This window comes from Haemophilus parainfluenzae ATCC 33392, from assembly GCF_031191205.1.
Taxonomy (GTDB): Bacteria; Pseudomonadota; Gammaproteobacteria; order Enterobacterales; family Pasteurellaceae; genus Haemophilus_D; species Haemophilus_D parainfluenzae.
In genome coordinates this window covers 2,052,672-2,110,342 of sequence record NZ_CP133470.1, presented here as the reverse complement: position 1 = coordinate 2,110,342, position 57,671 = coordinate 2,052,672, and the positions used below count along the sequence as shown (strand labels likewise).

Below are 57,671 nucleotides of genomic sequence, written 5' to 3'. Positions count from 1 at the left end.
GCGGTGATAGCACCAATAATGACACCTAATAAAATAATCGGTTTGCGACCAAAACTATCGCCAAAGGGCCCCCAGAATAATTGTCCTGCCGCCATGCCGTAAGCAAAGAATGTCAGCGTGTACTGAACTTGCTCGGAGTTGATATTTAAGTCTTCAGCAATATTTAAAAAGGACGGAATATACATATCCACACCCAAAGGCGGTAGCATCGAGAGGATGCCGAGTGTGGCGATAAAAATAAAGGTAGGTTTAATATTTTGGCTCATATTATTTCACTAAATTGTCAATTTCTTCCTGTGTGAGTGGACGAAATTCGCCTTCTTCTAAGCTTTCATCTAATTCAACATTACCAATTCTCCAACGATGTAGCGCAACCACTTTATTACCAAGCGCCGCAAACATTCGTTTCACTTGGTGATAGCGCCCTTCAGAGATAGTCAGATTCACGTTGTAATCATCTAATACTTCTAATTTCGCCGGCTTAGTGGGTTCTTTTTCACCACGTAGCAGAATGCCTTCTTCACAGGCTGAAGCATAATGGTTTTCAACCGGATCGGCTAAAGTGACTAAATAGGTTTTTTCGCATTGATGTTTGGGTGAAGTAATACGATGTGACCATTGACCATCATCTGTTAATAGCACGAGCCCAGTGGTATCCACATCTAATCGTCCAGCGCTGTGTAACTTGCCAGAAAGAGGCGGTTCAAAGAATTGATAAATAGTAGGATAGTCGTCATCATCATGAGAGCAAACATAGCCCTGAGGCTTATGCAACATAAAATATTGGCCTTCTTCTACCCAAGACAACAATTCATCTTCAAAATAAATCTCATCTTCTTGGCTAACTTTGGTCGCCCCATTTTTCACAATTTCATCATTAATTTTGACCGCACTTTGGCGAATGGCCTTGGTGGCTTGTGAACGGGTTAAGCCTGTATTCTCGGCAATAAATTTATCTAGTCGCATCGTAAACTCTTATTTTTGATTGAACCAGCTGACGTAATCAAACTGATCGTAATATTTTTCACCATTCCAACCGGAAAAAGTAAATAAATCGCCCACTTCGCCTTCGTTTTCAAAGCCTTTAATGTAGAAAGCGGATTTTAATTCGGGATATGGCTTATGGGTAAAGACGACTTTGTTTGGATAAGGCAAGTTATCGAAGGCTTGCAAATCCTCATATTTTGCACCTTTTCCACCATCTTTATCTGTCATCATTATAAATAAGTTATCGAAATCTAAACGCTGTGAGCGCGCATCCCATTTTTCCTGAGCTTCTTGTTCGGAGTGGTAGTGCATAAAGTGCACTTTAAGATCACCTAATAGGCCAACTGGATACGGTTTTTCTGTTTGTATAAATTGAAGCGGTTGTGCTTGATAGAATGTGATATTTTGTAGATATCGAACAAAATCGCTTGGGTCTAAATAAAGGTTAACAAACGGAGAATTAAAAGGCTGATTGAGGTCGTGCAAAATAAATGCACCGACACAGTTTGCAGAAATTACTGACATGCCTTGGTTGGTTAACCGTTGTTGGAAGGTTTTGTTAATCGCTTTCCGTTGTAATTTATTGATGGCACTTCTAAATTTAGAAAACAAACTCATTATTTACATCCTGCATGTTTTTTGCGACATAGTAACGTTTTTGGTTCGAAATGTGAAGAAAAGACAAAAAGTGCGGTCGATTTCACTCATATTTTTGTAATAAATTTGTAAAATTTTTGCGGTATGTCACAAAATTCTCTTAAAAAGAGAGTATAATGGCGCAAATTTTATTTAACCTAAGTGAAAATGGAGTATATTTATATGAGCGAACAATTGCGCCAAGCTGCATTAGATTTTCATGAATTCCCAATTCCAGGAAAAATTGCTGTCACCCCAACCAAATCGTTAGAAACCCAACATGATTTAGCCCTTGCTTATTCTCCAGGTGTTGCAGAGCCTTGTCTCGAAATTGAAAAAGATCCTTCAGCTGCAAGCCGTTATACTGCACGTGCTAATTTAGTGGCTGTGATTTCAAATGGTACTGCTGTATTAGGTTTAGGAAATATTGGGGCACTTGCCTCCAAACCTGTTATGGAAGGGAAAGGGGTATTGTTCAAAAAATTTGCCGGTATCAATGTATTCGACATTGAAATCAATGAACATGATCCAGATAAATTAATCGATATTATCGCTTCATTAGAACCTACTTTTGGTGGGATTAACCTTGAAGATATCAAAGCACCGGAATGTTTCCACATTGAAAAAGCATTGCGTGAACGAATGGGAATTCCGGTATTCCATGATGACCAACATGGTACTGCCATTATCGTCGGTGCAGCAGCATTAAACGGTTTAGAAATTATTGGTAAAAATATTGCAGATGTTCGCTTAGTAGTAAATGGCGCAGGTGCTTCAGCTATTGCTTGTACTAACTTGCTTCGTGCATTAGGTTTCAAAAAAGAAAATATCACCATGTGTGACTCTAAAGGTGTGATTTTCAAAGGCCGTGGCGATAACATGGATGAAACTAAACAATTTTATGCCATTGAAGATAATGGTTGGCGCACATTAGCTGATGCCGTTAAGGGAGCCGATGTGTTCTTAGGTTGTTCTAAAGCGGGTGCGTTAAAACCTGAAATGGTGAAAACCATGGCGGAGAATCCATTAATTCTTGCATTGGCTAACCCAGTACCTGAAATTACGCCTGATGAAGCGAAAGCAGTACGTCCAGATGCGATTGTTTGTACTGGTCGTTCAGACTTTCCAAACCAAGTTAATAACGTGCTTTGTTTCCCATTCTTATTCCGTGGTGCACTAGATGTAGGTGCAACAGCGATTAATGAAGAAATGAAATTAGCGGCTTCTCATGCCATTGCGAGTCTTGCGAAAGAACCGGTTCCATTAGAAATTATTGCTAATTATGGTGCGTTATCATTTGGGCCGGATTATGTAATTCCGACTCCGTTCGATCCTCGTTTATTATTTACAGTGTCTTCTGCTGTAGCGAAAAAAGCAATGGAAACAGGTGTGGCAACCCGTCCAATTACCGATTGGGCAGCTTATGAAAAACAATTAAAAGCATTAGTTGCAGCTTAATCCTTCTCTTTCAAAGTGCGGTCAAAAATGATGATGTTTTTAACCGCACTTTGTGTTTTTTTATCTGTCTATGGAAAGAATGGCACATTAATGTGCTTTAAATTAATCAACGGGTAGTGATTCCCTTAGGACTTATGAGTGTCAAAATGAAACAAACACGTTCTCCTTTATATCCGATTTTTCTCTTCGTCATCATTAATCTGATTATTTTCACCTTGTCTCGTCTTGGGCTTGCGATTTGGCAGGCAGACCGCGTCTCTGCGGTAGCGGGCTGGGGGCAATTATTCTTACAAGGCTTGCGTATGGATATCGTGGCTTTGTGTTATCTATTTGGTGTGCCAGCATTATTTACGGTGTTATTTCATAATAGCCGTATTTGGAAAATGATTTTACGTATCTGGCTTACCCTTGGTAGTGTGTTTATTCTGTTTATGGAACTCGCGACACCGGCATTTATCGAAACCTATGATTTCCGTCCAAACCGTCTGTTTATCGAATATTTAATTTATCCGAAAGAAGTCTTTTCAATGTTGATGGAAGGCCATTTAACTGCGGTCATTTTTAGCCTTATTTTTACCGTTGTTGCATTCGTTTGCTATTGGAAACTGTCTGGTTATGCGGTGAAAAATTTACGCCCAATGAGCTGGAAATTACGTCCTGTTGTAGCCTTGCTTGTGGTTGCAGTTGCTTTTTTAGGTGCACGTTCTAGTTTCCAACACCGTGGTGTCAACCCTGCAATGGTGGCTTTTTCTTCCGATGGTTTAGTGAATTCTCTTGTGTTGAATTCAGGCTATTCAGTTCTTTATGCGGCACAGCAATTTAAAGATGAAGGTTCATCTTCCGAGGTGTACGGCAAAATGGATACCGATGAAATGTTGCGTATTGTTAAAGCAAGCCGTGGCCGTCCTGAAAGTGATTATATTTCAGATAAGATTCCAACCTTAACGAAAAACCAAGCCACTTACCAAGGTAAACCGAAAAATATTGTCATTATTTTGGAAGAAAGTTTTGGCGCGCAATTTGTTGGTACATTAGGCGGAAAACCACTTTCACCTGAATTTGATAAATTAGCCAAAGAAGGCTGGTTATTTGAAAATCTCTATGCGACTGGTACGCGTTCTGTACGTGGTATTGAAGCTACTACAGCAGGTTTCACACCAACTCCAGCACGTGCGGTAGTGAAATTGAATAACAGTCAAAGTGGTTTCTTTACCATTGCAGATTTACTTGCTAAACAAGGTTATAACACTTCTTTCATTTATGGTGGTGAAAAGCACTTTGATAACATGGCAAGCTTCTTCTATGGCAACGGCTTCCAAAATATTATCGATCAAAAGGATTATCAAAATCCGAAATTTACTGCGACTTGGGGCGTGAGTGATGAGGATTTATTTGATAAAGCGAACGAAACCTTTACCCAATTACAGAATGAAGGAAAACCATTCTTTAGCTTAGTATTCAGTTCAAGCAATCACGATCCTTTTGAATTTCCGGATGGTAAAATTGAGCTTTACGAACAACCAAAAGCAACCCGTAATAACAGCGCAAAATATGCGGATTATGCCATTGGTTATTTCTTCAAATTAGCGAAACAATCTAATTATTGGAAAGATACCGTGTTCTTGGTGATTGCAGACCATGATTCCCGTGCAGCGGGTGCAAGCTTAGTACCAATTAAGCATTTCCATATTCCAGCGTTAATTTTAGGGGATCATGTTGAGCCTCGCCGAGACAGTCGTTTAGTGAGTCAAATTGATATGCCGACGACTTTGCTTTCTATTGCGGGCGTAAGCGGTAATTATCCAATGATTGGCTTTGATTTAACGCAAGATGTGAATCCTGATCGTGCCTTTATGCAATTCGATCAAACGCAAGCGTTAATGAAAGGTAATCATGATGTCGTTATCCAAACACCAAATAGTAAAGCAAAAGGCTATGTGTATGATAAAGAAAAAGATACATTGACTGAAAAAGAGGTGCCGGAAGAAATGAAAAAAGAAGCCTTGGCACATGCTTTACTTGGCAGCTATTTGTATAAAAACCGTTTATATAAAGGCAGTGAAGAGAAATAAAGTGCGGTCAGTTTTAGGCTAATTTTAAAGGGCGAATGATTTCGCCCTTTTTCTTTATATGATTTTCGCTTAGTGATTTTCAGCAATCACACGTGGGAATAAAATATTATTTTCACGATGAATATGCATCATTAAATCGTCAATAAATTCTTGGATACCGCTGTAAAGTGCAAGCCATGTATTACAAGCATCTGCCGGAGGCGTCATATTGTTTGTTAATGATTTCAAAACTTCCAAATGTTCGCCATGTTCAGCATGTTCCATTTCCATCATACGAATTGGCATTTGTGCCATCATATAATTACCCGCTTTGATCATTGGGAAAAGCACATGCTCTTCTTTCATCATATGGTTGCTCAAATCCTCATAGACATTGCGTAATTCAGCCGCAACACCCATTGGACAATCTTCACGATCGCCATGAACACTTTCTACACGATCCGCTAAGACGATTAATTCTTGAAGTTGTTCACGATGGCGTTGATGGTAGCGAACTAAAATATGATCGATAATTTCAGGATAAGTTGCATTAACCCAATATTCTTCAGGGTTTTCTGCTTTGCTATTTTGAAGCTCGGTTAAACGGGTTTCAATTTCTGCTAAATTTAATCCTTTTTCTGCCGCTGCATTTGCAAGTGTATCGGAACCACCACAGCAGAAATCCAAATCGTATTCACGAAGTAGGGAAGTTGAGCCGGGTACGCTGACAGCGATTTCACTTAATTTTTTATCTCCAAAAGACATAATGAATCTCCTTATTGATGAGGTAGAGTTAGAAGTTGAGTAAAATACTAAGATAATAAAAGGAAAATGCAACGGTTTTTTTAGCAAAGTATGATTTAAATCAAAGCTAAAAGTTAAAGTTACCGTGTTGTAGGTATCGAGGAGTATTAAAAGTGAAAGTTGCATTGCTTTGATGAGGTGTTATTATTCGAGCATAGAGAGAGGATAATCATGAAGCGAATCTATCGATTTTTATCTGCTGGCTTGATGCTAGTAGTTTTAGGGGCTGGATATTTTTTTACGAATTTAACGATTTTTGACCGTACATTTATTCAACTAAAAACGTCACAAAAAGTGAGTTATATTCCTTTTAAAAACAAATTAAATATGAAATGTGACAAGGCTGATTATTCGGTGCCTAAATTAGCCAGTTCTCGTTTTAATTTGATAACTTGGAATGTACATAAAGGGCAAGATAAAGGTTGGCAAGAGGATTTAGAACGACTCTCTAAACAGGCTGATTTTGTGTTATTGCAAGAGGCGACACAATATCAAAATTTAAGTACATTTTCGACCGCACTTTTTGTGTCCTCTTTTTCTTTTAATGAGCTCTTATCAGGTGTCAAGACATTCACCCAAACACAACCCGAATGGTATTGCGGTGGTGGTGTAGCAGAACCAATAATTCAAATTCCTAAAGTGGCAAGTGTAATGAATTTGCCATTAGAAAAAGGCAATAGCTTGCTGCTTATCAATGTGCATTTAATTAATTTTGAATGGGAGATTTCAGCTTATCAAACCCAGTTAGAACAGCTTTTCTCACTTATTGAAAATTATCAAGGCTCCATCGTTATGGCGGGGGATTTTAATGCATGGAATGAAGATCGTCTTAATTTAGTGAATAATCTGATGCGAAAATACGGACTAGATTCTGTGGCGCTCTCTCAAGATGAGCGAGTGCGATTTTTAGGCTATCCACTGGATTATATTTTTACGCGAGGCGTAAAAGTGGTCAGTGCGACATCAGAAGTGGTTACTTCATCAGATCATAATCCATTATTGATGACGTTTGAATTGGAATAAAGTGCGGTCAGGTTTTGGGGAAATTTTAGGGCTAACGTTATGTTAGCCCTAGGTCTTAATTATTTAGTTTGGTTAATTAAGAATTGCGTTAATAAAGACACCGGACGACCCGTTGCACCTTTATTTGCACCTTGAAGCCAAGCTGTCCCCGCAATATCTAAATGCGCCCAAGTGTATTTTTTCGTAAAATTAGAGAGGAATGCGCCCGCAGTAATTGCACCGCCCCAACGACCGCCAATATTAGCTAAATCGGCAAATGGTGATTTTAATTGCTCTTGATATTCTTCACTTAATGGTAAACGCCATGCTTTATCGGTGGTTTGCTGTGCTGCTTGTAATAACTGTTCGGCTAAGACATCATCAGTTGAAACTAAGCAGCTGTTATGTTGACCTAACGCCACTACGCAAGCACCTGTTAGGGTTGCGACATCAATCACATATTGCGGTTCAAAACGTTCTACATAGGTGAGCGCATCACAAAGTACTAAACGTCCTTCCGCATCTGTATTTAATACTTCTACGGTTAAACCGTTCATCGTGGTGAGAATATCACCTGGGCGATAAGCATTGCCATCAGGCAAGTTTTCACAACCCGCTAATACGCCGATAACATTGAGTGGAAGATTTAATTCTGCAATGGCTTTCATTGTACCGAAGACAGAAGCAGCACCACACATATCGTATTTCATTTCATCCATATCTGCGGCAGGTTTTAAAGAAATTCCGCCCGCATCAAAGGTTAAACCTTTACCCACTAACACGATTGGTTTTGCGTTTTTATCAGGCGTATTGTTGAAATGTAAAATAGACATATAAGCTGGGTTTTGTGAACCGCGAGATACGGCTAAATACGCATTCATGCCAAGTTTTGTCATGTCTTCTTCATCAACCACATCGAGGGAAAGTGCAGTTGATGTTTCAGCTAATTTTTTAGCTTGTTCTGCTAAATAAGCCGGTGTACAAATATTAGGTGGCATATTCGCGATATTACGAGCAGCTTTTACACCATTTGCAATGGCTTGAGCTTCTGCGATGGCTTGCTTAGCTTGTGCGTCATCGATATTAAAAATGATTTCTTGAAGTGAGATAGCATCCGCTTTTTTACTTTTAAATTCATCAAATTGATAAAGGCTATGTTCGATGGTTTCAACAGTAAAACGCACATTCCAAAATAGATCGCGGTCTTTGATTTTCACATCCGTTAAATTATTTACCACTTGTTGAATATTTAATTCTTTTAATGTTTGGGTAACACGTTGGATGATTTGTTTAAATTGGCGTTCAGTCGTTTCACCTTTTTTGCCACAACCTGCGACTAACACGCGTTTAGCGGCAAGATTTGGTAACGAATGAAGCAGAGTCGCTTGGCCAATTTTGCCTGAAAGATCTTGGCTTTGGGCTAACTGACTGAGGTAACCTTTTGTGATTTGATCAATTTCATTGAAACTTTTTGTCAATTCATTGTTCTCATAAATGCCGATGATAATGCAATCGGTTGATTGAGAAAGTGCGGTTGAGTTTGCTTGATATTTCATGTTATTTCCTTATGTTGCTAATTTGCTATTTAAATCAGTCGAAATAAGGTATCATACGCCATCTAAATTAGCCAGTTTCCCATGTGTTTTAGTTAGAAAAAAGAATGATATTAACCCGATACTTAACAAAAGAAGTCTTTAAAAGCCAGATTGCGATTTTGTTTATTTTGCTTTTAATTTTCTTCAGTCAACAACTTGTTCGCGTGCTTGGTTCAGCGGCAAATGGTAAAGTGCCTGCGGACCTTGTGTTCTCTTTACTCGGATTAGGGATGCCGACAATGGCGCAATTAATGCTGCCATTATGTTTATTTATCGCTATTTTGCTAACTTTCGGTCGTCTCTACGCAGAAAGTGAAATTACGGTGATGCGTGCTTGTGGTGTGGGACAACGTATTCTTGTGCGCGTGGCGTTAATTCTCTCGTTATTTACAGCAGGCTTGGCGGCTTACAATGCTTTATGGCTTTCTCCATGGGCCATTCAAAAACAAGCGGCAATTGTCGAAGATGCCAAAGCAAATCCTACCATGGGTGCCTTGACTTCAGGTCAATTTATGTCCACGAGTAACAATAATTTCGTCTTATTCATTGATAAGATTAACGGTAATCAAATCAGTGATGTTTATCTTTTCCAAATGAAAGCCAAAGGTCAAACGAAACCATCAGTGGTTACCGCTGAAAAAGGAGAGTTAAAAGCGTTACCGAATGGCGACCAAGTACTGAATTTACAAAATACCTTACGTGTAGAAGGGACTTCGGTACTGCCTGATTTCCGTATTACGCATTTTGATGATTATCAAGCGTATTTAGGCCATCAAGAGACAAATACAGAAAGTGATGAAGCGGCTGAATTATCTTTTGAACAATTATTAAAAGATAAAAGCTCCGCAGCCAAGGCAGAATTACATTGGCGAATAACCTTGATTTTAGCCGTGCCTTTAATGGCGCTTATTGCTGTACCAATGAGTAAAGTGAATCCTCGCCAAGGCCGTTTTGCGAAAATCTTACCAGCATTATTGCTTTATTTAATTTACTTCTTATTACAAAGCTCATTTAAATCTGCGGGTGGTGCAGGTAAGCTTGATGCGGGTTTATTAATGCCGTTGGTAAATATCGCCTTTTTAATTTTAGGAATTGTGCTGAATAGTTGGGATAGCACTGCTATGCATAAATTCCGTCGTGTATTCAGAAAAGGGTAATAACAATGTTGATGAATACTCTTGATCGTTATATCGGTAAAAGCATTTTAGGGGCAATTTTTGCCACGCTATTTACATTGGTTGGCCTTTCGGCAATTATCAAATTTGTAGAGCAATTCCGTAGCGTAGGGAAAGGTTCTTACGATATTTGGCAAGCGGTGGCTTATACAGGATTAACCATTCCTAAAGATGTAGAAACCTTTTTCCCAATGGCGGCCTTGTTAGGAGCCTTAATTGCTTTAGGTAATTTAGCCAGCCGTAGTGAATTAGTGGTCATGCAATCTGCGGGTTTTTCTCGCTTTAAAATTGGATTAGCCGTCATGAAAACGGCACTTCCACTGGTGCTTTTTACCATGATTATTGGTGAGTGGGGGATTCCACAAACTGAACAGTTTGCCCGTGATATGCGTACTCGTGCACTTTCCGGTGGTTCAATGCTTTCGGTAAAAAATGGTGTATGGGCAAAAGACGGTAATAATTTCGTGTATGTTCGTCGTATTACCGATGATGCACAATTAGAAGATATTTATATTTATACCTTTGATGAACAGCGTAATCTCACTCATTTGAAGCATGCAAATCAAGCACAATATTCTGCTGAAAATAATCAATGGCAGTTGCGTCAAGTGAATAATTCAGCGGTATCAAAAGAACAAATTACCACAACAAACCGTTTAACAGAAGATTGGGCAACAAGCTTAACGCCAGATAAATTAGGCGCAGTTTCATTACGTCCAACGTCATTATCTATTTCCGGTTTGTATGAATATATTGCTTTCTTAAAACAAACAGGACAGGATTCTCGCCGTTTTGAATTAACCTATTGGCGTAAGATTTTTCAGCCCCTTTCTGTAGGTGTAATGATGATGCTTGCGTTATCTTTCATCTTTGGTTCATTACGTAGTGTCACTGCAGGAGCGAGAATCGTAACGGGGATTTGTTTTGGTTTCTTGTTCTATGTCGTCAATGAAATTTTTGGACAAATGAGTGTGGTATTTAATGCGCCAGCTTTTTTAGGTGCACTAATGCCAAGCCTCTTGTTTATGGCGATTATTTGGTGGCTACTTGCAAGAAAACGAGATTAATACAAAAAATGAAAAAGGCGAACATATAAAGTTCGCTTTTTTGTTCGCTAAAAAAGTGCGGTTAAAATTGACCGCACTTTAGGAATTTAATCTTCTTTAAATTCTCTCATCATTTCTTCGGCTTTTTTCACCATTTCTGCGGAACCGATGAAAAGTGGTACACGTTGGTGAAGTTCACTTGGTTGAATATCTAAAATTCGATTGTAACCATCAGATGCAATACCCCCCGCTTGTTCTGCTAAGAATGCCATTGGATTGCCTTCATAAAGCAAACGAAGCTTACCATTTGGATAGTTAGTTGCACTTGGATAAATGTAGATACCGCCTTTTAATAAGTTACGGTGGAAGTCTGCCACTAATGAACCAATATAACGTGACGCATAAGGTCGGTTAGTTGCTTTATCTTCCTCTTGGCAATATTTAATGTATTTTTTTACCCCTTGTGGGAATTTAAGATATTGTCCTTCGTTGATGGAGTAAATTTTACCGTCTTTTGGCATTTGCATATTTTCATGAGAAAGACAGAAGGTACCGATAGATGGGTCATAAGTAAAACCATTCACGCCGTGGCCTGTGGTGTAAACCAACATAGTGGACGAACCATACACGATGTAACCCGCAGCCACTTGTTTATTACCCGGTTGCATAAAGTCTTCTAAGGTAACTGGTGAGCCAATTGGGGATACACGACGATAAATAGAGAAGATTGTCCCAACTGAAACGTTTACATCAATATTGGATGAACCATCAAGAGGATCGGTCAAAATAATATATTTCGCATTACGAGCACGTTCAGTATCAAAAGCGATAAAGCTTTCTTCTTCCTCTGAAGCAAAACCAGCCACTTCTTCGCGTGACATGAGGGCTGCATTCATGGTGTTATGGGCGAATAAGTCCAATTTCATTTGGCTTTCACCTTGTACGTTTTCGATACCAGACTGACCAAGGATATTGGTTAAACCAGCTTTGTTAATATCACGATGAATGATTTTTGCTAATAAACGAATAGAAGACAAAATACCACTAAGTTCCCCTTTGGCGTTTGGGTACTCTGCTTGGCGTTCAACAATAAATTCACTCAATGTTTTCATTTTTATTCCTTTTTTATCATTGTTAAGTAACAGATATTTTAATTATACGCTATTTCATAATTTTGATTGAGATCAAAATATGAATAATGAGATCTGCATCACACTTTATTTTCAATACAAAGCCTTGACAAAAGCTATAAATATCCTTTAAAAGAGAAGCGTAACAAAAAAATAACAAACAACACAACATCACAATACAAAGGGTATTCTATGAATATAACCCCGATAAGCGAGTCAGCGGTGGTTTGCTCTTTACCGCCCCCAGCTTCACTCCAACAACAACGCCAACTCTGGGCGTTTGCCAATCAACTACAGTCTGAGCAAGATATTGTAGAAGTTGTCGTGGGAATGAATAATCTTACGGTCTTCACTGATTTTTATGTGGATTTTGGTCCGTTTATTCAACGCTTGGAACAACATTGGACAGAATTGAAAGTATCCACTTTTCAAGGTCGTCATATCGAAATCCCGGTAATTTATGGCGGTGAATTAGGTCAAGATTTATGTGAGGTCGCCAAATTACATAACACGACGCCCAAAAAGATCGTTCAAATGCACAGTGAGTCCATCTATACCGTGTATATGATTGGTTTCCAACCTGGCTTTCCCTATTTAGGTGGTTTGCCCAAATGCTTACACACGCCTCGTCGAGCCACACCAAGAACTGTTGTTCCTGCAGGTTCAGTCGGCATTGGTGGAGCTCAAACCGGCATTTATCCCTTTGCTTCTCCAGGAGGATGGCAATTAATCGGTCATACCAAGCTAGCACTCTTTGATAAAAACCAAGCTCAACCCACTTTATTGCAAGCAGGTGATACGGTGAAATTTGTCGTGGAGGGCATTGAACTATGATTCATGTTATTGATGTGCAATCTCGTGCCACAATTCAGGATTTAGGCCGTTTTGGTTTACGTCGATTTGGCATTAGTCATTGTGGGGCGATGGATAAATTAGCATTACGTGCAGGTAATATTTTACTCGGGAATGCTGAAGGAGCCCCAGCAATCGAAGTGCCTTTAGGTGGCATTACATTACAATTTCATCAAGATATGAATTTTTGTATCACGGGGGCATTTTATGAAATGACTTTAGATGATAAACCGGTTTTTGCCTATTGGCGTTATCAAGCTAGAGCGGGACAAGTGCTGAAAATGGTACGTGCCAAAATTGGTATGTATGGCTATTTATGTGTTCAAGGTGGTTTTATCTTACCCCAAGAATTGAACTCTTGTAGTACGGATCTTCGAGCTCAAATAGGTGGCATAGAAGGGCGTTGTTTACAAGTTGGCGATCAATTGCAAACGGTAAATGATCCTATTTTACGTAGTGAAATTGGGATTGCACCCATTCCACTTAAGCATACGATCCATGCGTTACCGTCCTCTGAATATCAAGCCTTTAAACGAAAATCTCAATATTATTGGTGGCGAAGTAAATGGACGTTGCAAAGTAGCAGTGATCGCATGGGCTATCGTTTTCAAGGGCAAAAATTAGAATTAAAGCAACCTCTGGAAATGCTGTCTCACGCGATTCAATTTGGTAGCGTACAAGTGCCACCAAGTGGTCAACCAATTATTTTGATGGCTGATGCGCAAACTACGGGCGGTTATCCCAAAATTGCCAATGTGATCGATGCGGATCTTGGTGCGTTGGCACAGGTACGTTTAGGATCAACCATTCAATTCGAGGCTGTTAGTTTAGAACAGGCCGCAAAATTACGTCGTAAAAATGAGATATACCTCGATCAAATTAGGAGAATTGTCGATGAAAAAAATTGATTTAAATGCCGATATTGCCGAAGGGTTTCCTTTTGATGAGGCCTTATTGAAATTACTTTCTTCTGCCAATATAGCTTGCGGTTTACATGCTGGTGGAGCAAAAGAAATGCAAAGTGCGGTCAGATTTGCGAAAGAAAATCAGGTACGCATTGGGGCTCATCCTGGCTTTCCAGATCGAGAAAACTTTGGGCGTACTAAGATGGATTTACCTGAGCAGGAATTAATTGCGCATTTGCGTTATCAGCTTGGCGCATTAAAAGCGATTTGTGATGGGGAAGGGGCGGAAATTAGTTATGTTAAGCCGCACGGTGCTTTATATAACCAAGCGGCAAAAGATGAAAAGCTTTCTCGCCTAATTGCTCAAACCGTTTATCAGTTTGATCCATATTTAAAATTAATGGGATTAGCGGGCAGCTTAATGCTACGTATAGCCGAGGAAGAAGGTTTGCAAAGCATTTCAGAAGTATTTGCAGATCGTCATTATATGCCTGATGGAAGTTTAGTGCCTCGTTCGCAACCGAATGCAATGGTGGAGTCTGATGAGGAAGCCATTCAACAAGTGTTACAAATGGTAACAGAAGGTCAAGTCAAAGCCATTGATGGAAGCCTTGTGCCAGTAAAAGCAGAAAGTATCTGTTTACATGGCGATAATCAACATTCTCTACAGTTTGCGGAACGCATTGTGGAAGAATTAGAAAAAAATCATATAACAATAACGGCATAAGCCGAATAAACATAATACACAACATCAACTTAACAAGGGAGGTGCTTTATGGCATCAATCACTCACCGCCGAAATGCGGTGCTGGGGGCGGCATTTTTAATGGCGACTTCAGCAATAGGTCCGGGCTTTTTAACTCAAACAGCAACCTTTACAAACAGCTTATTAGCCAGTTTTGGCTTTGTGATTTTGCTATCGATTTTGTTAGATATTGGAGCTCAGCTTAATATTTGGCGAATTGTGGTGGTATCAGGAAAACGCGCGCAAGATATTTCTAATGCGGTTTTCCCTGGCGCAGGATATTTCCTTGCTGCACTTATTGTGATGGGCGGTCTCGCTTTTAACATTGGTAATGTGGGGGGCGCAGGTCTTGGTTTAAACTCGATATTCGGTATTGCACCAGAAACAGGGGCAATCATTAGCGGTATTATTGCCATTTTGATTTTCTTGCGTAAAGAAGCGGGATTATTAATGGATCGTTTTGCCCAATTAATGGGTTTTATCATGATTGCACTGACATTTTATGTCATGTTTAAAACGGAACCACCTGTTGTTGAGGCGGCATATCGCACCTTTATTCCAGAACAAATTGATCCTATTGCTATTGTGACATTAGTTGGAGGGACCGTAGGGGGCTATATTACCTTTGCAGGAGCGCATCGTTTATTAGATGCAGGTGTTCAAGGTGAAAAAGCCATGGCAGAAGTGAGTCGCAGTTCTGTATCGGCTATTTTGATCGCCTCAACTATGCGAATTGTGCTATTCCTCGCGGTACTGGGCATCGTGGTAAAAGGCGTTCCCCTTAATCCTAAAAACCCTGCTGAAACACCTTTTGAATATGTGGCAGGCAATTTCGGTCAAGTGTTATTTGGCGTCGTGATTTGGGCGGCTTCGATTACATCAGTGATTGGGGCGGCTTATACTTCAGTTTCCTTCCTAACCAGCCTTTGTCCAACTATTGAACGTAACCGTAATCGTTGGATTATCGCCTTTATCGTGATTTCTACGGTTGTTTTGGTGACTGTCGGAAAACCTGCAGCGGTATTAGTCTTTGTGGGTACATTGAATGGTTTAATTCTCCCAATTGCACTCGCATTAATTCTGCTAGCCGCTTACCGAAGTGACATTGTTGGAAGCTATAAACATCCAATTTGCTTAGCTTTTGCGGGCTGGTTTGTAGTGATTATCATGGCGATATTAAGTGGAAAAACCATAATTTCTTATGTGTCCAGTTTTCTTAGTTAACGATAAAATGCCCGCAAAAGTGCGGGTATTTTTATATCTATTTTTTGCTAAAACAATATGCGCAAACGTTTGCTTTTGTGTTTTTGTCGTATTAGAATGCCTCGATTTTTTATTCGGGAGGAGATTATTTCATGAGTTCGGAAAATTTTAGTTTAAAACCTGTTCCTTTAAATGAGCGAAAAGGTGCGGTAGCGTTAACATTTGTTATGTTAGGTTTAACATTCTTTTCAGCGAGTATGTGGACAGGGGGAACATTAGGGACATCGTTAACCTATAATGATTTCTGGCTTGCCGTTATTTTAGGCAACCTAATGTTAGGTATTTATACCTCTTTTCTTGGGTATATCGGGGCTAAAACAGGATTAACCACGCATATTTTAGCGCGCTATTCCTTTGGTATCCGAGGCTCTTGGTTACCCTCCTTATTGCTTGGTGGCACTCAAGTTGGTTGGTTTGGTGTTGGCGTGGCGATGTTTGCAATCCCAGTTAATAAAGTAACGGGTATTGATGTGAATTATTTAATTCTTGGCTCGGGTTTATTGATGACGATTACGGTCTTCTTTGGTATTTCAGCACTGACGATTCTTTCCACTATTGCGGTGCCTGCTATTGCCGTATTAGGTTCTTACTCCGTTTATCTTGCTGTGACTAATGCCGGTGGCTTAGAGGTGTTGGAACATATTGTGCCAAAAGAAAGCATTTCACTCTCAATGGCGATCACATTAGTTGTGGGCTCCTTCATTAGTGCAGGCTCATTAACTGCCGATTTTGTTCGATTTGGTCGAAAAGCAAAGCAAGCAATCATTATTAGTATGATTGCTTTCTTTTTAGGTAACTCATTAATGTTTATTTTTGGTGCAGCTGGTGCAGCAGTAACGGGAATGTCAGATGTTTCTGATGTGATGGTTGCTCAAGGTCTTATTATTCCAGCCATTATTGTGCTCGGTTTAAATATTTGGACGACAAATGACAATGCGCTTTATGCTTCTGGTTTAGGTTTTGCGAATATTACGGGATTAAGTAGCCGCACTTTATCCGTCGTCAATGGTATTATCGGAACCTTATGTGCCTTGTGGTTATATAATAATTTCGTCGGCTGGCTGACTTTCTTATCTTCGGCAATTCCTCCTGTTGGTGGTGTCATTATTGCTGATTATATTTTACGTCGTAAAGCCTATGAGAATTTTGAACAAGCTAAATTCTTAAATATAAATTGGACTGCTATCGTTTCAGTTATTGTTGGTGTGGCTTGTGGTAAATTACTACCAGGCATTATTCCTGTGAACGCGGTGATTGGTGGGGCAGTTACCTATTTGGTTTTAACACCATTACTCGGTAAAAAATTAGCGATGAAATAAGGAAAAAGAATGTTAGTTAAAAATGTACATATTCATAATCGCGAAGGGTTATGGCAGATTTTAATTGAAGAAGGAAAAATTAGTCGAATTTTTTCTCAAGATGAGGTTTTTAATTATTCAGGTGAGATACTCGATGGTGAAGAAGGGATTGTTTATCCTCCATTTATAGAGCCTCATATTCATTTAGATGCGACACAAACAGCAGGGCAGCCTAATTGGAATCAATCTGGTACCTTATTTGAAGGGATTGAACGTTGGGCTGAGCGTAAATCATTGTTAAGCCATGAAGATGTAAAATCTCGCGCATGGAAGACATTAAAATGGCAGATTGCAAATGGGATTCAGTATGTCCGTACTCATGTTGATGTCTCTGATCCAACATTAACTGCGCTAAAAGCCATGCTTGAAGTCAAAAAAGAAATTGCACCTTGGGTCGATTTACAGATTGTAGCATTTCCACAAGAAGGTATTTTGTCTTATCCAAATGGTGAGAAACTATTAGATCAGGCTATGGAGATGGGGGCTGATGTTGTTGGCGGCATACCTCATTTTGAATTTACCCGTGAATATGGTGTAGAGTCGATGCATATTGCTTTTGATATTGCTCGTAAGTACAACAAGCAGATTGATATTCATTGTGATGAAATTGATGATGAACAATCTCGTTTTGTTGAAACGGTCGCGGCATTAGCCTTGAAATATGACATGGGGGAAAAGGTGACAGCAAGCCATACAACAGCCATGCACTCATATAATAATGCTTATGCATCACGCCTTTTCCGATTACTAAAAATGTCAAAAATTCATTTTGTGGCCAATCCATTAGTGAATATTCATCTTCAAGGGCGCTTTGATACCTATCCAAAACGTCGTGGTGTAACACGAGTAAAAGAGATGCTCAAAAATAACATCAATGTTTGTTTTGGCCATGATGATGTGTTTGATCCTTGGTATCCCCTCGGTACAGCGAATATGCTACAAGTATTACACATGGGATTACATGTTTGCCAGTTAATGGGATATGGTCAAATTAATGATGGTTTGAAACTGGTCACAGAAAATAGTGCGAAAGCATTAGGTTTAACGGATTACGGAATCCAAGAAGGTAACAGTGCAAACTTTATTGTATTGCCTGCAGAAAATGGCTTTGATGCTGTACGCCGTCAAGTTCCTACACGTTATTCGATTCGCCATGGTAAGGTGATTTCAGAAACGCAGTTGGCGAAAACTACCATTCATTTATCTGATAGCGAACAAGTAAACTATCGTTAATCATTGAAAGTGCGGTCAAAATTTAAGAGAAATTTGAACCGCACTTTTTCTTTTTATATCAATTTCATTCATATTAAATTGAAATAAAATTCACATCCATCTAGACGTCTAATCTTTAATGAAGACGTTAGTTTTGTTACACTCAGTCTATCATTAAGATGAATTAAATATAGGAAAGCAAAATGAGTAAACTTTTTCCAAATGCCACTATTCGTACTTCTGCGCCATATCGTTTTGATATTGTTGGCAGTTTTTTACGTCCAGAGACTTTAAAACAGGCTCGTCATCAATGCAGTTGTGGTGATATTTCTTGTGCTGATTTAACGCAAGTTGAAGATGCAGAAATTGCAAAATTGGTAGAGCATCAAAAAAATGTCGGATTGCATGCAGTGACCGACGGTGAATTTCGTCGTACTTTTTGGCATTTAGATTTCTTAGCTGCATTAGATGGCGTGAAAGAAGTGGATGCGGAGAAATTCTCAGTGCAATTTAAACACGATAATGTACGCCCAAAAACGTTAAAAATTGTGGATAAGATCGGTTTTTCAGAGAGCCATCCATTTGTTGAACATTATCGCTCATTGCAAAAAATGGCAGGGGAGACTGAAGTCAAATTAACGATTCCTTCTCCGTCAATGCTGCATTTAATTTGTACAGTACGTGCCACAGATTATCAGCCGATTGAACGGTATAAAGATAACAATCAGTTATTATTAGATGATATTGCTGAGGCTTATATTGATGCGATGAATATCTTCTATAAATTAGGCTGCCGTAACTTACAGTTGGATGATACCAGTTGGGGCGAGTTCTGTGCGGAAGATAAACGTAAAACCTATACTGAACGCGGTTTAGATTTAGATCAAATTGCTAAAGATTATGTGTATATGTTAAACAAAATCGTGGCTGCGAAACCAGCTGATTTAGCGATTACAATGCATATTTGCCGTGGTAACTTCCGTTCAACTTGGTTCTCGGCAGGTGGTTATGAGCCTATCGCAGAAACTTTATTTGGTCATTGTAATGTAGATGGTTTCTTCTTGGAGTATGACAGTGATCGTGCAGGCGATTTCAAACCTTTACGCTTTATTAAGAATCAACAAGTAGTGTTAGGATTAGTAACCTCAAAATCGGGTGAGTTAGAAAACCGTGATGAAATTATTGCTCGTATTAAAGAAGCGGCACAATATGTGGATATCAATCAACTTTGTTTAAGCCCACAATGTGGTTTTGCTTCAACGGAAGAGGGGAATATCCTGACTGAAGAGCAACAATGGAAGAAACTCGAATTTATCCGTGACATAGTGGAAGAAGTTTGGGGTAGATAATCTAGCTTAGAATGTAAAAGAGATAATCGTAAAGGCGGTTATCTCTTTTTTTATGAAATGCGCTAAAAAATGACCGCACTTTTAAACAATAAAAAAGGAAGTCGATAGACTTCCTTTTATGTTATTGCAATTTAATTATTTTTGACGCATTGCAGGGAATAGGATCACATCACGGATAGATGGTGCATTAGCATAAAGCATTGCTAAGCGGTCGATACCTAAACCTTCACCTGCTGTTGGTGGTAAACCGTGTTCAAGTGCCACAACGAAGTCATCATCTTTAAACATCGCTTCATCATCACCTGCTTCTTTCGCTGCAACTTGTGCATCAAAACGTTCGTTTTGGTCTTCGGCATCGTTTAATTCTGAGAAGCCGTTACCAATTTCACGTCCACCGATGAACAATTCAAAACGGTCTGTTACTTCTGGGTTTTCATCGTTACGACGTGCAAGTGGAGAAATCTCTGCTGGATGTGCCATTAAGAAAGTTGGTTGAATTAAGTGATGTTCAGCCACTTCTTCAAAGATTGCATTTACGATAGAGCCTAAGCCCCAAGATTTTTGTACTTCGATACCTAAGCGTTCAGCGGTTGCTTTTGCACGATCGAAGTCATAAAGATCTTCTTTTACGATACCTTTATCTGCACCGTATTTAATGGTCGCATCATGTAATGTGATACGCTCAAACGGTTTGCCGAAGTCAAATTCTAAATCACCGTATTTCACAATGGTTGTACCAAGAATATCAATCGCTAATTTACGTAATAATTCTTCGGTGTTATCCATTAAATCATGATAATCCGCATAAGCTTGGTAGTATTCAAGCATGGTGAATTCTGGATTATGACGGACAGAAACCCCTTCATTACGGAAGTTGCGGTTTAATTCGAAGACACGCTCAAAACCACCAACCACTAAACGTTTTAAGTAAAGTTCTGGCGCAATACGAAGATACATATCAACATCTAATGCGTTGTGGTGAGTGATAAATGGACGAGCAGATGCACCGCCTGGAATCACTTGTAGCATTGGGGTTTCAACTTCCATGAAACCTTTAGAAATAAAGAATTCACGAATACCTGCAACCACTTTTGAACGGATAATAAATGTGCGACGAGATTCTTCATTAGAAATTAAATCTAAGTAACGTTGACGATAACGCGCTTCCATGTCGGTTAAACCATGGAATTTGTTTGGTAGCGGACGAAGTGCTTTGGTTAAAAGTTGAACTTCAGTTGTTTTGATGGTTAATTCATTGGTTTTGGTTTTGAAAAGCGTACCTTTCACCCCAATAATATCGCCTAAATCCCAGCTACCCACATCTTCCGCATAAACGCCTTCAGGAAGGTTATCACGAGCAACGTATAATTGAATTTTGCCACTCATATCTTGCAAGGTAATAAAGGTGGCTTTACCCATTGCACGACGAGTCATAATACGACCAGCAACGGCCACTTCAATCGCTTTGTCCTTTAATACTTCGCCATCTTCGGCTTCATACTTATCATGTAAATCTTGAGCAAGGGCGTCACGACGGAATTGGTTTGGGAACGCATTACCTTTTGCACGTAATGCGGCTAATTTTTCACGGCGAACGAGCATTTCACCATGGAGATCTAATTCTTTTACTTCTTGCTCTGACATATCCTTTACCTCGTTAATTTTTACTTAGAATGTAATTTATTTAATAATAAACAGAATTTTCCTATTCTACCTATAGCATTGTTTTTTGTTAAGCCTTTTTTAATTAAGTTATCCTTTTTATCCAGAAAGTTGTCGGAATTGGAGTGGTAGAGATGGAATAGTGCTACTTTTTCACATAAGATAATTTTATCTTTGGCTCTTGAATCCGGTTCACCGTGTATGTAAACAAAAAAGCGGCCAATTTTCCAAAGGTTTTAAACTCTGAAAATACTGACCGCTCTTTACGTAGAGTGATTAATTAAAGATCGAAATCACCGAAATCATTGGTATCGACTTTAGAGTCAATTTGACCAACAAGGTAAGAACTCACTTCGACTTCTTGTGGCGCTACTTGTACGTTGTCAGAAACAAGCCATGCGTTAATCCATGGAATTGGGTTAGAACGCGCACCAAATGGTAATGGAAGACCTACTGCTTGCATACGGATATTGGTGATGTATTCCACGTATTGCACCAAAATGTCTTTGTTCAAACCAATCATTGAACCGTCTTTGAACAAGTAATCCGCCCATTCTTTTTCTTGTTCCGCTGCTGCTAAGAATAAATCATAGGCCTCTTGTTTACATTCTTCTGCAATTTCAGCCATTTCAGGATCATCTTGACCTGCAGCCATAATATTTAAAATGTGCTGTGTACCGGTTAAGTGTAAGGCTTCATCACGTGCGATAAATTTAATAATTTTCGCATTGCCTTCCATTAATTGACGTTCCGCAAAGGCAAAGGAGCACGCGAAAGACACATAGAAACGAATGGCTTCAAGCGCATTGACGCTCATTAAGCAAAGGTAAAGTTGTTTTTTCAAATTACGCAATGTGACGACGCATTCTTTGCCATCCACGGCGTAAGTGCCTTCGCCGTACAGGCTGTAAAGTTGGCTGTCGCGGATTAAATCGTCATAGTAAGAAGAAATATCGCGTGCGCGTTTGATGATTTCTTCGTTCGTCACGATGTCGTCAAACACAATAGACGGATCGTTCACAATGTTACGAATAATGTGGGTGTAAGAACGAGAGTGGATGGTTTCGGAGAACGTCCATGTCTCGATCCAGGTTTCTAATTCCGGAATCGACACTAACGGCAACAACGCCACGTTCGGGCTACGACCTTGAATAGAATCTAATAAAGTTTGATATTTTAAGTTACTGATGAAAATGTGTTTTTCATGTTCAGGTAACGCGGCATAGTCGATACGGTCTTGCGACACATCCACTTCTTCTGGACGCCAGAAGAAAGAAAGTTGTTTTTCAATGAGCTTTTCAAACGTCTCATATTTTTGTTGATCGTAACGGGCAACGTTAACGTTTTGACCAAAGAACATCGGTTCTTTTAATTGGTCGTTTTTGTTTTGTGAGAAAGTAGTGTATGCCATTTTTGTTTGTCCTTTAATCTTATGAGTAAAGTGCGGTCAGTTTTTAAAATGTTTTTTCATACTGGCGCAAGCGTCTTCGCTTGTGCCTTTAGTTTATTTACTTAGCACAAGCGTGGACGCTTGCGCTATCGGATGGGTTTTCTTTTACAAATTGCTCCCATAATTGGGGCAACAATCGCCCTATAGTGATACAAATTGTACGAATCGGTTCTTCCATTGCTGGGTAGGCAATGTAAGTTAATTCTGACAGATTTACGGATGACACATAAATTTGTCCTAAAGATCTAATTTTTAATTGGCAATCAGGATAAATTTCAGCCACTTTATTTTGAGAAAAACGAATAAACTCTTCTAAATAGCTTTTAGAATAACCAGTTAAAAATTTAGAGCTAAAAGATAATGAAATTATCATGTTATATATCCTTAAAACTAAATCTTACACGCCCCACCAGCACAGCCATCATCTAAATCTTCTTGGCTGTCTTCAGCACCATCACGAGTGTTTTGATAGTAGAGGGTTTTTAAGCCGTATTTGTAAGCGGTTAAAAGATCTTTTAACAACACTTTCATTGGCACTTTACCATCTTCAAAACGTTTTGGATCGTAGTTGGTATTTGCAGAGATTGCTTGATCCACGAATTTTTGCATAATGCCTACTAAGTGTAAGTAGCCATCATTGCTTGGAATATCCCAAAGTAATTCGTAGTTGTCGCTTAAGTTCTCATAATCCGGTACGACTTGTTTTAAGATACCATCTTTTGACGCTTTAATACTTACATGACCACGTGGTGGTTCGATACCATTTGTTGCGTTAGAAATCTGTGAAGAGGTTTCTGACGGCATTAATGCGGTTAAGGTCGAGTTACGTAAACCAAACTCTTTGATTTCTTGACGTAACGTTTCCCAATCATAATGCAATGGTTCTTGCGTTAAGCTATCGATATCGTTCTTATATGTATCGATTGGTAAAATACCTTTTGCGTAATTGGTTTCATTGAAGTATTCACATGCACCTAATTCTTTTGCTAAGTTCATAGAAGCTTTCAATAGATAGTATTGAATCGCTTCAAACGTACGGTGAGTTAAATCGTTCGCTGAACCATCAGAATAACGTACGCCATTTTTCGCTAAGTAATACGCATAGTTAATCACACCGATACCAAGTGAACGACGACCTAATGAAGAACGTTTCGCCGCAGGAACAGGGTAGTCTTGGTAATCAAGTAATGCATCTAATGCACGTACTGCGAGATCGGCAAGATTTTCTAACTCATCTAAATCATCTAATTTACCCAAGTTGAACGCAGAAAGTGTACAAAGCGCAATTTCACCATTTTCATCATGGAAATGTTGTAATGGTTTAGTTGGCAATGCAATTTCTAAACATAAGTTAGATTGGCGCACTGGTGCAACAAGCGGATCAAACGGTGAGTGAGTATTACAGTGATCCACGTTTTGGATATAAATACGACCAGTTGATGCACGTTCTTGCATCAATAAAGAGAATAACTCAACGGCTTTTACAGAACGTTTGCGGATATTTGGATCCTGTTCGTATTTCACGTAAAGTTCTTCAAATTTATCTTGATCAGCAAAGAAGGCTTCATAAAGTCCAGGCACGTCTGAAGGGCTAAATAAAGTAATATCTGCGCCTTTAATTAAGCGTTGATACATTAATTTATTTAACTGTACGCCGTAGTCCATGTGACGAACACGGTTATCTTCCACACCACGGTTATTTTTCAATACTAATAAGCTTTCAACTTCTAAGTGCCAAATCGGGTAGTAAACTGTCGCCGCACCACCACGTACGCCACCTTGTGAACAAGATTTTACAGCACTTTGGAAGTGTTTATAGAATGGAATACAGCCTGTATGGAATGCTTCACCACCACGAATAGGGCTACCTAACGCACGAATTGCACCTGCATTCACCCCGATACCTGCACGTTGTGAAACGTATTTTACGATTGCTGCAGAGGTAGCATTGATAGAGTCTAAGCTGTCACCACATTCAATCAATACGCAAGAGCTGAATTGACGCGTAGGCGTACGAACCCCCGCCATAATAGGCGTTGGTAAAGAAATCTTAAAGGTTGAGGTTGCATCGTAGAAACGACGAATGTAATCCAAACGGGTTTCTTGTGGATATTTTGAGAATAAGCTCGCTGCAACTAATAAATAAAGAAATTGTGCAGATTCATAAATCTCACCAGTTACACGGTTTTGAACTAAGTATTTTCCTTCTAATTGTTTCACAGCAGCATAAGAAAAGGTCATATCACGCCAGTGATCAATAAACCCGTCCATTTCATCCCATTCTTCACGAGTATAGTCGGCTAAAAGGGCAGGATCATATTTGCCCATGCGCACTAATTTTTTCACATGATCGTATAAACGAGGCGGATCAAAATGGCCATACGCTTTTTTGCGTAAATGGAAAACCGCAAGACGTGCAGCAAGGTATTGATAATCAGGGGTATCTTTGCTGATTAGGTCTGCTGCAGCTTTAATAATCGTTTCGTGAATATCAGACGTACGAATGCCTTCATAAAATTGAATATGAGAACGCAATTCAACTTGAGAAACAGAGACGTTTTCCAAGCCTTCAGCCGCCCAAGTAATCACACGGTGAATTTTGTCTAAATTGATTTGTTCAAGCGTACCATCGCGCTTCGTAACCATTAATCCTTTGTTCATGGAAGATAAACCTACTAGAGAAATGAATTGAATAAAACACAAGATATAGTGTTATGGAAAATGACGCTGCACAAGATAGAGTGTTTTAAAATTGAATTCAAGCAGTAAATTTTTTACTTAGATTATTGACAAAAGATAAGTCATTTAAAATAAATAACTTATCTTTGAAGTGATGTTTTTTTAGGCGGGATCTTTTTTGTAAATTTTTGTAAAGAAAAAAGTGCGGTCAAAAACGAGATGATTTTTGACCGCACTTCAACGTTCGAAAATTTAATTAATTCAAGTATTTAAATACTTTGACGACTTTTTGAACACCAGAAACTTTACTTGCAATTTCTGCGGCTGAGTTACCTTGTGATTGAGTAACGTTTCCAAGTAAGAATACTTCACCATTTTCAGTGATCACTTTTACATCCGTTGCTTTTACATTGTCACCAACAAAAAGCTTCGATTTAATTTGTGTGGTAATCCAGCTGTCTTTGGTAATTTGACCAAAGTTAATTTTATTGCCTACGCGTAATTCGTTATAAACATCACTTACACCTTCTACGCCTTTTGCAAGGCTGGTTGCAGTTTCTTTTACACTTTCATTCGGAAGTTGACCAATTAATAATACGCGACCACTATAGGAAACGGCATGTACACGACCTTCAGATTTAATCTGTGCATCTTTATCTAATGCATTTTCGACTTTTACTTCTAATGTTTCATCATCGACTTGCGTCCCCATTGTGCGAGGATCTGTTGCAATTTTTGCTCCCGCAGCGGCGCCACCTAGTACAGCAGCCACACAGCCTTGTAACATAATGGATGCCCCGAGCACGAAAGCTAATTTTTTTAATGGGGTTAATTTCATTATTAATCTCCTTTTCATAAATGAGTGAGTCAACTATTAGTCAATTAATTTTAGAAATAGTTTGGTTGGAAAATCCTTTAATGTCAAGCTCTTGGGAAAAGTGTGCTATCAACAAGCTCACAAAGTGCATTAATGACGAATAAATGATTTTCTAAGATACGCGTTTCTTTGGTGGCAGGAATAGAGATTTCTAGATCCGCTTCAGCTAACACACCTTGAATCGCATCATTGTTTGCACCGGTTAAGGCAATGACCTGAATTTCTTTGTTGACGGCATTAGCAATCGTATTTAGCACTGCTTTTTCTGTTCCAAGAGGCGCAAAGGCTATCAATAAATCGCCAGGTTTTGCGATAGCGTTAAATTGATGTTGATACAGTTGATCGATAGGTTGATCAAAAACCAGTGAAGAACCGACCGCACTTTCAAGGTTAAGATTTACGGATGGTAGACTAGGGCGCTCAAAATCGTAACGATTAAGCAAGTTTGATACTAAAAATTGGGCATTCGCGTAAGAGCGAGCGACGCCACAGGCAATCACTTTATGACCACTTAACAAACATTGCATCACCATTTGTGTGGCAGTGGCAATATTTTCTGATAATAAACTTGAAGCAGAGATTTGAATCTGAATACTTTCGCTATAAATATCTTTAACTTTTTGTAACATAATCGGAAAAGGTTAATCGAGAAAATTAGGAATCCATTGGATATCACTGGCGGTTTTTCCAAAGGCGATAAGATCAAAACGACAATCTGCATCTTCGAGGCTTAGGTTGCGTTTAGCAAGCCATAAATTTGCGGCATTCAGCCATTTTTGTTGCTTTTGCCAATCCACACTTTCAACGGCGGATCCAAATGCTGAGCTGGAGCGTTGACGAACTTCAACAAACACAATAGTTTGTCCGTCTTGCATAACGAGATCTAATTCACCGCATTTGAAATGTTGATTCGCCGCGATGAATTTGAGACCTTTAGACTCTAAGAAAAGGCGGGCTTGATGTTCAAAGCCCGCCCCTTGTTGACGTTTTAATGAAAACATGGATTAGTTCGCAACCGCTACCACGTTACCATCTTGTACTTGATACCATGTCATATCGCGATCCACATCACAGTTTGAATCCGCGCTAAGCTGACCGGTTAAACCGCTTAAGGTGTAACCTGGTACTTGGCGTAATTCATTAAAGTGGTTGATGAGCAACCAAGCATCAGCACCCATTGCATATAAACGCATTAATTGGAATTCACCACCGGTTGAGCCTGCCACTTTTTGATATTGTGAAGAATCGTTTTGTTTAAAGAATGGAATATCACTAAATTGGACGCCATTCATTTTCGCATAGTATTCTGGTGTATTGCTTGCTGCGTTAGAACGAGAGCTTGCATAAATACGGACATTCGGATTGCTGGTATCTAAATAACCTTTGATTTCAGCCAATTCATCTGGTGAAGAGATGACATAAAGCGCACTTGTATCTTGTGGTGCACCTTGGAAGAAGTAGGTAATATCAGCCGGTAAGTTATAGTAGCGAATATTCGCATCTGTACCCGCTAAACGTTGCCAACGTACGTTGAACGCATTACCAACACGTTGTCCTAAATCATTTTGCGGCATTGCAACGATTGGATTGCGAATACCATCTTTCCACATTTTGTTCGCCGCAGACTCTGCTTCATCTTCTGGAGATAAACCGTAATAACAGACTTGTTTAATTGCTTGAGTATTTGCTGTTGCGTTTAATGTGAGCACGTCCATGCCTTGTACTGCACTTGGATTCGCAATGATGGCATCGACGTTTTGTTTAAGTAATGGACCTACTAACGCTTTAATACCCGATGCTTTTGCCTGTGCAATAATGTCATTAATCGGGGTGGTCGATGAGTCAAACACTTGTACTGGAATGGTTGAGTCACCTTTTGCATCATTGAAACCTGATTGAATCGTTGTACCTAAGATTTGGCCATCGCCGCTTAAAGGTAAAACTAAACCAATTTGAGCTAAATTCGTTTGTTGGAAATTCAACAAGCTTTCTAGCTCTTTAGGGAAAAAGGTTGCCGCAACGTGATTTGGATAAGCTGATTTCCAGCTTTGTAATGCTTGGCTTAATTGTACCGGCTGACGGATGTTGTCATTATAAGCTTTAATTAGGGTGAGCCAACCGCCTAATGCCACGCTACCTTCATCAGAGGCATTATTGATGACAGCAGTATTCGCAGAACGGAGTAACGACCACGTTTTATCAACATTATCTTTACGACGTTGCATGTCTGTTAAGCTCTCATCCATTTTAATACGCGCTTTCACCGCTTCAATCACATCTTTACGATTTTCTGCTGTTTGAGCAAAGGTTTCGTAATAACGAGATTTTTGTGATGGACTTAATTTAGTCAGATCGAGTGCACGCAATTTACCTTCAGCAACATCATTATTGCCTTTTGCTGCGGCGATGTGGGCTTCAATTAACGTACGATCTAATTGTTGTGCTTCGTTTAAGTCAACTAACTCCGTTAATAGCTCTTCCGCTTGGGGTACTTTATTTTCAGAAATTAATACACGCGCCGCTAAGAGTTTGTAAGTTTGTTGATCTTCTTTATCCTGTGTTTGCCCTAATTTGTTCATATAAAATTCAGAGCTCGCATTGGCATCACGCTGTAATGTTTGGGTAAAGCTGCTGCCAAATAAGTTAGAACAACCTGCTAACGCAACAGACAATAAAATCGGCATTAAACGTTTTTTAAAACGACCACCTTGTAATAGAATAGACATATTCGCTCCATAATGAATAAATCAATAATGGGCGATCTTACTTATCTCACAATGTAAAAGCAAACAAAAATGAATGATTTAACCGGAATTTTATATATTGTCGCTACGCCAATCGGGAATTTACAAGATATTACACAACGTGCTTTAGAGACCTTTTCGCATGTAGATTTAATTGCTGCGGAAGACACGCGCCACAGTGGTTTATTGCTCAGTCATTATGGCATTAAAAAGCCTTTTTTCGCCTTACATGATCACAATGAACAAGAAAAAGCCCATTTATTGGTAGAAAAGCTAAAACAAGGCACCAATATTGCTTTAATTTCAGATGCGGGAACCCCTTTAATTAGCGATCCAGGTTTTCATTTAGTGCGTCAATGTCGTGAGGCAGGTATTAAAGTAGTGCCATTACCCGGTGCTTGTGCGGCAATTACGGCATTATGTGCATCGGGCATCGCCTCTGATCGTTTTTGCTTTGAAGGGTTTTTACCTGCGAAAACCAAGGCTCGTAAGGATAAGTTAGAAAACGTTGCGGAAGAAGACCGCACTTTAATCTTCTATGAATCAACTCACCGCATTTTAGATACCCTTGCTGATATGCAAGATGTATTAGGGGGTGATCGTTATGTCGTACTTGCACGTGAAATTACAAAAACATGGGAAACGATTGCAGGAGATAAATTAAGTGATCTTCGTCAATGGTTGAGTGAAGATCCGAATCGCACGAAAGGTGAGATGGTGTTAATCGTGGAAGGTAAACCAAAATCAGAAGATAGTGACGAATTTGCACCACAAGCAATTAAAGCGCTCACCTTGATTGCCAAAGAATTGCCTTTAAAAAAAGCCGCGGCGATTGTGGCAGAACTTTATGGTTATAAGAAAAATGCCTTATACCAATTTGGATTGGATAATTTAAACTAATTTTTAAGAAATAGCCCTCTTTAGTAAGAGGGATGAAAACAGAATTTGATTAATTTCGGAGAACAAATGTTAAAACAGGTTTCAGATACCTTACTTGTACCAAGCAATTTATCTCATCAATCATTGCTTAATATTTTTGATGTGATGTCACATCGTCATATTGATTATGCAGATCTTTATTTTCAATTAAGCCAAGATGAAAGCTGGGTATTAGAAGATAGTATTATTAAAGAAGGTGGCTTTCATATTGATCGCGGTGTTGGTGTACGCGCAGTTTCTGGCGAGAAAACAGGCTTTGCGTATTCTGACCAAATCAATTTAGCGTCATTACAACAATGTGCCGAGGCCGTAAAAGGTATCGCACAAATTAAAGAAGGCAATTTAATTTCGCCTCAAGCATTTAATGCGGTGAATGCAGTTCAGCGTTATGCGGCGATTAATCCGTTAGAAAGTTTAAGCAAAGAGAAAAAGATCGAGTTATTGCACCTCGTGGATCGCACGGCTCGAGCTGAAGATCCTCGTGTCACTCGTGTCTCAGCTGCATTAAGTTCAATTTATGAAGAAGTATTAGTGGTCGCAACAGATGGTACACTTGCCGCAGATATTCGCCCGCTTGTGCGTTTATCCATTTCGGTTCTCGTGGAAGAAGATGGTAAACGTGAGCGGGGTAGTTGTGGTTCAGGTGGACGCTTTGGCTTAGATTGGTTCTTTGAAGTAGTAAATGGGGATATTCGTGCCGTTAATTTTGCAAAAGAAGCCGTTCGTCAAGCTCTTGTGAATCTAAGTGCAGTCGCGGCACCAGCAGGATTAATGCCGGTGGTATTGGGAGCCGGCTGGCCCGGTGTGTTGCTTCATGAAGCAGTAGGACACGGTTTAGAAGGGGATTTCAACCGTAAAGAAAGTTCCTTATTTACGGGTAAAATTGGTGAGTTAGTGACGTCGCCATTATGTACGATTGTGGATGACGGTACATTACAAAACCGCCGTGGTTCTTTAACCATTGATGATGAAGGTGTACCAAGTCAGTGTAACGTTTTAATCAAAGATGGAATTTTGCAAGGCTACATGCAAGATAAACTCAATGCACGATTAATGGGCGTGAAACCAACGGGGAATGGCCGTCGTGAATCTTATGCGCATTTACCAATGCCTCGAATGACGAATACCTATATGTTAGCGGGGCAAAGCAAATTTGACGATTTAATTGCTTCTGTGGATCGCGGTATTTATGCACCGCACTTTGGTGGTGGGCAAGTGGATATTACCTCAGGTAAATTTGTGTTCTCAACTTCTGAAGCTTATCTCATTGAAAAAGGTAAAATCACGAAACCCGTTAAAGGTGCAACGTTGATTGGTAGCGGTATCGATGTGATGCAAAAAGTTTCCATGGTCGCAGATAAAACCGATTTAGATCTTGGTATTGGTGTATGCGGCAAAGATGGCCAAAGCGTACCGGTCGGCGTTGGTCAGCCAGCCTTGAAAATTGATGAAATCACCGTTGGTGGTACAAATTAAACATAGAGCCCGATAAATCATATCGGGCTTTTTTATCCTTTTAATTTAAGTGCGGTCAATTTTTCCATTATTTTTATTAATCGCTTTCTCAGGAATAATCATTGGGTTAAGTGAGCAATTCTGCATACGACATTTTCATATCAACACTTTTGTGATCCCTATCACAATATCTTGTAAAACCAGTTAAAAAAATTCCCCAAATAACCGTAATAAGTGATACATTTACTGTCGCATGACTTTTTGTCATTTAAGAGACAGGGACAGGCGTGAGTTTGTCTGAAATTTCATCAACCAGAGGGAAACATTTATGTTAATTGGTGTACCTAGAGAACTGCTTGAGAGCGAAAATCGTGTGGCGGCAACGCCAAAAACGGTTCAGCAGATCTTAAAACTGGGCTTTGACGTCATCGTAGAACATGATGCGGGATTCAAAGCAAGTTTTGAAGACCAAGCATTTATCGACGCCGGCGCAAAAATTGGCTCAAGTTCAGAAGTGTGGCATTCGGATGTGATTTTTAAAGTGAATCCACCAACGGATGCAGAAATTGATCAAATGAAGGAAGGTGCAACACTTGTGAGCTTCATTTGGCGCGCACAAAATCCGGATTTAATGAAAAAACTCACGTCGAAAAAAATTAATGTATTAGCGATGGATTCTGTGCCACGTATTTCCCGTGCGCAAGCGCTTGATGCATTAAGCTCTATGGCGAATATTTCTGGTTATCGTGCGGTGATTGAAGCAGCTCATGAATTTGGTAGTTTCTTCACCGGACAAATTACTGCAGCAGGTAAAGTACCACCGGCAAAAGTGTTAGTGATTGGTGCTGGTGTAGCGGGTCTAGCCGCGATTGGTGCTGCGAATAGTCTTGGTGCGATTGTTCGTGCTTTTGACTCTCGTCCAGAAGTAAAAGAACAAGTACAAAGTATGGGCGCGTCTTTCTTAGAAATTGATTTCAAAGAAGAAGGCGGTAGCGGCGATGGTTACGCGAAAGTAATGTCAGAAGAATTTAACCGTCGAGCGATGGAGCTTTATGCGGAACAAGCCAAAGAAGTGGATATCATTATTACTACCGCGGCGATTCCAGGTAAACCAGCCCCTCGTTTGATCACGAAAGAAATGGTTGATTCCATGAAACCAGGTTCTGTGGTGGTGGACTTAGCGGCAGCAACAGGTGGTAACTGTGCTTACACTGAAGCAGGTAAAGTTGTCACCACTGAAAACCAAGTGAAAATCATTGGTTATACCGATTTCCCAAGTCGTTTACCAACACAATCTTCCCAACTTTACGGTACAAACTTAGTTAATTTATTAAAACTACTTTGTAAAGAAAAAGACGGTAAGATCAATATCGATTTTGAAGATGTGGTGTTACGCGGAGTGACCGTAGTACGTGATGGGGAAGAAATTCCACCAGCACAAATCCAAGTGTCAGCACAGCCAAAACAAGAAGCGAAAGCGGCACAAAGTGCGGTTAAAAAAGAGGAAGAAAAACCAGCAGATCCTCGCATCAAATACGGTGTGATGGCGGGTGTAGGTGTGTTATTCCTCTGGCTTGCATCTGTGGCGCCAGCAGCATTCCTTTCTCACTTCACCGTATTCGTATTGGCTTGTGTAGTTGGTTACTACGTGGTTTGGAACGTCAGCCACGCTTTACACACCCCACTTATGGCGGTAACCAATGCGATTTCAGGTATCATCATTGTGGGTGCATTACTGCAAATTAGACAGCCAACAGGCAACTTCTTTATTGATGCATTAGCCTTTGTGGCAATCTTGGTGGCAAGCATCAACATCTTTGGTGGTTTCCGTGTAACTCAACGTATGTTGGCGATGTTTAGAAAAGGTTAAGGAGAAGACGATGTCTGAAGGTTTAGTACAAGCAGCCTATATTATCGCTGCATTACTTTTCATTATGAGCTTAGCCGGTCTTTCTAAACATGAAACGGCAAAAGCCGGTTGTTGGTATGGTATTGTCGGTATGACAATTGCCCTTGTCGCAACCATTTTCGGCCCGCAATCTGAAGGCACATTATGGATCATCATTGCGATGATTATCGGTGGCGTGATTGGTGTTCAACGTGCATTAAAAGTTGAAATGACTGAAATGCCTGAACTTGTTGCGATCCTTCACAGCTTTGTAGGTTTAGCAGCAGTGCTCGTAGGCTTTAACAGTTACGGCTTAACACACGAAACAGATCCTGTGTTAATGAATATCCATAACGTTGAAGTATTCTTAGGGATCTTCATCGGTGCGGTAACATTCACGGGTTCTATCGTAGCATTCGGTAAATTAAGCGGCAAAATCAATTCAAAAGCATTAATGTTGCCACATCGCCATAAATTAAATTTAGCGGCATTAGTGGTTTCTGCTTTCTTGATGGTGGCATTCTTAAACAACCCAGATAATATCTTCCCAGTGTTACTCATGACCGCGATTGCCCTTGCATTCGGCTGGCACTTAGTGGCATCTATCGGTGGTGCGGATATGCCGGTTGTTGTTTCAATGCTTAACTCTTATTCTGGTTGGGCGGCTGCTGCAGCGGGTTTCATGTTAAGCAATGACTTGCTTATCGTTACCGGTGCATTAGTGGGTTCTTCTGGTGCGATTCTTTCTTACATTATGTGTAAAGCGATGAACCGCTCATTTATCAGCGTTATTGCGGGTGGTTTTGGTAATGATGTTCAAGTGTCTTCTGATGAAGAACAAGGTGAACACCGTGAAACAACTGCAGAAGAAGTGGCTGAATTACTTAAAAATGCAAGCTCTGTAATCATCACTCCAGGATATGGTATGGCGGTAGCACAAGCGCAATATCCAGTGGCTGAAATTACAGCGAAATTGCGTGAGCGTGGCATTAACGTGCGTTTTGGTATTCACCCTGTTGCAGGTCGTTTACCAGGTCATATGAATGTACTTTTAGCGGAAGCGAAAGTGCCTTATGACATCGTGCTTGAAATGGATGAAATCAATGATGATTTCGCAGATACCGATGTGGTATTGGTTATCGGTGCAAACGACACCGTAAACCCTGCTGCAATGGAAGATCCAAAAAGCCCAATCGCAGGTATGCCAGTGTTAGAAGTATGGAAAGCACAAAACGTTATCGTATTCAAACGTTCTATGGCGGTGGGATACGCAGGCGTTCAAAACCCATTATTCTTCAAAGAAAACACTCAAATGCTCTTTGGTGATGCAAAAGAACGTGTTGATGACATTCTTACTGCATTAAACAAATAAGCAAAAACTGAAGTAAAACTGACCGCACTTTGAGAGATTAAAGTGCGGTTTTTGTTTATTGAATTTTTCTCGTAATTATTTAGAATCATTCAGTATTTAATTTTTTAAGAGATTTTCATGAGTAAACACATCCTTTTTTTATTCCTTTTTTCTTTTTCAACTTCTGCCTTCGCGCTATTTCCAATTGAGAATGATTGGGCAAAGCATCACTTACAAGGAAAAGTGAAATCAATTAAATCCAAGGAGGAAGGTAATTCAGCCTTACCAGATAATGGGAGTGTAAGTTATCTGGACGCCTTTTATAATGAACAAGGTTTTTTAATAAAAGAAAAGGAACAGGGCGTTCTTTTTGATAAAGAAAAGATCACAATTCGTTACTATAAGTATGATGATCAGAATCGATTATTAGAAATTCAAGATGATAATGTAACTGAAACCAATCCTGAGCTGAAAACATTTAGTGCATTTTATCGTTATGTAGATAATCCAGATGGTAGTGGTGTCATGCAGTTTGTAGAATATAAGGACACACCAGATTTTTCATCATCATATAAAGAACATTTTTATGATAAAGCGGGTACTTTGCTCAAAACTCAAGAGTATGATGTAGAGAATAAAACAACATCAGAGATAAAAAAATACGACTATGAGAATGGTAAACTGAGTAAAATATGTCGAATTGAAGATAATGTAGAAAGAGATTGCGATACTTATCATTACGAAAATGATGGTTCATTTACCGAATCTTTAAACGTTTTTATCAATAGTGTGAAAAATTATTTTGATAAAAATCATCGCTTATTAAAAAGTGAAATTTTTAGTGTTGGAAAACGCATCAACTGGGTCACTGTATCATATCAATTTGATAAACATGGCAATGTTATTGAAGAGATAATCTATAACAAAGATGGGGTATGGAAGACCAAAAAGACTTATCAATATGAGTATTATGAATAGGATTCAATGTAAGCGCTGACAGTAAAAATGGGGTTGTTTTTTATCCGATGTGTCTTGCTAAAAAATATAAAAGTGCGGTCAAAATTGACCGCACTTTTTTACATTAACGTTGAATCAAATAGCGTAATTTGGTGCCATCTTGTTCTACGCTTAATAGTGTGTAACCGTGGTTTTTAGTATCAACAGGAATGTTGTTGATAGATTGAGCGCAGTCACTTAATAGCTCTAAAATTTCGCCTTTTTGTAATTGTGGCATGGTTTCGAGCATCACGATTGCTGGATACGGGCAAGGTTCACCTAGCGTATCTAACGTGTAATCTGGGGTGATGTCTTTTGGATCTTTATCTAATTTTTGAACAACGGTAAATGCCATAATAATGTCCTCTTTTTTTGAATGAATTCGTTAATATTTAATTAGCAACCACAAGTTTGTGGATTTGCTGCCGCAATTTTTGCTTTGGCTTTTTTCAAGAAGTGGCGTTCCCACCAAACAACAGCGATTAAGCAGAGAATAAGTAAGCCGTAATTCACTAATAAACCGCCAACTGGGCCAAAGGATTTCAATAAGTTAAGTTTTTCGTAATCTAACGCAAGTACAGGCGCAAGATCGTCCCATGCGTAGGCTAAATAGGTTGAACCAACAACATTACCCACGCCTACCCACATAAAGTGAACTTGACCTTCCATTGAGCGGTACATCCAGCCGGTTTCACACCCGCCAGCTAACACAATACCGAAACCAAATAATAAACCACCGATAATTGCATTTGGACCCGCCCACATGATTTTGGCTGGTACGCCTAATTGAATGTAGCTGAATACGCCAAGCGTACCCACGATAATACCGAAGATGATGGCTTTTGCCATATAAGCACGACCCGTTACCCATAAATCACGGAAAGCGGAAGTAAAGCAAATTTGAGCTCGTTCAATTAATAAACCGAAAGCTAAACCACAAAGCATCGCAAAGCCAAGTTTGATAGAGTTTGTCATCACATAAAGTGAAGCGATTAGGTAAGCAAAAAAGACGACCATACCAATCCAAAAACGACGATTTGCTTGTTTCGGATCCGTTTCTTGTAATTTTGCTGCGCCTTTTTTCAATTCTAATTTCACGCGGAATATCGGAAGTAAGGTGACTTTTACGCCTGCGTAAGTACCTACAGCAGTGGCAATAGTGAAGAACCAAGCGTGAACCGAAAATTGTGGAATACCGGTGAAGAGAGAAGCGAGGTTACAGCCCATTGCTAAACGTGCACCGAAACCGGCTAATGCACCACCAATGAGGGCTTGAACAATACGACGTTTGTGCGGTTGATTACGCCATTTTACGTTGTTTGCCCAAAGTGCAGCCGAAATACATCCCGCGAACATACCTAAAATCATCACGCCATCAATACGAGTAAAAATCGTGCCTTGCATGCCGATAATTTTATAGTAGCTCCAGTCGGACACATCGACACCTAGCGCTTGCAAAGCATGACCGCCCCAACGGGTAAATTCCCCCGTAACCGCCCAATAAGTGCCAGTTACCCCAAAGTAATAAGCTGAAATAAGCCCCGCAGCAATAACTGCCGCGACAGGATTCCAGTATTTAATCAGATAATTTTGTTTAAATTGTTGCAAAACCTCTTTCATGAGAGAGTTAATCCTTAAAATGATGAAATGATGATTTGCAAGTGCGGTATAAAATGAAGAGATTTTTGAAGTGTCTACCATTTTCCTATACACAAAACTTGCGATATAGACAAATGAATTGTCGGGCAAAATAATAACATTTGTTTTTGGGGAATGCACGAGGGGAGAGATAATTATTTATGGGTAATTTGTGCGTTAAGGTGGGAGAATAAAGTTAATCTATAAGGCTTACTTTTTCTTTAAGACTAATTTTTCAATTAAAAAAATGAAAGCTATGCTAATAAGCATCGTAAGCCCACCTGAAATGATAGCTAATAAACAAATTATCCAAGCAGACTTGTCTATATTAAGGAAGGCAAAGAAATAGAAACCAAATAGCAGGGAAAATGCGCACCATAATCCCCAACCTAATTTGGGATATTTATTAAATAGAAATTCAAATAATCCTTCAAAAAATAAACGGAAAAAACATTCAAAGATAATATTACCCATAGGTTGTTTCAATGGTAAGTCATCATAATGATTCGTCTAGATAAACTTTCTGCCAGCCCAAATGTTAAGAGAAAAGTTAAACGGTCAATTTCATTTCTCGGATACGCATGGTTAATCCATCGATCAACAACAAGCGTCCACATAAATTTAAACCGATTTTTAACCGCACTTTGATAGCCTCTAAGGCTTGAATGGAGCCAACAACACCCACAATTGGAGCTAGTACGCCCGCCTCTACACAACTTAAAACATTTTGCCCAAAGAGCTGGCTAAGCTGGCGATAGGTTGGGGTATTGGGTTCATAAGTAAAGACGGATACTTGTCCTTCTAAACGGATCGCCGCACCTGAAACTAGCGGGATCTTCGCTTTCTCACAACCACGATCGAGCGCATTACGAATATCCACGTTATCGGTACAATCTAATATCACATCAAAGTGCGGTATGATTTCCGCGAGTTTTTCTTCGGAAAGTTGTGCATTGATGGTTTCAATTTCTACGTGAGGATTAATCTGTTGTAACGCAATTTTTGCTGATTCCACTTTAGGCATATTTAATCGGCTATCAGTATGTAACACCTGACGTTGCAAATTAGAAAGCGATACAGTGTCAAAATCCAATAAGGTTAAATGACCCACGCCAGCGGCTGCAAGATATTGACTTGCAGCACAACCTAAACCGCCCAAGCCGATAATTAACATGCGGCTGTCTTTGAGTTTTTCTTGTCCGTCAAAATCGACCGCTTTTAAAATAATTTGGCGGTTATAACGCAGTTCTTCTTCGTAGCTTAATTCAGCCATTATTGCCCCAATAGGTGATTAAAGGGTTCAATGGTGACAATTTCGCCTGCAGCGACATTGCCAAGATCTTTTTCAAGGCGAATAAAACAGTTACTTTTCACAAAAGAACTGAATAAATGCGAGCCTTGGAAACCCACTGGATGCACTTCAAGTTGACCATTTTCATTAATTTGATAGAAACCACGTTGGAAATCTAAACGGCCAGGCGCTTTTTTCAAATTAGTTTGGGCAATCGCTTGAAAGTGCGGTTGTTTTTTCGGGTGTTTTTTACCGCTTAATTTAGCGATAGCCGGTTGAACCAATTGATAGAATGTCACTAATGCAGAGACCGGATTGCCGGGTAAACCGCAGAACCAAGCATTTTCTAATTTACCAAATGCAAATGGTTTGCCGGGTTTCATCGCAATTTTCCAGAAATTCACCTGACCGACTTTTTCTAACACAGTTTTCGTGAAGTCAGCTTCACCCACTGAAACGCCACCGCTTGTGATAACCAGATCTGCTTGCGCTTGTGCTTTCACAAAAGCCGCTTCAAATTCCGCTTGGTTATCCGGCAGAATACCGAAATCAAGCACATCACAATTTAATTTTTCTAGCATTAACTTCACGGTGAAACGATTAGTGTCGTAAATTTGTCCTGCTTGTAACGGTTGACCGACTGGGACTAATTCATCACCGGTTGAAAGCACGGCCACTTTTAAACGTGGGTAAGCTTTGACTTCAGCGATACCTAATGAGGCGAGCAAAGGTAAAGAAACGGTATTTAACTCATCGCCTTGATGTAAGACCACATCACCTTTTTTCACATCTTCACCAATGCGACGAATATTCTGATTGGCTTTAGGTAATGCCGCAAAGGTAACTGTACCATCTTCATTGACGGTGACCTCTTCTTGCATGACCACCGCATCGGCACCTTCAGGAATCATCGCACCCGTCATAATTCTGACCGCACTTTGTGCTACCCATTCCCCTTGAAATGGATTACCCGCAAAAGATTTTCCTGCGACAGAAAGTGTCATAGATTGCTGTAAATCGGCTAAACGAACTGCATAGCCATCCATCGCGGAGTTATCAAAAGAAGGCACATTAATCGGAGAAATCACATCTTCCGCACAGACACGATCCGCCGCTTCAGTTAAAGCTAGCGTTTCAGTTTTTGTTGGGAAGGGAAGTTGGTGGAGCATTTGCGCCAAGGCATCTTCAAGTGGCAACATAATTAATCCTTTGGGTTAATCAGAATAAAAGTGGATATATTGTAGCCCGAAATACAATATGAAGGAAATTAATAAATTAGGGTGATTTTTCGCATTTTACGAATAATTCATCTTTTGCTAAAATGCCGCATTATTTTTTTATAAATGGAAAGTGAATGAACTCGATTTCACCTGATGCGGAAAATGTCCGCCGAGCCTTGGTAGCCAAAGGCATCGAAACACCAATGATTAATCCGACTCAATGTAAAGATGAGCGCCGTGCGGCGATTGCTTCGCATATGCGTGAAGTGATGAAATTGATTGGGTTAGATCTACGTGATGATAGCTTAGAAGAAACGCCAAATCGTTTAGCTAAAATGTTTATTGATGAAATTTTCAGTGGAATGGATTATGCCAATTTCCCGAAAATGACGAAAATCAAAAACCAAATGAAAGTGAGCGAAATGGTGCAGGTGAATGACATCACGTTGACCAGTACTTGCGAACATCATTTTGTGACGATTGATGGTAATGTCGCCGTCGCATATTACCCGAAAGATTGGGTGATTGGCTTGTCTAAAATCAATCGCATTGTGGCGTTTTTTGCACAACGTCCACAAGTGCAAGAGCGTTTAACCGAACAGCTTTTAACGGCATTTCAAACGATTTTAGAAACGGATGATGTGGCAGTTTATGTGAAAGCGACACATTTCTGTGTGAAAGCGCGTGGAGTAAAAGATACTCACAGTTATACGGTGACATCAGCCTATGGCGGGGTCTTTTTAGAAGATCGCGAAACTCGAAAGGAATTTTTATCTTCCATTCAGAAATAACAAAAAGCACCGAGAACTCGGTGCTTTTTGTTTATTTATTGTGCGAATATAAGTAAAATTAGCCCCTTTCATTTTTTTATTTCTATTTTGATTTTTATTGAGGATTTTTATGACAAAAGCCAATTCAAAATTGTTTCTTGTGTTATTACTCGGTGTCCTTTCTGCATTTGGACCATTTGTGGTGGATCTTTATTTACCTTCACTGCCACAACTCGCGAGTTTTTTTGAAACAAGCGCCTCAATGACGCAACTTACGCTTACTACTGCTATGATTGGTTTAGCAGTAGGGCAGTTACTTCTTGGACCACTCAGTGATAAATTTGGGCGAAAAATTCCACTTATTATTTCATTAGTTATTTATATTATCAGCACAGTCTTAATCGTTTATGCACCGAATATTGAATCGATGATTGTCTTGCGAGTGATTCAAGGACTTTCTTCGGCAGGAAGTGTGGTTATTTCTCGTGCTGTCGCAACGGATCTTTATCGTGGGCGTGAAATGACACGTTTCTTTGGTTTATTAATGACAATTAATGGGATCGCGCCAATTATTTCGCCAATTCTTGGTAGTTTATTGTTGGAATACATTAGTTGGAAAGGGGTATTTGTTTTCCTTGCTTTGATTGGTTTGGTTGTTTTATTTTTTTGCTTCCGTTTGAAAGAAAGCTTAAGCGTCGAAAATCGCTTACAAGGTTCAATATTTGCCACATTCTCAACCTTTGGTGTGATTATCAAAAACCGCTTATTTATGAGTTATGTTGGTATTGAAAGCTTTTTACTTGGCGCAATGTTTGCTTATATTGCTGCTTCACCATTTATTTTACAAAGTTTCTATGGCTTAAGCGCATTTATCTTTAGTTTATGTTTTGGGGCGAATGGTGCTGCGTTAGTCATTGGCTCAAATGTAGGCGGTAAAATGTCAAATGGTAAAGCTTTAGCAATTGGAGTACTGGGCTTCGTAGTTGTTGCACTTTATACCATTGCCGTGTTAATTATTCAGCCGCACTGGTTATTTGTTGAAATTGGTTTCTTTGCTATGTTGTTATTAATGGGCATTACTTTCCCTGCGATTTCTACTTTAGCGATGGAAAGTGAACGTCAATATGCAGGTAGTGCTTCTGCATTATTAGGTTTTGCTCCCTTCTTCTTAGGTGGCGTAGTCTCTCCACTGGTGGGTATCGGCAATATTTTCTATTCAACCGCTTTAGTGATTTTAGCTTGTGGGGTATTGGGACTCGCTATCTATTGGTCGATTCGTCATAAAATCCCAACTTCAGCAGAGTAGTGAAAAGTGCGGTCATTTTTTACGGTGTTTTAAAAAAGAAAAAGGCGAACATCCATTTGTTCGCCTTTTGTTATTTCAGTTTTAGCTTCGAACACTTAATTTCTCAAATTCATCGAAGAATGTTGGGAACGTTTTAGCCGTACATTTGGGATCTAAAATCGTGACAGGTGTATCCGATAATGCAATCAACGCAAAGCACATTGCCATACGGTGATCGTTATAGGTCTCAATTTCAGCATGCTTAAATTGGGAGATCGCAAGCGGTTGAATACGAATAAAATCTTCACCTTCTTCAACTTCCGCACCGACTTTTCGCAATTCAGTCGCCATTGCAGCAAGGCGATCAGTTTCTTTCACACGCCAGTTATAAATATTGCGAATAACGGTTTCACCTTTTGCAAATAAGGCGATTGTGGCAATCGTCATGGCTGCATCAGGAATGTGGTTCATATCCATATCAACACCGTGAAGCTCAGCTTGTTCCGCTTGAATAAAATCTTCACCCCAAGTGATTTTGGCGCCCATTTTTTCGAGTACATCAGCAAATAGGCGGTCGCCTTGAATGGAATGTTTGCCAATTCCTGTCACTTTTACATTGCCTTTAATCGCGGCGGCGGCAAGGAAATAAGAGGCAGATGACGCATCACCTTCTACCATGTATTTGCCCGGTGACACATAGGATTGGTTACCTTTCACCTTAAACACTTGATAGTTGTGGTTTTCAACCGAAATACCAAAATCTTTCATCATCGCGAGGGTGATATCAATATAAGGTTTTGAGACTAAATCACCCACAATATGGATATCTAAATCGCCCTCAGCAAGCGGAGCAGCCATTAAAAGTGCGGTCAAAAATTGAGAAGAAATTGAACCGTCAATTTCAACTACGCCACCTTTAATCCCTTGATTGCGAATTGCAAGTGGAGGGTAGCCGTCATTTTCTAAATAACGAACATCGGCACCCGCTTGAAGAAGCGCATCAACCAAATGTTTGATTGGGCGCTCTTTCATACGTGGCTCACCAGTCAAAATAACTTCGCCTTCTGTGTTGCCTTTTAAGCAAAGCGCCGCTGTTAAAGGACGCATGGCCGTACCGGCATTGCCGAGAAACAGTGATAAGCCATTTTCAACCTGAAACGCGCCACCTAAGCCCTCAACTTCGCAGCGAGTTTTGTCTTCAGATAGTTGGTAATTCCCCCCTAAAGCTTTGAGGGCGTTTAACATATGGCGAATGTCATCACTGTCTAACAAGTTAGTAACCGTTGTGGTGCCTTTAGCTAATGCCGCTAATAATAATGCACGGTTCGATAAACTTTTCGAGCCCGGTAAGTTGATTTCACCTTCAATACGGGAAATCGGCTCTAAGGTGATAGCTTTCATTACAAGACCACCGTTTTGTTTTTATACACAAAAATACGATCGTGTAAGGCAAGATCGAGTGCACGGCTTAATACGGTTTTTTCCACGTCACGGCCTGCACGCATCATTGCATCGGCAGAGTAGGTGTGGTCTACGTTAATCACGTTTTGCATGATGATCGGACCTTGATCCAATTCATTGTTAATAAAATGAGCTGTTGCACCGATAATTTTCACGCCGCGCTCATAGGCTTGTTGATAAGGTTTTGCCCCAATAAATGCGGGTAAGAATGAATGGTGAATATTAATCACACGATTTGGATAACGCGCCACGAATTCAGGATTTAATACACGCATATATTTAGCTAAAACAATATAATCAGGTGCATATTCATCAATTTTTTCAGCGAGCAATTTACCGTGTTCCACGCGCGTGAGTCCTTCATGGCTGACACAATGGAATGGAATATCAAAGCGTTCAACTAATTCGCGTAAATTATCGTGATTTCCAATTACTGCCGCAATTTCTACATCTAATGCACCGTAGTAATTTTTCATTAAAATATCACCTAAGCAGTGCGCTTCTTTGGTGACTAAAATCACGATTCGTTTACGTTTTGCGCTGATTAGGTGGCAATTTGTCCCAGCCGGCAAACTATAATTTAAGTCAGCTAACAAGGTTTCTTCATTAAAAATGCCTTCCAATTCAGTACGCATAAAGAAATGTTTCGTTTCAAAATCAACGAACTCATTATTGTGGAGGATATTTAATTGATGTTTGTAACAAATGTTGGTGATTTTAGCGATTAAGCCTTTATCATCAGGACAGTCGGTCAGTAATATTTTCTTTTCTAACATAATGAATGTTTTGCCAGGTAAATAAAAAAAGAGAACCCATAAAAATGGGTTCTACATAGTCGATAATAAAATTAGATTTCAAAAGAAGCTAAAGAAACACCTTTATCTAAGGCCTTTTGAATCACACGAGGTGTACGACCTTGGCCAGTCCATGTTCTCTCTTGACCAGTTTCATCAGTATATTTGTATTTTGCTGGACGAGGTTCACGTTTTTTACGAATTGAAGAAGATGCAGCACCAATAATTGCAGTTAATTCTTCAGCAGTGATGCCTTCTTGTTTAATTAATTCTTTATATTTTGCAATACGTGCTCGACGTTCTTGTTCTGCTTGTTCAATTTCCGCGGCTTGAGCACGCTTTTCTTCAATTGCAGTTTGTAATTTTAAAAGTGAGCTCTCTGCTTGCTCTAATGTTAAATCACGTACCGCAGCACGTAAACTTCGAAGATTTGTTAAACCTTTTGTCAATTCATTCATAAATAACCCCTATATGATGTGTGAATATTTAATTTATCTCTGTTAGCTATAATAACGAAAAGTAGAAGTTAGGTAAATATTAAATCTTGCAATTAAAACTCAAAATTAATTGGTCAGACTTCATTATGACAATAACGATAAATATTCCCTACTTTGTAATTGAGTATTTATTGTAATAATAGTTCATAAAATGTTAACAATACATGTAACTTTTTTGAAAAAAAGAAAATTTTATCTAAGATGATAAGATTTTATTGGTAATGTTATTCGTTTTAATGTAATCTTTCCACATCCTATACAACAGTAGAGGTGCGGTCATTATAAGTATTTTCCTAGAGTGGATAGCGTTGAAGGGAAAGGAAAGGAATGATTGCCGAAATCGAATAGGCGTCATCTTATTCGGTTGGTCACGTCTTCGAAAGGAACGTGACTGTCATAGTTTTTGTGTGTTAACTATGGAGCGCTACGGTTCGGTCTGGTCATCATTGTGTCTTTTCTTGCCGTTGTCTCCATTAAATTATTAGGTATAACTTAATGGAACTAGTCGATTATTCTTCATCTATTTATTCAATTATACCCGCATTGCTTGCGATTATTTTAGCAATTGCAACTCGTCGGGTTTTGGTCTCCCTCAGTGCAGGGATTATTGTCGGTGCGTTAATGTTGGTTGATTTCAACCCATTGAATGCACTTATTTATTTAAAAGATAATGTTGTGGCATTAGTTTATAGTAGCGAAGAAGGCATGAATTCAAATATGAATATCGTCTTTTTCTTAGTTTTACTTGGCGTATTGACCGCACTTTTAACCGTATCAGGCAGCAACCGTGCATTTGCTGAGTGGGCACAAAATAAAATTAAAGGTCGTCGTGGTGCGAAATTATTAGCGGCATCTTTAGTGTTTGTAACCTTTATTGATGATTATTTCCATAGTCTTGCAGTGGGTGCCATTGCACGTCCAGTAACCGATCGTTTTAAAGTTTCTCGTGCTAAATTAGCGTATATCCTTGACTCCACTGCTGCACCAATGTGTGTCATGATGCCGGTATCAAGCTGGGGTGCATACATTATTACACTCGTGGCAGGTCTATTGGCGACATATTCTATTACCTCTTATACACCGATGGGGGCATTCGTTGCCATGAGTTCAATGAACTACTATGCGATTTTCTCATTATTGATGGTGTTCTTTGTGGCTTATTTCTCCTTTGATATTGCATCAATGGCACGTCATGAAAAATTAGCTATGGAGCGAGATTATAAAGAAGAAGTCATTGAAGGTGTGAAAGGTAAAGTTCGCAACTTAATTTTACCGATTTTAGTCTTAATTACCGTCACTGTTTTCATGATGATTCATACGGGTAGTGAGGCTTTAGCGGCAGATGGAAAACCATTTAGCCTCTTAGGTGCATTTGAAAATACAACAGTAGGTATTTCGCTTGTTGTTGGTGGTTCAAGTGCGGTTGCTATGTCAACATTATTGATTATTCTTGAGCGTCAAGTTTCTTTACAAGAATACGGAAAAGCGTGGATTGCCGGTATTAAATCTATGTTAGGTGCAATTGCAATCCTATTCTTTGCGTGGACAATCAATAAAGTGGTGGGTGATGCACAAACCGGTAAATACTTATCTTCTTTAGTGAGTGGCAGTATTCCTGTTCAATTTTTACCTGTGATTTTATTTATCCTTGGTTCAGCAATGGCATTCTCAACCGGGACAAGTTGGGGGACATTTGGCATTATGTTACCAATCGCAGCTGCAATGGCGACCAACTCTGCTCCAGAGTTATTACTTCCTTGCCTATCTGCCGTCATGGCTGGCGCGGTATGTGGCGACCACTGTTCACCGGTTTCGGATACAACGATTCTGTCATCAACTGGAGCAAAATGTAACCACATGGATCACGTCACGACACAATTACCTTATGCGGCAACTGTTGCGACAGCAAGTGCTGTGGGCTACATTGTGGTTGGCTTTACAGAATCTGGTTTAGCTGGATTTGTGACAACAGCAGCTGTTTTAGTAGCTTTGGTGTTTATCGTGAAAAAACGTTAATCATAAAAGATAAAAAGAAAGGGCGTACTTATGTACGCCCTTCTTGTATTTATTGTGAAAATTAGAGTAATGGACTAAACAAGAAAAATAACCGCTCTATGATTCGATGATAGAAAGGACGATTGATCCATTCTTGCATATTGAGTGCAGAAGAATTCGCTAAATAATTTTCATGAAGTGTAGCGACTTCATTGGCAAAATTACGATCTTCTACAGCAACAGTGATTTCAAAGTTAAGCAAGAAGCTACGTAAATCCATATTTACTGTACCAACGAGTGCAAGTTTATTATCGATTAACACACTTTTAGTATGCAGAAGCCCTGCTTCAAAATGATAAATTTTGACGCCAGCTTCGAGTAAATCATCAAAGAATGTTCGACTCGCCCAACGAACCATCAAGGAGTCATTGTTTTTAGGTAAAATAAGCGTGATATCAACACCACGGAATGCGGCAATACGTAATGCTTCAGCAATATTGTGACTTGGCACAAAGTAAGGTGATGTGATCACAATACTTTCTTTTGCCGCATAAATAACTGTTGCAAGAGATTGCGCAATTAAGTCATCTGGGAACGCAGGACCGCTCGCAATGACTTGCACAGAATGGGTGTCATTATCATCAATTTCCACGAGCGGGTAATTTGGTAATAACAGGGGTAATTCTTCTGTCGTTTCAATTTCCCAATCCCAAGCATGTAAGCTATTTAAAATTGGCGAAACAGGACCGTTGATTCGCACCATCACGTCTATCCAATTGCCTACGTTGCTATCTTGCTTGAAGAAATTCGGATCTACCATATTCATACTGCCTGTGTAGGCAATTTGATTATCAATGATGATGATTTTACGATGTTGGCGTAAATCAATTCGACTGAAGAACATCCGGAATAAATTTACATGAAGCGCCTCAGTAATTTCAATGCCTTTCGCTCGCATTTCTTTACAAATCGGGCTTTTCAAAAAAGCATGACTGCCAACGGAATCGAGTAAAAGGCAAACTTTAACCCCGCGTTGTACGGCTTCTTCTAAGGCTTGTCTCACCTCATCAATTAATCCATCATTACTCCAAATATAAAACACCATATTAATGGAATGACGCGCTTGTTGAATATCACGAATGATACTTTGAATGATGCTTTCTGGTGTATCAAGAATATGTAATTCATTACCTCGAATGTTTGGAATACCTAAGCGATGGTGGACTAGTTTAAATAAGGCACGATAACGAGGATCCTGGGAATGTGCGACCAGATCTTTTTGCCCAGACAGTTGCTGAAGCCATTGTGTATATTTAGGTTTTAATGATTGAAATACTTTGGCTCGTCGAGTACCGAGTTTTATCTCACCAAAAATTAAATAAGCAATAACGCCAATCAGTGGCACAAGATAGATAATCATCAGCCATGACAACGTAGCAGAAACCGCTTGTTTTTTGACGAGCAAACGCAAGGTGACAGAAATAACTGCCACCCAAATTAACACGGGAATAATATAAACCAGTATAATATGTTCAAAATTCATTAATTTTTAACCGCACTTATGAAATTAGACATTGTTTATCAGACCGATGATTTTATCATTATTTACAAGCCTTGTGGGTTGAGCGTGCATAAAGATCAAAGCGAAATTGGTTTAACCACTTTGCTTGCCGAGCAGCTTGGCGTGCCACAAGTTTGGCTTGTTCATCGATTAGATAAAGTGACATCAGGTTTACTTATTTTGGCACTAAATGCCGAAAGTGCAGCTGAATTTTTCCGACTTTTTTCTGAACACCATATCCAAAAGACTTACCTTGCACTCAGCAATCAAAAGCCCAAAAAGAAACAAGGATTGATTGTCGGCGATATGCAAAAGGTTCGTAATGGAGCTTGGAAACTTTGCCAATCGAAAGAAAACCCCGCAATTACGCGTTTTGAAAGTGTAAGTTGTGAGCCTAATTTACGGTTATTTATCTTAAAGCCACAAACCGGTAAAACCCATCAATTGCGTGTTGCGATGAAAAGCTTAGGGAGCCCAATTTTAGGGGATCTGCTTTATGGTAAAAACACTGAAAATATTGACCGCACTTATTTGCACGCTGCAAGATTGCAATTTGAATTTAAAGGTCAGGCATTTGATGTGTTTACTCTTCCTAAAGAAGGGGAGTGGTGGCATCTTGACGGTGTCATGTCTCAGATTCAAAAATTTGGCTCAGTAAACACTGAGCCAACGATATAAACTTTATTGATTATTTCGCTAATCCGATACCTGTATAGCCACGTTCACGCATGGTAGCTTCTTTTGATTTACGAATTAAGGTTTCAATTGTCATGCCTTGCACGAGAATTGAGAATGCCACTACTGCATACGTCATACCTAAAATAAGATCGCGAACATCCATTTCTAATCCTTCAATATAAAATTGACCACTTGGAATAGAAAGTGCCATAGCCAGAGCTAATCCGCCTCGTAAGGCGCCCCAAGTGAGCACTTTCATGGTGTAAGGGTTGTATTTACGGTAGCGTTTCATGACTTGGAATGGCAACCAAACACTTACATAGCGACAGATTAAGCACACTGGAATAGCAAGGAAAATTAAGATTAACCCTTGCCAAGACACATGAATCAATAAAATTGCTAAACCGATCAAGATGAAGAGTAAAGAATTGAGAAAGTGATCGATCATTTCCCAAAAGTGATCTAAATAGCGTTGGCTTTGTTGAGAAAAGCCGGTGTATCTTGTCCAATTCCCGATTAAAATCCCGGCGACAACCATCGCTAATGCCCCTGAGACGTGTAAGAGATTAGCAAGCATAAAGCCCGCAGTGGGTACGATTAAGGTCAAAAGAATTTCTAATGAACCATCATCGGTGGCTGAAATCAGATAATGGGCGAAGAGACCTAAAACCAATCCAAATGCAATCCCACCTAAAGCTTCTTTAAAAAATAAATGGAGAATGCCGCTTGCTGTCGGTTCATGTCCGCCAAATGCGACGGCAAAAACCGTAGTGAAAATTACCAAGCCAATCCCATCATTAAAAAGTGATTCGCCTTCCACTTGCATAGATAAGCGCTTTGGTGCTTTTAAGTTTTTGATAATGGCAAGTACGGCAATCGGGTCATCAGGCGATATGAGGGCACCAAATAAGATGCAGTAAATTAAATCAATATGCCAGCCGAAAAGTAAGGCAACGCCATAAAGTAGAAAACCAATAAAAAAGGTGGAAGCAAGCGTTGAGAACAGCGCGAAAGTGGTAATTTCCCATTTTTGATTGTTTAAGACTGGAAGTTTAATGCCCAAGGCACCGGCAAAGAGTAAAAAGCCTAAAATCCCGTTCAATAAGAAATCTTTAAAATCAATACGTTCAATAACACGAGTTGCAATATCATCTAAATTAAACCAGTTGAAATAACCTAGCAAAACGAGAAATAGTGATCCCGCCATTGAAGTGGCTGTGATAGCAATCGTATATTGGATATTATCATTCAGCTTACGGGTGATAAAACTAATAAGAATGGCTATTGTGGTCAGGAAACACAAGTAAGTATAAGTATTCATAAAATGATCCGAGTGAGTAATAAAAACATTGTAAGTATAAGCAAGTTACTTTTATTTATAAAGTGCGTTTCTAGGAAAAATTTTAATGAGAAAGAAGGATAAAATTTATTTGATTGCAACTGAAGAGTAATTACATTAATAGGCGTAACTTCTTCCGTTACAAGAGGAAAAGTGCGGTTAAGATTTCAATTATTTTGTATAATAGACTCAATTTTTTAAATTAGGAACAAAAATGAAATTTATCTCTTTTAATATTAATGGTTTACGTGCTCGCCCTCATCAACTTGAAGCAATTATTGAAAAATACCAACCGGATGTGATTGGTTTACAAGAAATCAAAGTAGCGGATGAAGATTTTCCTTATACAATTACTGATAATTGGGGGTACCACGTTTTTCACCATGGACAAAAAGGTCATTATGGTGTTGCCCTGTTAACTAAAAAAGAACCAAAAGCCGTGCGACGTGGTTTTCCAACGGATAATGAAGATGCGCAAAAACGTATTATTATGGCGGATTTAGAAACCCCGTTTGGTTTGTTAACGGTAATTAATGGCTATTTCCCACAAGGAGAAAGTCGTGCTCATGAAACGAAGTTTCCGGCAAAAGAAAAATTTTATGCGGATCTTCAACGTTATTTAGAGCAAGATCACGATAAAGCTAATCCGGTTTTAATTATGGGTGATATGAATATCAGTCCAACTGATTTAGATATTGGTATCGGCGATGAAAACCGCAAACGTTGGTTGCGTACCGGTAAATGTTCATTCTTACCCGAAGAGCGTGAATGGTATCAACGTTTATACGATTATGGATTGGAAGATACGTTCCGCAAATTAAATCCAACAGTCAATGACAAGTTCTCGTGGTTTGATTATCGCTCAAAAGGTTTTGATGACAACCGTGGATTACGTATCGATCATATTTTAGTTAATCATCAATTAGCAGAGCGTTGCGTGGATGTCGGTATTGCATTGGATATTCGTGCGATGGAAAAACCGTCAGATCACGCACCAATCTGGGCAGAGTTTAAATAGGAAAGTAACATGGATATGGCAAATTGGCAGAATTACCGTTCACAAGTGAATGGTATGCCTGCCGTGTTTACCGCAAATATTGAAGATTTAGATGTTTATCATGGTAAACATCTCAGTAAGGTTGTGCAATTTACCGTGCCTTATCAGGGAGATGAGGATGGTTTGCCGAATGAAGACGAATATGAAAAATTGATTAATCGTCTTTTTAAAATCCTTGCACAATTGACCGCACTTCCGAATGTTTTCTTTGCTGGACATTTTATTTGCAATCATCAGGCAAAAATGCATTTTTATTGTGAACATGATGCTTTGCTTAAAGAAACCCTTCAACAGCTTGATTTTGTTTCAGAGATCAATGTGCAGGATGATCCCAATTGGGATACCTATTTCGATTTCTTACTGGCTTCGCCATTGGAAATGAAATTAAATGCGACAGAAGAGATTTTGAGTATGCTGAATAGCAAAGGGCGCAATTTAAGCGATACTTATTTGATTGAGCATACTTTTCATTTTGATGAAGAAGAAAAAATGTTCCCTTTCATGGATGAATTAACGCTTGGAAAAGTGTCTTTTAACACTCTTAAATATTCTAGCCAAGCTATTCAAACAGAAGAAGATGAACAACCTTATTTCATGGTGAAATTGGAGCAAGAGCTTTCATTAGATAGTAATGAGATCTTCGATTGGGTAGAGCGTTTTGAAAAATTAGCTATGGAGTTTTCAGGCGACTATATCGGCTGGGAATGTGATAATTTAATGGATGATCGTTCATCATTAAATTAGCCTGATAATTCATTAAATCAGTATAGATTAGATAAAAATAAAGCCCATCAACACGATGGGCTTAAATTCTTTTGGCTACAAATTTAGGATTCGTAAAAGGAGACAAACGAAAGCTAAACCAAAAGAGAAATTTGGCTCCTCCTGCGGGACTCGAACCTGCGACATATGGATTAACAGTCCACCGTTCTACCGACTGAACTAAGGAGGAATAAATTTGGTATTACAAAGAATAGGCGCGCATTTTAATGAGCGACCTGTCGCTTGTCAATACTCAAAATGAAAAAAATTACAAAAAAATTTACCGTTTTTGCTATCCACAAAGCCTGTGGATAACTTTGTGGATTGTTTTTGTTTAAAATGGTCAACCACTGGTGCAGACTGGCTTTGTCTCAAATTGCTCATCTATTAGCCATTCGGTAATATTTGTTTAAATATCAATACGTTAAATAAAGTCCAGCAAAAAAAATAAAATATTTTTCAATTTTGAAGTGTTTAAGACTTGACACGCCTAAGTGTGTGTAAAACTTGGATTTTTATCGCTCAATTTGGAGTAATAAATGTGTTAAAATAACCACACTTCTAAAACAGTAAAAAAATTGACCACACTTATGGCAGAGAAAATTAACACGAAGCCTTTTATCCTTCATTCCGATTTTAAACCGTCCGGTGATCAGCCCCAAGCAATCGAAAAATTAGTCGAAAATTTAGAGGATGGTTTGGCGCATCAAACCCTTCTCGGGGTAACGGGCTCTGGTAAAACCTTTACTATTGCAAATGTTATCGCGACGTTAAATCGCCCAGCAATGTTACTTGCCCCAAATAAAACCCTTGCTGCTCAGCTTTATGCAGAAATGAAAGCATTCTTTCCTGAAAACGCGGTGGAGTATTTCGTCTCATACTATGATTACTATCAGCCGGAAGCTTATGTACCGAGTAGTGATACCTTTATTGAGAAAGATGCTTCTATTAATGATCAGATTGAACAGATGCGTCTTTCAGCTACGAAGTCATTTTTGGAGCGTCGAGATACTATCGTAGTCGCATCTGTTTCAGCGATTTATGGTTTGGGGGACCCAGATAGCTATTTACAAATGATGTTGCATTTACAGCAAGGTGCAATTATCAATCAACGTCAGATTTTAGCGAAGTTGGCGGAATTACAATACACAAGAAACGATCAAGCCTTTCAGCGTGGTACATTCCGTGTGCGCGGCGAAGTGATTGATATTTTCCCTGCGGAATCGGACGATCGTGCGATACGAATTGAATTATTTGATGATGAAATTGAACGTTTAAGTTTATTTGATCCTTTAACGGGCACAAGTTTTGGTGCTGTTCCTCGTTTTACGGTATATCCGAAAACGCACTATGTGACACCGAGAGAACGTATTTTAGATGCTATTGAAAAAATCAAAGCGGAACTTGTGCAACGCCGTGAGTATTTCATCAAAGAGCATAAATTGTTGGAAGAGCAGCGCATTACCCAACGCACGCAGTTTGATATTGAGATGATGAACGAGCTCGGTTATTGCTCAGGCATCGAAAACTATTCACGCTATCTTTCTGGCCGAAATGAAGGCGAACCGCCTCCGACATTATTTGATTATATGCCGTCTGATGCGATTTTGATTATTGATGAATCACACGTGACAGTACCACAAATTGGTGGGATGTATCGTGGAGACCGCTCACGTAAAGAAACTTTGGTGGAATATGGTTTCCGTTTGCCTTCTGCATTAGATAACCGTCCATTGCGTTTTGAAGAGTTTGAACGTTTAGCGCCACAGACGATTTACGTTTCAGCGACACCTGGTCCTTATGAATTGGAAAAATCGGGTACTGAAATTGTCGATCAGGTTGTGCGTCCAACAGGCTTACTCGATCCGCAAATTGAAATTCGTCCAGTGTCCATTCAAGTGGATGATTTGCTGTCTGAAGCACGTCAAAGAGCGGACAAAAATGAGCGTGTTTTAGTGACAACGCTGACGAAGAAAATGGCGGAAGATTTAACGGATTACCTAGACGAGCACGGTATTCGTGTCCGTTATTTGCATTCAGATATTGATACTGTTGAGCGTGTAGAGATTATTCGTGATTTACGTTTAGGCGAGTTTGATGTATTGGTTGGTATCAACTTGTTACGTGAGGGCTTGGATATTCCAGAAGTCTCTCTTGTGGCAATTTTAGATGCGGATAAAGAAGGTTTCTTGCGTTCTGAACGTTCCTTAATCCAAACTATCGGCCGTGCTGCTCGAAACTTAAATGGTAAAGCAATTTTATATGCGGATAGCATCACTAAATCTATGGAAAAAGCCATTACCGAAACGAATCGCCGTCGTGAAAAACAAATGAAATACAATGAAGAGCACGGCATTGTTCCACAGGCATTGAATAAGAAAGTGGGCGAGTTGTTAGATATTGGTCAAGGTGCAAATCAAAAAGCCAAATCGAAACAGCGTGGTAAAACAGCAGCTGAACCGACCGCACTTTACAATGCACCTAAATCCGCCAAAGAATTCCAACAACAAATTAAGAAATTGGAACAACAAATGTATAAATTTGCTCAAGATCTTGAGTTTGAAAAAGCCGCCGCAGTACGCGATAAGCTTCATCAATTGAGAGAGCAATTTATGATATCGGAATAAAGAAAAAGAGCGGTTAATTTGACCGCTCTTTTTTTATTTTATTGCACTAATAAGTAGAAGTTGTTTTTACCACGTAAGATATTGAGTGCAACAGCAGATGGTTTTTCATCTAGCGCTTTGCGTAAGTCTTGCGTGCTTTCAATTGGCTGACGGTTGATGCCGATGATGATATCACCCGATTTTAAACCGCGTTGTGCCGCCATTGAATTTGGCTGTACTTTACTAATTTCTACACCTTTAACACCTTTTGCATCGTAGTTGTTTAAGGTTGCACCATCTAGTGCAGGAAGTTCTGTTTTACTTGCCGTTTGAGAGCCATCGTCTGCTTGTAAGGTCACTTTTACGTTGTCAGTTTTGCCATCACGTAAATAAGTGAGTTCAATTTCTTTACCTGCACCAGAAGTTGCAATTTTTGCACGCATTTCGGCGAAGCTTGAGATTTTCTGACCATTCATTGCAGTGATCACATCACCCGCTTTCAAGCCAGCTTTTTCTGCAGCAGAATTTGGAATGACTTCACTCACAAATGCACCTTGTTGTGCACTAACATTAAAGGCTTTTGCTAAATCGGCATTTAATTCGCCACCTTTAATACCGAGTAAACCACGACGTACTTCACCAAATTCTAAGATTTGTTGGACAAGGTTGTTGGCTTGGTTGCTTGGAATTGCAAATGCAATCCCGGCGTTACCGCCACTTGGAGAAATAATTGCGGTATTAATACCAATTAATTCACCTTGTAAATTCAATAATGCACCACCAGAGTTACCACGGTTTACCGCCGCATCAGTTTGGATATAGTTTTCATATGCACCGCTATCTGAACCAGTAGAGCGACCTAGCGCCGAAACAATACCAGAGGTGACGGTTTGGCCTAAACCGAATGGGTTACCGATAGCAACGGTAAAATCACCTACGCGTAATTTATCGGAGTCAGCCATTTTGATCGCGGTGAGGTTAGTTGGTTTTTCGATTTGTACTAAAGCGATATCAGATTGTTCGTCTTTTCCAACGAGTTTGGCTTTGAATTCACGTCCGTCTTGTAATTTTACGGTAATTTTATCTGCGCCATCTACGACGTGATTGTTCGTTAAAACATAGCCTTTATCTGCATTGATGATCACGCCAGAACCTAAACCGCGGAAGTTGCGTGATGCACCACGATCTCCGCCGAATTGTTCGCCAAATTGATCACCAAAGAAAAATTTAAATTCTTCTGGAATATCATCAGGTAATGCTGAACGGCTGTTAGCTTTTGCTTTGCCTTCAACAGAAAGGGTCACAACTGCTGCTTGTGCTTTTTCTAACATTGGTGCAAGGCTGCCTTGTTCGACAATCTCATTTGGAATAGCCGCTTGAACGGATAAAGAGGTTGCAAACACGCTTAAACCTAATGCTATACCGGTTAATACAAAATTTCTTTTCTTCATAGAGTTCTCCAAGTAAAAATAAATGACTGAATAAGTGTTCAATCAGACAAAAAAATGAGGGGGATGTTCAGTAAAAACAAGGGCATTGAAAAAATATTTTTAAAAAGTACGGTAGATGTTGAAATTGTTCTTTTTGCCCGCATTTATCTAAACCTCTTTGTTAATTTGAAGAATAAAAGAATCATTCTGTTTAAATAGGGCTGGTACAACCTATTTTTACGTCAAAAACCTTGCCAGACAAGGCGGAAATATAGTTTAATAACGCCCTGTTTTACTGCCTAGGTAGTATAAATTTTACGCAATCACATAATAATTGTGTAAGAATTCAAATGAACTAGTTTACTAGTACAAAAAATAGGTGTAGAGTAACGCCATTAGATTTAAGCACAACATTTAAGATTTAGAGAGTGACATATGGCGACGAAGAAAGAAGAAATCGAAGTAAAAGTTGCAAATGATGATACCCGAATTGAAAAAGTCGATCAGGTATTACCCCCAATTGCCTTATTAGAAAAATTTCCTGCAAGTCAAGAAGCGGCTGATTTAGTTCATGAAACCCGCTTGCACGCACACAATATTATTCATGGAAAAGATGACCGTTTACTTGTAGTAATTGGTCCTTGTTCTATTCATGATCCTAAAGCCGCATTAGATTATGCCAAACGTTTAAAAGTATTACGTGATGAATATAAAGATACACTTGAAGTGGTGATGCGTGTTTACTTTGAAAAACCGCGTACAACAGTAGGTTGGAAAGGCTTAATTAACGATCCTTATTTAAATGATACATATCGTTTAAATGATGGTTTACGTATTGCACGTAAATTATTATCTGACATCAATAATTTAGGCGTCCCGTCAGCAGGTGAGTTCTTAGATATGATCACACCACAATATGTGGCTGATTTCATGAGCTGGGGCGCAATTGGTGCGAGAACAACTGAATCTCAAGTACACCGAGAATTAGCTTCAGGCTTATCTTGTGCGGTAGGCTTTAAAAATGGCACAAATGGTGGCGTGAAAGTCGCCTTAGATGCAATGGGCGCGGCAGAAGCTTCGCATTATTTCTTGTCTGTGACAAAATTTGGTCATTCTGCCATTGTTTCAACAAAAGGAAATGAAGACTGTCACATCATTTTACGTGGTGGGGATAAAGGTCCTAACTATAAAGCAGAAGATGTTGCAAAAGTTTGTGCAGAGATCGAAAAATCAGGTCGTATTCCACATGTAATGGTTGATTTCAGTCATGCAAATAGTAGCAAACAATTTAAAAAACAAATGGAAGTTTGTGAAGATGTTTGCCAGCAAATTGCAGGTGGTTCAAAGCAGATCTTCGGTGTTATGGTGGAAAGTCATATCGTTGAAGGTCGTCAAGACTTAGTCGATGGTAAAGCTCAGACTTACGGGCAAAGTATCACTGATGCTTGTATCGGTTGGGAAGATACAGAAATCGTGTTAAAACAGTTATCCGATGCTGTATTAGCACGTCGCCAAGTAAATGGCTAATAAATTTAATTTTTTAGATGATTAAAAGTGCGGTCAATTTTGACCGCACTTTTTTTATGCGCTTTGAAAAAATGGGATAAAAAGGGTATGCTAGCTCTAATGGAATAAGAAAGGAAATGTATGATGCAGGATATGATAAATGGCTTATTAA

General features: G+C 39.4%; 51 protein-coding genes, 1 tRNA gene and 1 riboswitch (2 of these 53 cut by a window edge). Of the genes, 26 read left to right on the top strand and 26 right to left on the bottom strand.

The window, feature by feature from the left end; translation table 11 throughout:
* The 3 genes in view from RDV53_RS10145 to RDV53_RS10135 are tightly spaced (at most 9 nt apart) and all read right to left on the bottom strand, a layout consistent with a single transcriptional unit that may run on beyond the window.
* On the bottom strand, nt 1–266 hold the 5' portion of the coding sequence (locus tag RDV53_RS10145) for a Bcr/CflA family multidrug efflux MFS transporter (protein ID WP_005696340.1). The gene continues 934 nt to the left of window position 1, outside the view; 266 of the gene's 1,200 nt are visible here — the first part of the coding sequence; the start codon lies at nt 264–266; the stop codon falls past the left edge of the window.
* Nucleotide 267: 1 nt separating this feature from the next.
* On the bottom strand, nt 268–966 hold the full coding sequence (rsuA, locus tag RDV53_RS10140) for a 16S rRNA pseudouridine(516) synthase RsuA (RefSeq protein WP_005696339.1): 699 nt from the start codon (nt 964–966) through the stop codon (nt 268–270).
* Between the two features lie 9 nt (nt 967–975).
* On the bottom strand, nt 976–1,605 hold the full coding sequence (locus RDV53_RS10135) for a DUF1919 domain-containing protein (protein WP_005696338.1): 630 nt from the start codon (nt 1,603–1,605) through the stop codon (nt 976–978).
* A gap of 201 nt (nt 1,606–1,806) precedes the next feature.
* On the opposite strand from RDV53_RS10135, the gene RDV53_RS10130 reads away from it, so the two are divergent.
* Nucleotides 1,807–3,081 (top strand): malic enzyme, encoded by a 1,275-nt coding sequence (locus RDV53_RS10130; RefSeq protein ID WP_005697259.1) that lies wholly within the window; start codon nt 1,807–1,809, stop codon nt 3,079–3,081.
* A 146-nt stretch (nt 3,082–3,227) separates the two neighbouring features.
* Nucleotides 3,228–5,153 (top strand): LTA synthase family protein, encoded by a 1,926-nt coding sequence (locus RDV53_RS10125; RefSeq protein WP_032822403.1) that lies wholly within the window; start codon nt 3,228–3,230, stop codon nt 5,151–5,153.
* A 69-nt stretch (nt 5,154–5,222) separates the two neighbouring features.
* Here RDV53_RS10125 and ytfE read toward each other — a convergent pair whose 3' ends face one another.
* Nucleotides 5,223–5,897, bottom strand: coding sequence for an iron-sulfur cluster repair protein YtfE (ytfE, locus tag RDV53_RS10120; protein WP_005696334.1), 675 nt, complete (start codon nt 5,895–5,897; stop codon nt 5,223–5,225).
* A 210-nt stretch (nt 5,898–6,107) separates the two neighbouring features.
* Here ytfE and RDV53_RS10115 point away from each other — a divergent pair, with 210 nt between their 5' ends.
* Nucleotides 6,108–6,959 carry an endonuclease/exonuclease/phosphatase family protein gene (locus RDV53_RS10115; protein WP_005696333.1) on the top strand — a complete coding sequence of 284 codons (852 nt, stop codon included), beginning with the start codon at nt 6,108–6,110 and terminating at the stop codon, nt 6,957–6,959.
* A 59-nt stretch (nt 6,960–7,018) separates the two neighbouring features.
* On the opposite strand, the gene RDV53_RS10110 is transcribed toward RDV53_RS10115, so the two are convergent.
* The gene (locus RDV53_RS10110; RefSeq protein ID WP_005696332.1) at nt 7,019–8,494 is read right to left on the bottom strand and encodes a leucyl aminopeptidase; all 1,476 of its coding nucleotides are present in this window, start codon (nt 8,492–8,494) and stop codon (nt 7,019–7,021) included.
* A gap of 104 nt (nt 8,495–8,598) precedes the next feature.
* Here RDV53_RS10110 and lptF point away from each other — a divergent pair, with 104 nt between their 5' ends.
* A complete protein-coding gene (gene lptF, locus RDV53_RS10105) occupies nt 8,599–9,690 on the top strand; it encodes an LPS export ABC transporter permease LptF (RefSeq protein WP_005696331.1) in 1,092 nt (363 codons plus the stop codon).
* Between the two features lie 11 nt (nt 9,691–9,701).
* Nucleotides 9,702–10,775 (top strand): LPS export ABC transporter permease LptG, encoded by a 1,074-nt coding sequence (gene lptG, locus RDV53_RS10100; protein WP_041918328.1) that lies wholly within the window; start codon nt 9,702–9,704, stop codon nt 10,773–10,775.
* 86 nt (nt 10,776–10,861) lie between these two features.
* On the opposite strand, the gene fbp is transcribed toward lptG, so the two are convergent.
* Nucleotides 10,862–11,866 carry a class 1 fructose-bisphosphatase gene (gene fbp / locus RDV53_RS10095; RefSeq protein WP_005696329.1) on the bottom strand — a complete coding sequence of 335 codons (1,005 nt, stop codon included), beginning with the start codon at nt 11,864–11,866 and terminating at the stop codon, nt 10,862–10,864.
* Nucleotides 11,867–12,076: 210 nt separating this feature from the next.
* Between fbp and pxpB the strand changes: the two genes are divergently transcribed.
* The 7 genes from pxpB (at nt 12,077) to RDV53_RS10060 (ending at nt 19,568) form a co-directional block, all read left to right on the top strand.
* Nucleotides 12,077–12,718, top strand: a complete 642-nt coding sequence (pxpB, locus tag RDV53_RS10090) for a 5-oxoprolinase subunit PxpB (protein WP_005696328.1) — start codon at nt 12,077–12,079, stop codon at nt 12,716–12,718.
* On the top strand, nt 12,715–13,644 hold the full coding sequence (locus tag RDV53_RS10085) for a 5-oxoprolinase subunit C family protein (protein WP_005696327.1): 930 nt from the start codon (nt 12,715–12,717) through the stop codon (nt 13,642–13,644). The genes pxpB and RDV53_RS10085 overlap by 4 nt, the downstream gene beginning before the upstream one ends.
* A complete protein-coding gene (gene pxpA / locus RDV53_RS10080; RefSeq protein ID WP_005696326.1) occupies nt 13,631–14,368 on the top strand; it encodes a 5-oxoprolinase subunit PxpA in 738 nt (245 codons plus the stop codon). The genes RDV53_RS10085 and pxpA overlap by 14 nt, the downstream gene beginning before the upstream one ends.
* 48 nt (nt 14,369–14,416) lie before the next feature.
* Entirely contained in the window at nt 14,417–15,610 is a 1,194-nt protein-coding gene (locus RDV53_RS10075; protein ID WP_005696325.1) for an NRAMP family divalent metal transporter, read from the top strand.
* 131 nt (nt 15,611–15,741) lie between these two features.
* Nucleotides 15,742–16,968 (top strand): cytosine permease, encoded by a 1,227-nt coding sequence (gene codB, locus RDV53_RS10070; protein ID WP_005696324.1) that lies wholly within the window; start codon nt 15,742–15,744, stop codon nt 16,966–16,968.
* Nucleotides 16,969–16,977: 9 nt separating this feature from the next.
* Nucleotides 16,978–18,240 carry a cytosine deaminase gene (locus RDV53_RS10065; protein ID WP_005696322.1) on the top strand — a complete coding sequence of 421 codons (1,263 nt, stop codon included), beginning with the start codon at nt 16,978–16,980 and terminating at the stop codon, nt 18,238–18,240.
* Nucleotides 18,241–18,422: 182 nt separating this feature from the next.
* Entirely contained in the window at nt 18,423–19,568 is a 1,146-nt protein-coding gene (locus RDV53_RS10060; protein ID WP_005696320.1) for a 5-methyltetrahydropteroyltriglutamate--homocysteine S-methyltransferase, read from the top strand.
* 135 nt (nt 19,569–19,703) lie between these two features.
* Here RDV53_RS10060 and lysS read toward each other — a convergent pair whose 3' ends face one another.
* The 8 genes from lysS to RDV53_RS10020 form a co-directional block, all read right to left on the bottom strand.
* Nucleotides 19,704–21,212, bottom strand: coding sequence for a lysine--tRNA ligase (gene lysS, locus RDV53_RS10055; protein ID WP_005696319.1), 1,509 nt, complete (start codon nt 21,210–21,212; stop codon nt 19,704–19,706).
* Nucleotides 21,213–21,510: 298 nt separating this feature from the next.
* Nucleotides 21,511–22,641 carry a class Ia ribonucleoside-diphosphate reductase subunit beta gene (gene nrdB, locus RDV53_RS10050; RefSeq protein ID WP_005696318.1) on the bottom strand — a complete coding sequence of 377 codons (1,131 nt, stop codon included), beginning with the start codon at nt 22,639–22,641 and terminating at the stop codon, nt 21,511–21,513.
* Nucleotides 22,642–22,738: 97 nt separating this feature from the next.
* Nucleotides 22,739–23,053, bottom strand: a complete 315-nt coding sequence (locus RDV53_RS10045) for a hypothetical protein (protein ID WP_005696317.1) — start codon at nt 23,051–23,053, stop codon at nt 22,739–22,741.
* Nucleotides 23,054–23,070: 17 nt separating this feature from the next.
* Entirely contained in the window at nt 23,071–25,341 is a 2,271-nt protein-coding gene (gene nrdA / locus RDV53_RS10040; RefSeq protein ID WP_005696316.1) for a class 1a ribonucleoside-diphosphate reductase subunit alpha, read from the bottom strand.
* Nucleotides 25,342–25,615: 274 nt separating this feature from the next.
* Entirely contained in the window at nt 25,616–26,197 is a 582-nt protein-coding gene (dolP, locus tag RDV53_RS10035; protein WP_005696315.1) for a division/outer membrane stress-associated lipid-binding lipoprotein, read from the bottom strand.
* An 83-nt stretch (nt 26,198–26,280) separates the two neighbouring features.
* Complete coding sequence (locus RDV53_RS10030) at nt 26,281–26,865, bottom strand: D-sedoheptulose-7-phosphate isomerase (RefSeq protein ID WP_005696313.1); 585 nt, start codon at nt 26,863–26,865, stop codon at nt 26,281–26,283.
* A 12-nt stretch (nt 26,866–26,877) separates the two neighbouring features.
* Nucleotides 26,878–27,237 carry a YraN family protein gene (locus RDV53_RS10025; RefSeq protein WP_005696312.1) on the bottom strand — a complete coding sequence of 120 codons (360 nt, stop codon included), beginning with the start codon at nt 27,235–27,237 and terminating at the stop codon, nt 26,878–26,880.
* Nucleotides 27,238–27,240: 3 nt separating this feature from the next.
* Nucleotides 27,241–28,962, bottom strand: a complete 1,722-nt coding sequence (locus tag RDV53_RS10020; protein WP_005696311.1) for a penicillin-binding protein activator — start codon at nt 28,960–28,962, stop codon at nt 27,241–27,243.
* A gap of 69 nt (nt 28,963–29,031) precedes the next feature.
* Between RDV53_RS10020 and rsmI the strand changes: the two genes are divergently transcribed.
* From rsmI to RDV53_RS09995, 5 genes are all read left to right on the top strand, one after another.
* The gene (gene rsmI / locus RDV53_RS10015; protein ID WP_005696310.1) at nt 29,032–29,880 is read left to right on the top strand and encodes a 16S rRNA (cytidine(1402)-2'-O)-methyltransferase; all 849 of its coding nucleotides are present in this window, start codon (nt 29,032–29,034) and stop codon (nt 29,878–29,880) included.
* Nucleotides 29,881–29,946: 66 nt separating this feature from the next.
* Nucleotides 29,947–31,395 (top strand): metalloprotease TldD, encoded by a 1,449-nt coding sequence (tldD, locus tag RDV53_RS10010; protein WP_005696309.1) that lies wholly within the window; start codon nt 29,947–29,949, stop codon nt 31,393–31,395.
* 307 nt (nt 31,396–31,702) lie between these two features.
* Nucleotides 31,703–33,244: a Re/Si-specific NAD(P)(+) transhydrogenase subunit alpha gene (pntA, locus tag RDV53_RS10005; protein ID WP_005696308.1), complete on the top strand. Its 1,542-nt coding sequence runs from the start codon at nt 31,703–31,705 to the stop codon at nt 33,242–33,244.
* A gap of 10 nt (nt 33,245–33,254) precedes the next feature.
* Nucleotides 33,255–34,634, top strand: coding sequence for a Re/Si-specific NAD(P)(+) transhydrogenase subunit beta (gene pntB / locus RDV53_RS10000; RefSeq protein ID WP_005696307.1), 1,380 nt, complete (start codon nt 33,255–33,257; stop codon nt 34,632–34,634).
* A gap of 117 nt (nt 34,635–34,751) precedes the next feature.
* Nucleotides 34,752–35,591, top strand: a complete 840-nt coding sequence (locus RDV53_RS09995; protein WP_005696306.1) for a hypothetical protein — start codon at nt 34,752–34,754, stop codon at nt 35,589–35,591.
* A 103-nt stretch (nt 35,592–35,694) separates the two neighbouring features.
* Here RDV53_RS09995 and yedF read toward each other — a convergent pair whose 3' ends face one another.
* The 5 genes from yedF to moeA form a co-directional block, all read right to left on the bottom strand.
* A complete protein-coding gene (yedF, locus tag RDV53_RS09990; RefSeq protein ID WP_005696304.1) occupies nt 35,695–35,964 on the bottom strand; it encodes a sulfurtransferase-like selenium metabolism protein YedF in 270 nt (89 codons plus the stop codon).
* Between the two features lie 41 nt (nt 35,965–36,005).
* On the bottom strand, nt 36,006–37,229 hold the full coding sequence (gene yedE, locus RDV53_RS09985) for a selenium metabolism membrane protein YedE/FdhT (RefSeq protein WP_032822406.1): 1,224 nt from the start codon (nt 37,227–37,229) through the stop codon (nt 36,006–36,008).
* Nucleotides 37,230–37,457: 228 nt separating this feature from the next.
* Nucleotides 37,458–37,721: a hypothetical protein gene (locus RDV53_RS09980; RefSeq protein ID WP_005696301.1), complete on the bottom strand. Its 264-nt coding sequence runs from the start codon at nt 37,719–37,721 to the stop codon at nt 37,458–37,460.
* 76 nt (nt 37,722–37,797) lie between these two features.
* Nucleotides 37,798–38,520: a molybdopterin-synthase adenylyltransferase MoeB gene (gene moeB / locus RDV53_RS09975; protein WP_005696300.1), complete on the bottom strand. Its 723-nt coding sequence runs from the start codon at nt 38,518–38,520 to the stop codon at nt 37,798–37,800.
* The gene (moeA, locus tag RDV53_RS09970; RefSeq protein WP_005696299.1) at nt 38,520–39,737 is read right to left on the bottom strand and encodes a molybdopterin molybdotransferase MoeA; all 1,218 of its coding nucleotides are present in this window, start codon (nt 39,735–39,737) and stop codon (nt 38,520–38,522) included. The genes moeB and moeA overlap by 1 nt, the downstream gene beginning before the upstream one ends.
* 155 nt (nt 39,738–39,892) lie before the next feature.
* Between moeA and folE the strand changes: the two genes are divergently transcribed.
* Both folE and RDV53_RS09960 read left to right on the top strand, forming a co-directional pair.
* The gene (gene folE / locus RDV53_RS09965; protein WP_005696298.1) at nt 39,893–40,549 is read left to right on the top strand and encodes a GTP cyclohydrolase I FolE; all 657 of its coding nucleotides are present in this window, start codon (nt 39,893–39,895) and stop codon (nt 40,547–40,549) included.
* A 109-nt stretch (nt 40,550–40,658) separates the two neighbouring features.
* Nucleotides 40,659–41,834: a multidrug effflux MFS transporter gene (locus RDV53_RS09960; RefSeq protein WP_005696297.1), complete on the top strand. Its 1,176-nt coding sequence runs from the start codon at nt 40,659–40,661 to the stop codon at nt 41,832–41,834.
* Between the two features lie 81 nt (nt 41,835–41,915).
* On the opposite strand, the gene aroA is transcribed toward RDV53_RS09960, so the two are convergent.
* From aroA to RDV53_RS09945, 3 genes are all read right to left on the bottom strand, one after another.
* Nucleotides 41,916–43,214: a 3-phosphoshikimate 1-carboxyvinyltransferase gene (gene aroA / locus RDV53_RS09955; protein WP_005696296.1), complete on the bottom strand. Its 1,299-nt coding sequence runs from the start codon at nt 43,212–43,214 to the stop codon at nt 41,916–41,918.
* Entirely contained in the window at nt 43,214–44,050 is an 837-nt protein-coding gene (purU, locus tag RDV53_RS09950; RefSeq protein WP_005696295.1) for a formyltetrahydrofolate deformylase, read from the bottom strand. The genes aroA and purU overlap by 1 nt, the downstream gene beginning before the upstream one ends.
* 71 nt (nt 44,051–44,121) lie before the next feature.
* Entirely contained in the window at nt 44,122–44,526 is a 405-nt protein-coding gene (locus RDV53_RS09945; protein WP_005696293.1) for an H-NS family histone-like protein, read from the bottom strand.
* Nucleotides 44,527–44,822: 296 nt separating this feature from the next.
* A riboswitch (Lysine riboswitch) is annotated at nt 44,823–45,000 on the top strand.
* Between the two features lie 60 nt (nt 45,001–45,060).
* Between RDV53_RS09945 and RDV53_RS09940 the strand changes: the two genes are divergently transcribed.
* A complete protein-coding gene (locus tag RDV53_RS09940) occupies nt 45,061–46,581 on the top strand; it encodes a Na+/H+ antiporter NhaC family protein (protein ID WP_005696292.1) in 1,521 nt (506 codons plus the stop codon).
* A 61-nt stretch (nt 46,582–46,642) separates the two neighbouring features.
* On the opposite strand, the gene cls is transcribed toward RDV53_RS09940, so the two are convergent.
* Nucleotides 46,643–48,103 (bottom strand): cardiolipin synthase, encoded by a 1,461-nt coding sequence (gene cls, locus RDV53_RS09935; RefSeq protein WP_005696289.1) that lies wholly within the window; start codon nt 48,101–48,103, stop codon nt 46,643–46,645.
* Between the two features lie 18 nt (nt 48,104–48,121).
* On the opposite strand from cls, the gene RDV53_RS09930 reads away from it, so the two are divergent.
* On the top strand, nt 48,122–48,799 hold the full coding sequence (locus RDV53_RS09930; RefSeq protein WP_005696288.1) for a TIGR01621 family pseudouridine synthase: 678 nt from the start codon (nt 48,122–48,124) through the stop codon (nt 48,797–48,799).
* A 10-nt stretch (nt 48,800–48,809) separates the two neighbouring features.
* Here RDV53_RS09930 and RDV53_RS09925 read toward each other — a convergent pair whose 3' ends face one another.
* On the bottom strand, nt 48,810–50,120 hold the full coding sequence (locus RDV53_RS09925; RefSeq protein ID WP_005696287.1) for a cation:proton antiporter: 1,311 nt from the start codon (nt 50,118–50,120) through the stop codon (nt 48,810–48,812).
* A gap of 232 nt (nt 50,121–50,352) precedes the next feature.
* On the opposite strand from RDV53_RS09925, the gene xthA reads away from it, so the two are divergent.
* Nucleotides 50,353–51,156, top strand: a complete 804-nt coding sequence (xthA, locus tag RDV53_RS09920; RefSeq protein WP_005696286.1) for an exodeoxyribonuclease III — start codon at nt 50,353–50,355, stop codon at nt 51,154–51,156.
* 9 nt (nt 51,157–51,165) lie between these two features.
* Nucleotides 51,166–51,939: a TIGR01619 family protein gene (locus RDV53_RS09915; RefSeq protein WP_005696285.1), complete on the top strand. Its 774-nt coding sequence runs from the start codon at nt 51,166–51,168 to the stop codon at nt 51,937–51,939.
* 132 nt (nt 51,940–52,071) lie between these two features.
* On the opposite strand, the gene RDV53_RS09910 is transcribed toward RDV53_RS09915, so the two are convergent.
* Nucleotides 52,072–52,147, bottom strand: a tRNA-Asn gene (locus RDV53_RS09910).
* 400 nt (nt 52,148–52,547) lie between these two features.
* Here RDV53_RS09910 and uvrB point away from each other — a divergent pair.
* The gene (gene uvrB / locus RDV53_RS09905; protein ID WP_005696282.1) at nt 52,548–54,584 is read left to right on the top strand and encodes an excinuclease ABC subunit UvrB; all 2,037 of its coding nucleotides are present in this window, start codon (nt 52,548–52,550) and stop codon (nt 54,582–54,584) included.
* A gap of 38 nt (nt 54,585–54,622) precedes the next feature.
* Here uvrB and RDV53_RS09900 read toward each other — a convergent pair whose 3' ends face one another.
* Nucleotides 54,623–56,014, bottom strand: a complete 1,392-nt coding sequence (locus RDV53_RS09900; RefSeq protein WP_005696281.1) for a DegQ family serine endoprotease — start codon at nt 56,012–56,014, stop codon at nt 54,623–54,625.
* A gap of 414 nt (nt 56,015–56,428) precedes the next feature.
* Here RDV53_RS09900 and aroG point away from each other — a divergent pair, with 414 nt between their 5' ends.
* Entirely contained in the window at nt 56,429–57,520 is a 1,092-nt protein-coding gene (gene aroG / locus RDV53_RS09895) for a 3-deoxy-7-phosphoheptulonate synthase AroG (RefSeq protein WP_005696279.1), read from the top strand.
* Between the two features lie 123 nt (nt 57,521–57,643).
* Nucleotides 57,644–57,671 carry the beginning of a LysO family transporter gene (locus RDV53_RS09890; RefSeq protein WP_172461370.1) on the top strand. 890 nt of this gene lie beyond the right edge of the window, so only the first 28 of its 918 coding nucleotides appear in the window; its start codon is at nt 57,644–57,646; the stop codon falls past the right edge of the window.

Coding starts and splice junctions, on each gene's coding strand:
- rsuA (WP_005696339.1), bottom strand. CDS start 966: ATGCGACTAGATAAATTTATTGCCGAGAATACAGGCTTAACCCGTTCA.
- RDV53_RS10135 (WP_005696338.1), bottom strand. CDS start 1,605: ATGAGTTTGTTTTCTAAATTTAGAAGTGCCATCAATAAATTACAACGG.
- RDV53_RS10130 (WP_005697259.1), top strand. CDS start 1,807: ATGAGCGAACAATTGCGCCAAGCTGCATTAGATTTTCATGAATTCCCA.
- RDV53_RS10125 (WP_032822403.1), top strand. CDS start 3,228: ATGAAACAAACACGTTCTCCTTTATATCCGATTTTTCTCTTCGTCATC.
- ytfE (WP_005696334.1), bottom strand. CDS start 5,897: ATGTCTTTTGGAGATAAAAAATTAAGTGAAATCGCTGTCAGCGTACCC.
- RDV53_RS10115 (WP_005696333.1), top strand. CDS start 6,108: ATGAAGCGAATCTATCGATTTTTATCTGCTGGCTTGATGCTAGTAGTT.
- RDV53_RS10110 (WP_005696332.1), bottom strand. CDS start 8,494: ATGAAATATCAAGCAAACTCAACCGCACTTTCTCAATCAACCGATTGC.
- lptF (WP_005696331.1), top strand. CDS start 8,599: ATGATATTAACCCGATACTTAACAAAAGAAGTCTTTAAAAGCCAGATT.
- lptG (WP_041918328.1), top strand. CDS start 9,702: ATGAATACTCTTGATCGTTATATCGGTAAAAGCATTTTAGGGGCAATT.
- fbp (WP_005696329.1), bottom strand. CDS start 11,866: ATGAAAACATTGAGTGAATTTATTGTTGAACGCCAAGCAGAGTACCCA.
- pxpB (WP_005696328.1), top strand. CDS start 12,077: ATGAATATAACCCCGATAAGCGAGTCAGCGGTGGTTTGCTCTTTACCG.
- RDV53_RS10085 (WP_005696327.1), top strand. CDS start 12,715: ATGATTCATGTTATTGATGTGCAATCTCGTGCCACAATTCAGGATTTA.
- pxpA (WP_005696326.1), top strand. CDS start 13,631: ATGAAAAAAATTGATTTAAATGCCGATATTGCCGAAGGGTTTCCTTTT.
- RDV53_RS10075 (WP_005696325.1), top strand. CDS start 14,417: ATGGCATCAATCACTCACCGCCGAAATGCGGTGCTGGGGGCGGCATTT.
- codB (WP_005696324.1), top strand. CDS start 15,742: ATGAGTTCGGAAAATTTTAGTTTAAAACCTGTTCCTTTAAATGAGCGA.
- RDV53_RS10065 (WP_005696322.1), top strand. CDS start 16,978: ATGTTAGTTAAAAATGTACATATTCATAATCGCGAAGGGTTATGGCAG.
- RDV53_RS10060 (WP_005696320.1), top strand. CDS start 18,423: ATGAGTAAACTTTTTCCAAATGCCACTATTCGTACTTCTGCGCCATAT.
- lysS (WP_005696319.1), bottom strand. CDS start 21,212: ATGTCAGAGCAAGAAGTAAAAGAATTAGATCTCCATGGTGAAATGCTC.
- nrdB (WP_005696318.1), bottom strand. CDS start 22,641: ATGGCATACACTACTTTCTCACAAAACAAAAACGACCAATTAAAAGAA.
- RDV53_RS10045 (WP_005696317.1), bottom strand. CDS start 23,053: ATGATAATTTCATTATCTTTTAGCTCTAAATTTTTAACTGGTTATTCT.
- nrdA (WP_005696316.1), bottom strand. CDS start 25,341: ATGAACAAAGGATTAATGGTTACGAAGCGCGATGGTACGCTTGAACAA.
- dolP (WP_005696315.1), bottom strand. CDS start 26,197: ATGAAATTAACCCCATTAAAAAAATTAGCTTTCGTGCTCGGGGCATCC.
- RDV53_RS10030 (WP_005696313.1), bottom strand. CDS start 26,865: ATGTTACAAAAAGTTAAAGATATTTATAGCGAAAGTATTCAGATTCAA.
- RDV53_RS10025 (WP_005696312.1), bottom strand. CDS start 27,237: ATGTTTTCATTAAAACGTCAACAAGGGGCGGGCTTTGAACATCAAGCC.
- RDV53_RS10020 (WP_005696311.1), bottom strand. CDS start 28,962: ATGTCTATTCTATTACAAGGTGGTCGTTTTAAAAAACGTTTAATGCCG.
- rsmI (WP_005696310.1), top strand. CDS start 29,032: ATGAATGATTTAACCGGAATTTTATATATTGTCGCTACGCCAATCGGG.
- tldD (WP_005696309.1), top strand. CDS start 29,947: ATGTTAAAACAGGTTTCAGATACCTTACTTGTACCAAGCAATTTATCT.
- pntA (WP_005696308.1), top strand. CDS start 31,703: ATGTTAATTGGTGTACCTAGAGAACTGCTTGAGAGCGAAAATCGTGTG.
- pntB (WP_005696307.1), top strand. CDS start 33,255: ATGTCTGAAGGTTTAGTACAAGCAGCCTATATTATCGCTGCATTACTT.
- RDV53_RS09995 (WP_005696306.1), top strand. CDS start 34,752: ATGAGTAAACACATCCTTTTTTTATTCCTTTTTTCTTTTTCAACTTCT.
- yedF (WP_005696304.1), bottom strand. CDS start 35,964: ATGGCATTTACCGTTGTTCAAAAATTAGATAAAGATCCAAAAGACATC.
- yedE (WP_032822406.1), bottom strand. CDS start 37,229: ATGAAAGAGGTTTTGCAACAATTTAAACAAAATTATCTGATTAAATAC.
- RDV53_RS09980 (WP_005696301.1), bottom strand. CDS start 37,721: ATGGGTAATATTATCTTTGAATGTTTTTTCCGTTTATTTTTTGAAGGA.
- moeB (WP_005696300.1), bottom strand. CDS start 38,520: ATGGCTGAATTAAGCTACGAAGAAGAACTGCGTTATAACCGCCAAATT.
- moeA (WP_005696299.1), bottom strand. CDS start 39,737: ATGTTGCCACTTGAAGATGCCTTGGCGCAAATGCTCCACCAACTTCCC.
- folE (WP_005696298.1), top strand. CDS start 39,893: ATGAACTCGATTTCACCTGATGCGGAAAATGTCCGCCGAGCCTTGGTA.
- RDV53_RS09960 (WP_005696297.1), top strand. CDS start 40,659: ATGACAAAAGCCAATTCAAAATTGTTTCTTGTGTTATTACTCGGTGTC.
- aroA (WP_005696296.1), bottom strand. CDS start 43,214: ATGAAAGCTATCACCTTAGAGCCGATTTCCCGTATTGAAGGTGAAATC.
- purU (WP_005696295.1), bottom strand. CDS start 44,050: ATGTTAGAAAAGAAAATATTACTGACCGACTGTCCTGATGATAAAGGC.
- RDV53_RS09945 (WP_005696293.1), bottom strand. CDS start 44,526: ATGAATGAATTGACAAAAGGTTTAACAAATCTTCGAAGTTTACGTGCT.
- RDV53_RS09940 (WP_005696292.1), top strand. CDS start 45,061: ATGGAACTAGTCGATTATTCTTCATCTATTTATTCAATTATACCCGCA.
- cls (WP_005696289.1), bottom strand. CDS start 48,103: ATGAATTTTGAACATATTATACTGGTTTATATTATTCCCGTGTTAATT.
- RDV53_RS09930 (WP_005696288.1), top strand. CDS start 48,122: ATGAAATTAGACATTGTTTATCAGACCGATGATTTTATCATTATTTAC.
- RDV53_RS09925 (WP_005696287.1), bottom strand. CDS start 50,120: ATGAATACTTATACTTACTTGTGTTTCCTGACCACAATAGCCATTCTT.
- xthA (WP_005696286.1), top strand. CDS start 50,353: ATGAAATTTATCTCTTTTAATATTAATGGTTTACGTGCTCGCCCTCAT.
- RDV53_RS09915 (WP_005696285.1), top strand. CDS start 51,166: ATGGATATGGCAAATTGGCAGAATTACCGTTCACAAGTGAATGGTATG.
- uvrB (WP_005696282.1), top strand. CDS start 52,548: ATGGCAGAGAAAATTAACACGAAGCCTTTTATCCTTCATTCCGATTTT.
- RDV53_RS09900 (WP_005696281.1), bottom strand. CDS start 56,014: ATGAAGAAAAGAAATTTTGTATTAACCGGTATAGCATTAGGTTTAAGC.
- aroG (WP_005696279.1), top strand. CDS start 56,429: ATGGCGACGAAGAAAGAAGAAATCGAAGTAAAAGTTGCAAATGATGAT.